Here is a 57,671-nt window from a genome sequence, read left to right on the forward strand (position 1 = left end):
AATTTATCTTTTCCTGATCAGTTATTTGAAGCATTACAGGCACATGAGCAGGACGAACAACTTAAGGCACTCTCTTTACAGGATTATCGCAGCCAACGCTATTTTGCTTTGATCCGCAATTTTATTCGTTTAACACCGTTGGTCATGTTTTTAGTCGGAGCCAGTCCATCGGTATGTAAATGTTTTATGACGGGTCGTCAGCATCAATTATTACCTTTGGTCAGTGGAACCTTATTTTTGCCATATGCGACTGCATTAAGAATGGGAAATTTGGGATATCAAAATTCTGCTCAAAAGCAATTAGGGATTCATTATAATGATCTGCATGGTTATTTGCAGGGCTTACAAAATGCGGTAAATTCTCCCTATAAGCCGTTTACTCGTTTAGGTTTATACGATGAAGATGGTGAAGCTATTCAGATTAATGACCATGTTTTACAGATTGAAAACGAGTACTATAGTTTGGTGCGTCCAAAACAGGTACCACAAGCAGGTGAAACACCTTCTCAGGCATTGGCAAATCGAGGTGTAGGATATGTCGAGCTTCGGGCTGTAGATGTTAATCCATATAGCCCTATTGGTATTGATGAAACCACAGCCGGTTTTTTAGAAATCTTGGCATTATATTGCTTATTAATTGATAGCCCTGTTTTAGATGCTGAAGAGCAAGAACAAATTGAACAAAATCAGGCAGAAGTAGTAAATCGCGGCCGTGCACCGAATGCACATATTGTAGAGCAGGCACACAATTATCCGATAATGGATTGGATGTTAAAGCATCTTGATCAGATGCAGCCTTTGGCATTGTTGTTAGACGAAACCTACCAAACCTCATTATATTCAACGGCTTTTACAACCATGTATCGCCGTGCCAATGATGATGAGGATACTTTATCACAGCACGTGATTGCAGATACCTTAAAGCATGGTGGCACTTGGGGCTTTGGTAGTCATATCGCTTTACAACATGCCTCAGTGTATGATGCACATGCATTACCAGAAGAAACTTTGGCATATTTTGATGAGATTGCAACAACCTCTATTCAAAATCAACAACAACTTGAACAAGATAACAGTAAAACTTTTGAAGAGTATCTTGCTGATTATCGATAATAAATAAGAGGTTCTACCATGAGATGGAGTTATCGCTTCGTGAGTGGTTGGTTATTTTTAGCTAGCGTTATAGGTATGGCATTTGCCTTGTATTTGGAACATGTACAAGGTTTGGCACCGTGCCCTTTATGTGTTTTTCAACGTCTTGGTCTGATTGCTTTAGGCTTGATTTCTTTGGTGGCATTTTTACACAACCCACCATTAAAAAGTGTAAAACGTCTCTATGCATTTTTCGGTACATTGGCAATTTTATGGTCTTTTGCTGTAGCAGCACGGCATGTGTGGTTACAAAGCTTACCGCCTGATCAAGTCCCAAGTTGTGGACCAGGCCTAGATTACTGGTTAGAAACGTTACCTTTAAAATCGGTATTTGAGCAGGTACTCAATGGTTCGGGAGAGTGTGCAAGAGTGGATTGGACCTTTTTAGGACAATCACTACCGCTGTGGTCTTTACTGTTTTTTGCACTATTGGCACTGGTGAGTATGTGGCAATTATTTAGAAAATATCAATAAGCTGACGATATAGACGTGTTATAGCGATAAGTACGATAATCCTATCCTGATCAATGGCTATTCTATATTTTAGAATCACCATTGAGGATATGGATCTAGGCTGGGCTGTTATGCGCTGTCATGAATCATATGACAGTGAAATATCTTACAGATGATCACTGATCATCGCATGCGGTGTTGCTTTGATGTAGCTTTACGATCCATGCAATATGATCAGAGAACTGATCTGATGTCTCTATCAGGAGCTCGGCGATCTGTGATGATGTGACGATAAGATGATTCATCATCAATTTTGGGCGAAAGCTGGATGACTGATTTATCACGCTTCGTGCTCTATAATATGAATATGACTGTTTAAAATTCGACTGGATTAAACATTACCGATGAATTTTATTTATTTACATGGTTTTCAAAGTAGCCCGCAATCCGCTAAAGGCCAATTATTAAAACACTATATTGAAAATAAAACGCCATATCATATTGACTTACCTGATTTAAATAAGCCACCGCGTCAGGTGCTACAACAATTGCAACAGCAGTTGCAACACCAGCCCAAAACGGTATTGATTGGCAGTAGTTTAGGCGGTTTTTATGCCACGCAACTTGCTGCGCGTTATCATATTGCAGCGGCTGTGATTAATCCGGTCATTCAACCATGGTTGCTGTTTCAGCAGTTATTTGCCGATTGTCCATTACCGTATCACGTTACCCCAAACTGGTGCTTGGATCAGACACAATTACAAGATTTACAAGATTTAGCTTTACCATTTGTACAAGATGCAAGCAAACTGCTGGTGTTATTGCAACAAGGCGACGAAGTTTTGGATTATCGTGAAGCACAACGCTATTATAGTCAGACCACACATCAGTCTTTCATCATGACAGACAATCATGGTAATCATGCAATGGATGATTTTATTGTCAAGATACCGATGATTGTTCAGTTTTTATCGGATAGCATAGCATAAGGAAACCGAACAACGTGTCTCAATATACGGCTCAATCACTTGAAGTTTTATCTGGTCTAGACCCTGTACGTCGTCGTCCTGGGATGTATACGGATACATCACGTCCAAACCATTTGGCTCAGGAAGTGATTGATAATGCAGTTGATGAGGCATTGGCTGGTTATGCCAATAAGGTGACTGTTACTGTATATAAAGATGGATCGTTATCAGTTGAGGATAATGGTCGGGGTATGCCAGTTGATATTCATCCTGAATATGGTCAAAGTGGTATTGAAATTATTCTCACCAAATTACATGCTGGCGGAAAATTTAGTACCGATAATTACCAGTTTTCTGGCGGTCTACATGGTGTCGGAATTTCGGTGGTCAATGCTTTATCTCGTCGTGTTGAGGTACAGGTACAGCGTCAAGGTAATCTCTACCAAATGGCTTTTGAGCATGGCGAACGTGTTGCTGGATTAGATATTCTGGAAGGTAAAACACCTAAACGCGCCACAGGAACGCGGGTACACTTTTGGCCGGATGAGAAATATTTTGATTCAGCCAAATTCTCTTTGAAAGCCCTTAAACATAATTTAAAAGCCAAAGCTGTATTGGCTGCAGGATTACAAATTACCTATATTGATCAAATCAATGATGAAAAAATTATTTGGCAATTTGAAAATGGTTTAGTCGATTATTTAATGGATGAATTGGAAGATCGTGAGATTATTCCTCATCCTGCTTTTGTGACCAGTGGTGATGCGGAACGTGCGAGCGCTGAATTTGCTATCTGTTGGAATGCTGAAGGTGGTGAGCAAGTTCAAGAAAGTTATGTTAATTTAATTCCAACGGCACAAGGTGGAACTCATGTTAATGGTTTGCGTTCTGGTGTAACCGATGCTTTACGTGAATTTTGCGAGTTGCGTAATCTTTTACCACGTCATCTCAAACTTGCAGCAGAAGATGTTTGGGATGGTGTGAATTATATTTTATCACTCAAATTTCAGGAACCACAATTTTCTGGCCAAACCAAAGAGCGTTTATCGAGTCGTGAAGCATCTGCAATTGTATTGAATATTGCCAAGGATGCTTTTGCACTTTGGTTAAACCAACACTCAGAGATTGCCATGCAACTGGCTGAATTAGTGATTGCCAAAGCTGGACGTCGTTTAAAAGCAGCCAAAAAAGTAGAACGTAAAAAAATTGTTTCAGGCCCAACATTACCTGGCAAGCTTTCTGATTGTGTGACACATACCTTAGAAGAGTCGGAATTATTTATTGTTGAAGGTGATTCTGCGGGGGGATCAGCCAAACAAGCACGGGATAAAAATTTTCAGGCCATTATGCCGATTCGCGGTAAAATTTTAAACACTTGGGAAGTTTCTTCAGATGAGGTATTGGCTTCCCAAGAGGTTCATAATATTGCCATTGCAATTGGTGTTGATCCGGGGAGTGATGATTTATCAGAGCTTCGTTACGGTAAAATTTGTATTCTGGCTGATGCTGACTCTGATGGCTTACATATTGCGACTTTACTCTGTGCTTTATTTGTTAAGCATTTCCGTGCATTGGTTGAAGAAGGTCATTTATTTGTGGCTATGCCGCCTTTATTTCGTATCGATGATGCGAAAGAAGTTTACTATGCCTTGGATGACGCTGAGTTAGAGACTATTCTTAAAAAAACCAAAACCAAGTCACCCCAAATTACCCGCTTTAAAGGTTTGGGAGAAATGAATGCTAGCCAACTGCGTGAAACCACACTTGATCCTAATACACGCCGTCTGGTACAGCTTGATTTAGATGATTTGCAATTAACATCTGGCTTACTGGATAAATTATTGGCCAAAAAAAGGGCCAGTGATCGTAAAGACTGGCTAGAGCAAAAAGGAAATCTGGCAGATATTGTAGTTTAGTACACTAGCGTGCTTGTACATCAAATTTTACCCTGCCTATCGAGCTTGGTGTATAGATTGAAACGTGGCGGTATTTATTATTGATGATTATTTTACATTGGCCATGGTGAGGACTGATGCTGACCATGGCATGATTGGATTTTAATGATGAATGGAATTAAGTACGAGGTTTAGTTTTCAACTTTAAGATAAGTACCGGATGCACTGACATTGTGACCAAAACCACAAGCAAAGTCTTCACCTTGCTGTGTGACAATCAGATGGTTTTGCTGAAATTTTAGCTGAAGCTGGCATTGGTCTTGTTTAAATGTTGTAGAGGATGCATTTAAAGGCATTGTGGTGCTAAATTCCCCCATATTAGGTCCATAAATTAAGCCACGTAAACCAAAATAATAACCTTCAAAATGAATGGTATATTTTTTCTTGTCTTTTTTGACAGTAATGCTGCTCCATTGTCCAAAGCCACTTGGTGTTACATAGCGACCTGAAACATTATTTGTCGCCGCTGGGGGCGGTAATTGACTTAAATTAAATTTACTTAATTTTGAATTTTCATTGAGTGAAAACCAGGCACGAGCCCATTGTGGCTGTCCTAATTTTGCGTAGCTTAAACCGACATTGTTATTAGCAACTTCCACATCATATTCTGTGAGATGAAGGCCAGTTTCATCTTGATTTAATAAGCAAAAAGAGGACCATGAAGCTTGATTTTTAAATTCTGTAAGGGCGTGTTGATATTGTTTTTGATCATAATATTTTTTACCTAAGCGTGCATATTGTTTAACTTTATTACAGCCTTCTTGTAACGCTTGCTCATAACTCTGTTCAGCATAAGCTGGGCTGAGTGCAGTGGCAGATAATAAAATAATAAGACAGTAATTTTTCATATTTTCTCTTGGCTATTTATGCTTTGATTAAGCGTAAATGTTGTCATAGAAAAAGTAAATTAATCTTTGTTAGGCGGCTGCGATTGATTTTATATTTATCGATAGTCTTTTAGGACTTGATTTAGGGTATTAATTTTCTTAATTTTTGGCATGATTTTTGCTTTACATAAGTGATAAGAACAGAGGATATAGTATAAATAATACGGAAAATGGCAATAAAATCATAATTTCAGCGAGGGGCTTAGCCCCTTTTTTTTATTTGATAGGCTTATTCATCGGATGGATAAATTCACATCAGCGAATCATGGATCGTAACATGGCCAATTGAATGATTTTAAATGATTATTTTTGATCAGCTGCTGTCATTGATGTTTTAAAATTTAACTGCATTAAGACTAAGTCTCGCCATGAACCAAATTTATAGCCAACTTCAGGCATATAACCTGTTTGCTGGAAGCCTAATTTTTGATGTAAATGAATAGAGGCTAAATTTTCATGATCAATTGCTGCAATCATAACATGGACATGATTTTGCTGTGCATGTTGAATTAAGGCTTCAAGTAGGCGTCGTCCCAGCCCTTGGCGGCTATATTTTGGTGCAATATAAACTGAATGCTCTACAGTAAAACGATAGCCAGTAAATGAACGAAACGGTGCATAATCTGCATAACCTGCAATTTCTTGAGTTTGTGTATTTTCAATCACCAGTAATGGATAATTTTGTTGCTGGAGTTTGATCAGTACATTTTTAAAATGTTCTAACTCAAAAGGTTGTTCATTCCAAGTCGCTAAACCCTCAAGGACTTCCGGATTATAAATGGCTTGTATTGCAGGTAAATCTAATAATTCAGCAGAACGAATAATAAAAGACATGATGAAAATAAAACTGTTGAAATAGCTTCATAGTAAAAACGTCTTTGCATATTTTTACAACCCTTTATTGATGTATTTTTTATCAGGAGGTGATTTGTTATAATATATTGATTTATATGTATAAAAAATTTTTACTTGATAAGCGGTATATCAAAAAACAAGGTCAAATTGACCTTGTTTTCATATCAGGATTTAAAACTTAAAAATGATATTTAATTAATGCGCTGACATCATTTTGATTTAAACCGGGAATACCATATTTATTATGCCAATTGGCATATTCAACTCCAAGATATAAACGGGTATCCGGTGAAATATGGCGTCCTACATTCCATTTCCATTGACTGGTCCAGTTGAGTTCACTACGTGAATCTTCAGTGGTATTTGACCAGTCGAGGAAACCATCGACAAGGAACTCTTCGCTACTAATTTTAAATGGAATACCATAGACAAAGGTCACTTGATAATCATCTTTAATTAAATCGTTATTAGCACGATAAAAGTTTAATTGAGCATATTGAAAATAAGGGATTTCTAGATCAACTCCAATACCATATAGGTAATTATTGAAGTTATTTCCACCCTCCCATGTTCCTGCAATCAGGACATCTTTTACAGGACCAAATGCTAATTTTTTACCTGTTACAGCACCTAAGCTTAAACGCGGTGATGCTTCAAAGTAAGTATCTTTACTAAAGTCATTATCAGTGCGGTCAACAAAGCCAAAAAAATCACCATACTTTAATTTGGCTGTATATTCAGCCGTAATGGTAGTTTGTTTATTGTCATGCTGCATATTATCTGGGAGTGCATAGTTTTCACCATATAAGCCGGTTAAACTAAAATCTTGCCAGATAGGTGCTGCTTGAGAGAAGGCTGTAACAGAAGAGAGTGTTAGCAAAGTAACAAATGAAGTAAGTTTCATAGCGCGTCGATGATTCAGCAGAGAAAAGCGTGTAAAGGATACAGCTTATTGAAGTAAAAATAAAATATAAATTTATTTTTATTAAAATCATATTGTTATCTATTTATTGTTGATCAATTAAAGTTTTGCATTTATATCAGTATTTAAAATAATAGATGCATATTGTTTTAGATTTGTAAGTTGATAAAACATGTGAAATGTTAAATAAAATAAAGAAATTTTAAGGAAAAACCTTTCATCGGGATGCTGTTGATTGGTTAAAGACGGATAATCGCATTATATTGTTGTGAGAAATAGGTTGCGAGTTGTTTTACTCACGTATTCTTTTGATAATTTTTTTAAATTTCACTTGCATATTTTTGGATTAGGCCCGATATTCAAGGTATAGGGATACAGATCTGTAAATCTCGACATGTTCAGTATTGATCAGATGAGAGGCAAATTCCAATATAAATTAAACAGATTAATGCGTCGCATATTATGGGCAATTCATTTGTGACACAAATTGATTTTGTATACTAAAGATTCAGATAAAAAGAGGATGAAATTATATGAACATTGAAATCCGTACAGATAAAAACATTCAAAATAGTGAGCGTTTAATTTCATACGTGCGTGACGAACTGAATCAAGAATTTCAACGTTATAGTGAAAAAATCACCAATTTTTCTGTTCATTTTAGTGATGAAAATGGTGCAAAAGGCGGTGATGATGATATTCAATGTATGCTTGAAGCACATCCAGCGGGTTTAAAGCCTGTTGTGGTTCGCCATCGTGGTCATAATATTGATACGGCGATTCATGGTGCGATTGATCGTTTAAAACGAAGCCTTGAACATGTTTTCGAGAAAAAAGAGCCTCAACGTGGTGTACAACCAGAATTCGTTGATGTAGATGAATAAAATGGTATAAGAATAAAAAAAGCTCATGAAAATGAGCTTTTTTTTTAACTTGGCTTTAAGATAAATATAATTTATTTCAACAAATTGACATTTATTCTGCATAATAGAACTTAAATTATTGATGTGAGCAATCTTAATGTTAACAGCGCAACAACAATTGCTGGTGCAAGCATTACAAGCATTAGATTTGGCAGAAGTACAACGCCTTTTAGCCGATGGTTTAGATCCAAACTTTATTGATGCTGAAAAAGGTCCAGCGATTTCAGTTTGGTCTGATGGCTTATTTCAATGGTGGGAAGCAGTTTGTGAGGCATATGAGTCTGGTGAGGAATTATCGACTACAGAAAAACAAGCCCAACTTGCGATCCATCTGCAAATTTTAGAGGCTTTAATTCAGGCTAAAGTGAATTTACATTTATGGGATGCTGAAGAGATCTATGGGCCGTTATGGGATGCAGCAAGTGCAGCATGTGTGCCGGCTGTTCAGCGTTTACTAGAAGAAAAAGTTGATCCAAATACAAAAGATGATGAAGGCTTAACCATACTTTCATCGATTAGTGACTTATTTTTTGACTGTGATTTTGATGAAATTAATTGGTCAGATGCTTTGATAGAAGAAAAAGAAACCTTACAACTTCTTCGTGATCATGGTGCAAAAATGACAAAAGAATTGAATAGTTAAATGAGATAACAATATGTCAACATTAAAAAAGTTAACACTGATTAGCATGGTCGCATTGACCACACAGACCTTTGCGGCAGAATTTTCATTTGATCGTCCTGGTCTGAGCTTTAGTACGGGTATTACCCCTGTGGGGCGTCTGGCATGGGAACAATCATTGCCGAATGTGAGCTATAAGCAAACCACAGTAAATGGTCAAACTCTAGATATCACGACATTTAATGCAGATATGATGCTCAGAACTGGTTTGGCAAATGGTTTGGAATTGCGATTAGGCTGGGATGGTCCTATGTGGACACGGTTAAAAACAGCAGGACATACGCGTGAAGAGCATGGGTTAGGTGATATCAGTATTGGATTAAAGAAAGCAATTGATCTGCATGATGATCAGCTTTCAATGGCATTACTGGCTGAAGCACAATTGGCAACAGGGAATGATCAGTTTAGCAATCATCATGATGTTTATACGCTTGGAAGTAGTGTTTCTTATCAATATAATAGTATTGTAAATACAGCAATTACTATGCTCTATCAGCATCAAGATAATCATCTGGCAATTACCGCTATCCCCAATATTGGCTATCAATTTTCTGATCAATGGTCTGGATTTTCAGAATTGATTTACCGTAAATATGAAGGACAAGATGTAGAGTATGCATTAACTTCGGGTGTGATTTATGCACCTACTCAACGGACTCAATTTGATGCCAGCATTGGACTTGATTTAAATGGAATGGATAAAAGCTATCGTGCTGGTTTAGGTGTATCTTATCTATTCTAATCTGGACATCATTGGTATAAATGACCAGTATTGAGATTTGATCATCATATCTTCTGCTGTCTGATCATGAAATGAGCGTAAAATTCGTATTCTATGTCTATACTGGATATGGAATACGAATGATTCACGCTCAGCGTTGCTTAAAGTACCGATCATCTGGCACCGTAAATTATTTTGTTTTGTGATTGATGTGCTTATACTGATAAGTCACATTCAAAAATTGCAAATCGTGGATGATTTTTGAATACTGACATCACGATGATCAATAAAAAATCAGGGAATAAAGTAATGAAAAAAATGACAATCGCATTGGCACTGTTGGGAACGATGGCTTTTGCTCATGCAGCAGATCCATTAAATGGTACTGTTTGGAAGACGATTGATGATAAAACCAAACAGGCAAAAGCATTGGTTAAGTTTACTGAGCAAAGTAATGGTACATTATCAGCAACGATCCAGCAGGTTTTAACCAAAGGGGAAGAGAATGCATGTACCAAATGTGAAGGCCCGTATAAAGATAAATCGTTAAAGGGTTTAACGATTATTAGAAATTTAAAACCAGTCAATAGCTTAAGTTATGATAAGGGTACAATTTTAGACCCTCAGTCTGGAAAAACTTACTCATTGCAAGCAAATTTAGCACCAAATGGCCAGAAACTCGAATTACGCGGGTATATCGGTATTTCCTTATTGGGACGTAATCAAACATGGGTACGTGCGAATTAATTTATTTTGAGCACTGTACAATCATGATTTAAGCATAGTTTAAAAGCGTTATGATGAAAAACATCTGGCTTAATACCAAGCCAGATGATAGATCAATAACAGCAGAAAGTGATAATTAAAATTTGCTCATGCTGTTATGCGATAAATTATCGATTTAAATGATTAATTTTTTGATAAAGCACGAATATCATCTTCATTAAAACCCACAATAATATCATGTTCAGTTTCAATCACAGGACGTTTAATTAAACTGGTATGTGTGGTTAATGCATCAATGAGCTGAGCTTGGCTACTTAGGGCAAGTTGTTGTTCTGCTGCACTGAGTTTTTTCCAAGTCGTGCCTTTTTTATTGAGAATCACTTCACTCCCTTTTGCAGCGAGCCATTTCTCGACATGATCTGCATCGATACCTTGTTTTTTATAATCATGAAATTCATAGGCCAAGCCTAAAGCTGTGATTAAATCTAACGTTTTTTTAACTGAATTACAGTTTTTAATACCATAGATCTTTAACATAAAAAATCCTAAATAAAATAGCAATGGATATAAAACAGGGTAACGAAAATAATGCCAAGATACGATTATCATCATACTATTTTTTTATTCATTTTATTTGATGTGACTATGATGGCTATGAATACAGCGGATTGGTCATATATGATCGATAAAAAGGAGAATATACAAAGAGAAAACCCGCATGAATCATCCTGATATGCGGGTCTCAGTACAACGTCCATTGTCACATCCATGAGAACATTATATCACTATAGTGTTCCTTTCCTTCCTACGGCGTCCTATCCCTTTGCTGTCATCCTGACACTGTCCCTTTGCCGTTGCGCTATAATGCTATTATTTAACACAAGAAGAAATATCTAAACGCCACATGTGTTGTAAGATATCTGATAATATTCAGTGAACACTTGTATACTATTTATATAAAATATGTAATAAATATCATAGCTGATAATCAATAATTACCGGTGCATGATCACTAAACCATTGTTCTTTATATACCCATGCATTGAGCGTACGTGTTTGCCAATCAGGGGAACAGGCATGATAATCAATTCTCCATCCGACATTTTTAGCACGGGCCTGTCCGCGATTAGACCACCATGAATACAGTTCGGCTTCTTTGCGTACTTCGCGAAAGGTATCAACATAACCTAAATCATCATAAATATAATCGAGCCATGCACGTTCATGAGCTAAGCAACCAGAAGATTTTTGATTGCCCGACCAATTTTTAATATCAATACGTTTATGGACAATATTGTAATCACCACAGACAATAATCGATTTATTTTGCTCACGCCATTGCTTTAGAATTTGCCCATATTGTTCTAAAAAATGGTCTTTACGTGCCTGTGCTTCATCTCCAGACGAGCCTGAAGGCAAGTAGAGTGAGCAAATAAAAACATTTTGATTTAAACCCAAATCAAATTCTGCTGCAATAAAGCGACCTTGTGAATCTGCAAGTTCAAAACCTAAGCCATCTGTTATGGAAACAAAAGGCAGGCGACTATAAATTGCGGTACCTGCATACCCTGCACGTTCTGCTGGGAATAGATGGGTGAACCAGCCTTCAGGCTTAAATTTATCGGTCCATTGTGTATGGGTGATCCGACTTTCCTGTATACATACAACATCTGCATCAGCTTGTTCCAACCACTCAAGCAAACCTTTAGTGACAGAAGCACGTAGTCCATTGACATTAATCGATACAACACGAAGAATTTTTTGATCACTTGGATAGCTACTCTTTGGTATCATGCGCAGGTCTTACCTCAATTTATCAGTTTTGGAGCACCTCATGATATCGTCAGCTCAATTTAATCCACAAGCTTTCATCGAACTTGCCTTATCGAGAGGTGTGCTTAAATTTGGTGAGTTTACTTTAAAATCAGGCCGTGTGAGTCCTTATTTTTTTAATGCTGGATTATTAAATGATGGTGAAGCATTATCATTACTTGCATCCGGTTATGCCGACAAGCTGATGCAGTGTCAAGGGGTTGAAGTTGTTTTTGGCCCAGCCTATAAAGGGATCCCTTTTGTTGCGGCAACAGCCGTTGCACTATCACAAAATCATGGTGTGAGTGTACCTTGGGGCTTTAATCGTAAAGAAGCCAAAGATCATGGTGAAGGCGGTGTATTGGTTGGTGCAGCAGTGCAAGGAAAACGTGTCTGGATCATTGATGATGTGATTACTGCAGGTACAGCAATTCGTGAAGTGGTTAAAATTCTACAACATGCAGGGGCAGAAATTGCAGGTGTTTTGGTTGCTTTGGATCGTCAAGAAAAAGGACAAAGTGGCTTATCTGCGATTCAAGAAGTACAGCAAGAATTAAATATTCCTGTACATGCTTTAATTACCATGACGGATTTAATGGACTTTCTACAGCAAGCGGGCCAGCACGATGCTTTACTCAAAATGCAAGCATATCGTACTCAGTATGGTATTTAATTTTGCACTTTTGTTATTTCGCTTAACTTGATACAAGTCAGTATGCTATCCATCTCGATTGAGGGTGAATCTTCAGTGTGGCGAATATCAAGTTAGCTGACTTCATTTGATGATGCTTGCCTTTGTGTAGATTGAAATCGAATTAAAATGGCGATATAACATAAAAAAACTCAGCCTATCTCGGCTGAGTTTTTATTTTTTATTATTAAAATTGCGTTTAAGCAATCTATAACTAACCTCATAATTGATTATTTTATTTATTTCATTATTTTTTTTATTAAAGTCATTATATATTTTTCGGATCATAGAACGATTGGTCGATATCTGAAATTAATGTCAGCCAAATAATCGTGCTGGTTAAAAATAGCACTGCAAGTTTTTAAGTGTCTGTTAAACAATATTAAAGTATTTTTTGATTAAAAATTTAGTGCATAATATTTTATTGAGATTTATACCCAATATGCCGACCCAAAATATGATCGTGCTCAAGCTGCCTATTCAGCAGCTCATGCATCCCTACGGGATACACATGCTGATGATATGGGGCTATTAAAGTATTAAAGACTACCAAGAGTGCCTTTTCAGTATATTCGTGCCCGTAAAATAGATAGTTAACTTGCTGGTTGGAAAAAATGAAATTCCTGAAGGGGATTGTATTTCTAATCCACTATGTAGCTGGTTGCAATGATAGTTTCCAATCCAGATGAGTAAATATCACATGGCCACTTCTGCATCGGGTGTATTATGTAAATATAAATATATTCATTCAGCCACCTCCTTGTTTTATGAGCTAAGAATTGGCGTTGTAGAGACATGAACACCGTATGATTGTGTGAATGTGCATGATTGATGGAGCAATATAACAATCGCCATTATTTATCAGCTATTTAAACAACAGTAGTCGCTGAGAGACAACACCAAAACGTCGTTCCATACGCTGTATCAGCATATTAGACCATGAATTAAATTTAGGTTTAGAGTATAAAAAAACCCCGACATCCTGTCGGGGTTTTTTGTATTGGATCACTAAGCTTACTCCTGTTGAGCTTCACATTCCTGGTGCATGAACGTTTTATCGTTGTTTTATGTTCCGGAACATCCTGTTCTCTGCATAAGTTCATCATAGAAAATTTGTGATCGAGTGTATATGGGTTAAATCCGTAAATCGTTGTGCGTTTAGGCGTACAAAATTGTCTAAATTTTACCCATGTATTGGTATTGGAACTGCTCAGTAGTATGGGTAGATCATGATATGTATGTTAATCAGTACATAAAATCAGCCAACCGTACAAATTATGCAATCATGGGGTTAAACAGGATTTCAGTGATTGATCATATAGCGACATATGAAATAAAAAAACTCAGCCATCCAAGCTGAGTTTTTACTTTTTTTATTATTAAAATTGCATTTAAGCAATCTATGACTTACCTCATTGTTAATTATTTTATTTATTTGATTGTTATTTTTATTAATTCGATTATATCTGTTTTGCATAATATAACGATTGGTAAACATCGGAAAGCAATGTCAGCAATTGCCTACACTTGGTTAAAAAAAGATCAATATAGCTATCTCATGATAAAATAAACGATTGTTTATGATATCTGTCTTGGTCTTATTGAGGGTGCTATGCATAGCACCCTACCATTATTGTGTTTTAAGTTGCTGTTGTGCATGATTCAATTCTGCTTGTGCTTTTGCCAGTTTTTTCTCTTTTTCGATGATTTTATCCGTATTGGCGAGGCTTTTTTGCTCTGCTAACTCAGCTTGAAGTTTGGCAACTTTGTGTGCTTTTTCTTGTACTTTTTGTTGGCGTTTCTGCTGAAGATGATCATCATTACAATACTGACGATTACGCTCTAAGGCACGTTGTAAGCCTTGAATTTGTGCTGTGTTGTTGGCTTTTTCTGCATATTTAAGCTGTGTTGCAATCTGTTGTCTTTTGGCTTCACAGCCGTGAGGGGTTTGTGCTTGCGCACTTATACTGAATATTGTACCTAAGCTGAAAATCATCATTAATGGACTCAATTTCATGGCTATTTCCTTTAAAAAAGATTTAAATTATTGTGCAGTATAAGATGTTTTATTCGCTTAGCGACCCAGTCGGTGCTGGAGAAATAGTCGATTCTTAAATCATGGCACGATATCGGTTGTCATCACAATGATCATTTTATGGCTGCGATGTTTATTAAAGTCAAGTCTTAGTGATTGTAGATGAGATGATCGTACTTTCAATAATTCTGACTTAAGCTGTACTTAAAATGCTCAAAATTTAATGCTATAGGTCACCTTTTGATGTTGTTTTGATCGTTTGATTAAATAAAATTCTTTATGAGCAACCGAAAAGAAATGTTCAATCTCCGTTATACTTATTTTAATACTAGTTAAAAAGAGCAATCCATATGCGTATTCTGGTGGTGATGGACCCAATTGAACAGGTTAATTTAAAAAAAGATTCGACTATGGCAATGCTTTGGGCTGCATCACGTCGAGGACATGAATTGGGCTATGCATTACAGCAAGATTTATATATTGATCAAGGTAAAGCTTTTGCATTGACTGCTGCATTACAGGTTTTTGAAGATCCTGCACATTATTATGCGTTAGCTGAACGAAAAAAAGAGTCATTGGCAACCTATGATGTGATCTTGATGCGTAAAGATCCTCCTTTTGATATGAACTTTATTTATAGTACGTATATTTTGGAACAGGCAGAACGGGAAGGTGTCTGGATTATTAATAAACCACAGAGTTTAAGAGACTGTAATGAAAAATTATTTGCTACACAGTTTCCTGAATTACAAGTTCCCACTTTGGTTAGCTCACAACATGTGTTGATCCGTGAATTTATTGATCAACATCAAGATGTCATCGTTAAGCCGCTGGATGGTATGGGCGGAATGGGCATTTTTCGCCTCACCGCGACAGGTGCCAATATTGGATCAACTTTAGAAATGTTGACGCAGATGGGGCAGCAACCGATTATGGCGCAACGCTATATTCCTGAAATTGTGGATGGTGATAAGCGTATTCTGATGATTAATGGTGAAGCAGTACCATACTGTTTAGCACGTATTCCACAGCAGGGTGAGACACGTGGTAATTTGGCAGCAGGTGGTCGAGGTGAAGCACGTCCTTTAACTGAAAAAGATCAAGCTATCGCTGCTAAAATTGGTCCTTTTTTACGTGAAAAAGGTTTGGTATTCGTCGGTTTGGATGTGATTGGTGATTATGTCACTGAGATTAATGTAACCAGTCCAACCTGTATTCGTGAAATTGATGCGCAATTTGGCACATCGATTGCCGATCGTCTATTTGATGTTTTAGAACAAGGACGAGGCAAATAGCCCCATGATGGCCTAATATCATTAGCCATGAGCACGAGTTGAACTCACTTGCGTTCATGGCGTTATTTTTGTATGGTGTTTGATCTGCAATGATGATGTTAAAGTGAAATCTAAATAGATCGTCATCACAAACGGTGTGCTTTTTTATCGGTGCATAAAAAAACGAGTTGAAATTGTTATAACAGTAGAAAAAACCAATCAAATGCTTTGTGAAAAGAAGTAAATAAACTTTAAAGGCTATGCGTTTGTGATTACAATTGAATGCTAATGAAGAGTTTTACTCGCCTGATTGAAGTTGAAGAAATAGACCGTGACCGAAGTTCATAAAAAACAGCCGAAACATGTCATGATGATGGCCGCAGGTACTGGTGGACATGTTTTCCCGGCATTGGCGGTTGCACAACAATTGCAACAGCAAGGTATTCAAGTATCTTGGCTTGCAACGCCCTCTGGTATGGAAAATAGATTGCTGAAAAATCATTCTATTCCAATTTATCAAATTGATATTCAAGGTGTGCGCGGTAATGGATTGGTTCGAAAATTAGTTGCGCCATTTAAAATTTTAAAAGCAACCTTAAGTGCCATGCGTTATATGAAAAAATTGAATATTGACGCTGTGGCCGGCTTTGGTGGCTATGTTGCTGGCCCTGGTGGTCTTGCGGCACGTGTGTTGGGTATACCGGTATTGATTCATGAGCAAAATGCAGTGGCAGGATTTACCAATACTCAACTCTCCAACATTGCGAAAACAGTATGTCAGGCATTTCCTGATACTTTTCCTGAAAGTCCTAAATTGGTCACCACTGGTAATCCTGTACGTCAAGAAATTGCTGACATTTTAAATCCATCTTGGCGCTATCAACAGCGTGAACAGGCTGGTGAAGCATTGCGTATTTTGATTGTTGGTGGCTCATTAGGGGCAAAAGCACTGAATGACTGCATACCTCAAGCATTAAAACAACTGGATATACCTTTAAATGTTTATCATCAGTGTGGACAAAATCAGCAACAAGCCACACAAGCACATTATCAAGATAAGCCAGCTTCGTTAAAGGTAGAAGTACAGCCTTTTATTGAGGATATGGCAGCGGCTTATTCGAGTGCTGACTTAATTATTTGTCGTGCTGGTGCATTGACGGTCACTGAAATTGCGACCGCAGGTATTGCGGCTGTATTTATTCCTTTACCGACAGCCGTTGATGATCATCAAACGGCTAATGCTCAGTTTTTAGCTCAAGTCAATGCGGCTAAAATTTGTCCTCAAGCCAATATGACACCTGAATCCCTAAAAGAAATTTTAGCCCCGTTGATGAATCGTCAATTATTGTCTGAAATGGCAGTGAAAGCACGTCAACATGCTCAACCCGATGCAACCCAACGTGTAGTTGGTTTAATTCAAGAATTGTAATTCGAGTAACCTATGTCATCTAGTCCAGCTGATCAAGCAAAAAAATTAATTAAAGTACCTGAAATGCGTCGTATTAAGCATATTCATTTTGTGGGCATTGGCGGTGCAGGGATGTGTGGCATTGCAGAGGTTTTAAAGAACCAAGGTTATCAAGTATCGGGTTCTGACATTAAAACATCTAAAACGACTGCACAATTGCAAGAAAATGATATTCAGGTGTATATCGGGCATCAAGCTGAAAATATTAAAGATGCTGATGTACTGGTGGTTTCAACTGCAATTGATCCAGAAAATCCAGAAGTTAAAGAAGCGATTAATAATCGTATTCCTGTAGTACGTCGTGCAGAAATGTTGGGTGAGTTAATGCGTTATCGTCATGGTATCGCGGTTGCAGGTACGCATGGTAAAACCACAACAACCAGTCTCGTGACCTGTATGTTGGCTGAAGAAAACTTAGACCCAACCTATGTGATTGGGGGGTTACTCAATCGTACTGGTGTTAATGCTGCATTAGGTGCAAGTCGCTATATCGTTGCTGAAGCCGATGAATCTGATGCTTCTTTCTTACATTTGCAGCCAATGGCCACTATTGTAACGAATATTGATGCCGATCATATGGATACCTATGGCGGCAGCTTTGATGTTTTAAAAGATACTTTTGTACAGTTTTTACAAAAATTACCATTTTATGGTTTGGCCGTCGTATGTGGTGATGATGCAAATATTCGTGAAATTATGCCACGAATTGGTCGTCCACTTTTAACCTATGGTTTTAATGAAGATAATGACATTCGTGCTGTAGATGTTGATCAAGATGGCATGCAAACACACTTTACAGTACTGCGCAAAGGTTCTGAGCCGCTTCGTGTTACCATCAATCAGCCTGGTTTGCATAATGTACTTAATGCCTTGGCTGCAATTGGTATTGCAACAGATGAAGGTGTTTCAGATGGTGCGATTTGTCGCGCTTTAGAAGGATTTAGTGGTGTAGGGCGTCGTTTTCAGGTTCAAGGTGAGTTTGAGCTTGGTGATGGGAATATCAAGTTGGTTGATGATTATGGCCATCATCCTAAAGAAGTTGAAGCAACCATTAAGGCTGCACGTCAAAGTCATCCCGATCGCCGTTTGGTTATGATGTTCCAGCCACACCGTTTTAGTCGTACACGTGACTGTTTTGATGATTTTGTCGATGTATTGTCTACGGTTGATCAACTTCTACTGCTGGATGTGTATCCTGCCGGAGAAAAACCAATTGTCGGGGCAGATAGTCGCGCATTAGCACGCAGTATTCGTTTACGTGGTCAGGTTGAACCGATTTTAATTGATTTAAGTGATGCCAGTTTACAGAATGTCATGAACAATGTATTGCAATCTGGTGATTTGTTACTGACTCAGGGAGCAGGAAATGTGGGTGCTATTTCGCTTGAATTGGCACAGCATGGTTTATATTTAAAATAATCACGCGATGTGATTATGATGACATCAATTGTTGATAAAATTTAAGGATGTAAATGTGACAAATGCTTCTAAATTCGGCAAAGTTGCCGTGTTGTTTGGTGGTAAATCTGCTGAGCGTGAGGTGTCATTAGACAGTGGTCAAGCCGTATTAGAAGCATTATTACGTTCGGGTATAAATGCTGAAGGATTTGATCCACAAGCGCGTAGTATTACAGAGCTGGTAGACTATGATCGCGCGTTTATTGTATTACATGGACGTGGTGGAGAGGATGGCCAAATTCAGGGTGCCTTAGAGTGGTTAAATGTGCCTTATACCGGTACAGGTGTGCAAGGCTCTGCCATTGGTATGGATAAGGTTAAGACCAAGCAAATTTGGCAAGGTTCTGAATTACCAACGGCACCGTATCGTATTGTTAGTCAAGATTCGGATTTACAGGCTATCGTGGATTCAATTGGCTTACCTTTTATTCTTAAGCCTGTACATGAAGGCTCAAGTATTGGCATGAGTAAGGTTGAGAAACTAGAAGATTTTGCAACAGCTTTAGCCAAAGCGGCACAGCATGACGCTGTGGTGATGGCTGAAAAATGGGTGACTGGTCGTGAATTCACGATTGTGATTTTAAATGGTCAGGCCTTACCTGTTATTCGTTTACAACCACCACAAGATGTGGCTTTTTATGATTATGAAGCCAAATATAATCGTAATGATGTGGAATATGGTATTCCCTGCGGTTTAACGGCAGATGAGGAAAAAGTACTACAAGCTTTGAGCTTAAAAGCTTTTCAGGCCGTCGGGGCAAGTGGTTGGGGACGTATTGATGCCATGCAAGATGAAGCCGGAAATTTTTGGTTATTAGAAGTGAATACCGTACCAGGAATGACGAGCCATTCTTTAGTTCCTAAAGCAGCCAATGCGATTGGCTATAATTTTGATGACTTATGTGTTGCTATTCTTGAGCAAACATTAGCACAATCGGCATCGTAATTATGGCTCAACTTCCCACTTCAATACGTCGTAAAAAAGCGGCAGTAACTTCAATCCATGAAAAGCCACCAACTCGTGCAGAAAAGTGGGCCAATATGGGTGGATGGCTATTGCTGCTGGTTGCTATTGTGATATTGGCAATGGGGCTATTTGGTTTATATCGTGTGATGACGGATGCCAAAATTGCCAATCTTGAAGTGGTGGGTGGTCAATCGGCACAGGAGCGTGAAAAAGTAGAAAAATATGTTGCGCCGATGATTAAGCATAATTATTTCACCTCAGATTTAAAGCAGATTCGTGATAAAACACTGGAATTGCCTTGGGTGGATAGTGTGGTGGTATCGCGATCATGGCCAAATTCCATTCGTATTCGTATTGTGCCTAAACATGCCATTGCGCGCTGGGGTACAGGGCGTTTATTGAGTGATAACGGTGATATCTTTAGCGAAGTGATTGCGAAAAATAATCAGCAGTTACCACTGCTTCATGGGCCAATACGTCAAGCCAAGACCATGATGCGACGTTATAATGAAATTAATCAGCTCTTTTTACCAGTCAATTTACGTTTAAAAGAATTGTATTTAACAGACCGTATGACATGGTTTATGCAATTTGATTCAGGTCTGCGCGTCATTGTTGATCAAGAACAAATGATGAGTAAATTACAGCGCTTGAGTTATTTGGCACAAAATGATTTAAAACCTGTATGGAATCAAATTGCTGCGATTGATCTTCGTTATCGTAATGGCATGGCAATACAGTGGAAAAATGCCACAGCACCTAAAATAATAAATGGTCGTTTTGTTGTAACATTAAGTGACCCAGCCGTTGCCAATCTAGCAACGGTACAGCCATAATAACAGGCTTGAAAATAAAGGCTTTAAGCCATAAATTAAACATTTGTAATGGTAGTAAATAATGAATGAAGCTGTTCCCTCAGTTGTAGCCATAGACATCGGGACACACAAAGTTTCAGTTTTGATTGGTAAGGTATATGCGCCGAATAACATCCAAGTAATTGGTATGGCAACTGCTCGTAACCGAGGCATGAGTAAAGGGAAAATTGTTAGTCTCGATAAAGTCATTATAGCGATTAAAAATGCCGTTCAAGAAGCAGAAGATATGGCGGAATGTCGCGTACACTCGGCATGGATTTCGATTCCGAGTACGGAACTTAAAAGTTTTTATGCAACTGGCCGAACACCCATTGAGAATCATGACCATACAATTACTACAAGTGAAGTGGTACGTGCATTAGAATTAGCAAAAGCCAGTCACTTGACTTCAGATTATTATTTGGTGAGCGCGGTTCCACTTGGCTTTGATTTGGATGATTCAGGTGAGTGGGTACAAAATCCAATTCGAATGTCTGCACGAAGTATGACTGCACATTATCAGTTGATGATGCTGCCGATTAGCACCATGCAAAATCTTGATCGAGCATTAAAAGGTGCCAATATTGGGGTGGAAAAAATGATTATTTCCAACCTAGCAACAGCTGAAGCAACCTTATTAAAAGATGAAAAAGAATATGGTGTTTGTTTAGTTGATATTGGTGCGGGTACGACCAATTTAGCTGTTTATCTCGATGGTCGTTTAGCTTTTGCCTATACCATTCCTCGAGGCGGTGAACATGTCACACGAGATATTGCTGCCGTGTTACAAACAACCACAGAAGAAGCAGAGCGAATTAAGTTACTTTATGGGTGTGTTGATTTAAGTGTGGTAAAACCAGATCATATGATTCAAATTCAATGTATTGATGGTCCTCAGACGATTAGCCGAATTGAGCTAGCTGAAATTATTATTGCACGTTATGAAGAAATTCTAAATTTAATGAGCGATCAGCTAACGCAAAGTGGTGCTATACATGGTCTATATCATGGCGTAGTTTTATCGGGTGATGCCAGTCAAATTGAAGGTATGGTGAGTTTGGTTCGCCGTCATTTGGGCGTTTCTGCACATTTGGGAAATCCTCCAACAGAAGTTTATGCAGAGGATCAACATCAAGCGGCATTGCGTCGTTCGCAATATATTACAGCGGCAGGTTTGCTGATGTATAGCCAAACGTATGCTCAAGATACTATTGTTGAGCCTGAAGAAATTGAATCTTTATCGGTTTGGGGGAGAATCGGACGTGCATGGTCGGGATTAAATGAAAAATTAAAGTCTATTTTTTAGTTGAATTGTAAATGAGCATATTACAGGTACTGACTAAATATTGATAAGTACTTGACAATTTTGCGCTGGGACAGCATCCTGAAAACAATTTTTTTTTAAGATTAAGGCAGTGTACGGGCTCTAGTGGCTGCCAATAGAGAATTAGGAAATCTAAAGGTCATGGCATCATTTGATTTTTTGGAAGATGATCAAGCAGATAGCAACGGTCAAGCCCGTTTCACTGTTTTTGGTGTAGGCGGTGCCGGTGGTAATGCGGTGCAACATATGTTGCAGTCTGATATTCAAGGCGTAAAGTTTGTTTGTGCCAATACCGATAAACAAGCTTTGGATCGTATGGATTCCAAGTTTAAAATTCAGTTAGGCGAACAAAGTACACGTGGCTTGGGTGCTGGTGCTAATCCACAAGTTGGACAAGCTGCAGCAGAAGAAAGCCGCGAATTAATTCGTCAGCAACTTGAAGGCACGGATATGGTTTTTGTGACTGCCGGTATGGGTGGTGGCACAGGAACGGGTGCGGCACCAGTGGTGGCTGAAATTGCCAAAGATATGGGGATTTTAACTGTTGGGGTGGTTACTACGCCATTTAATTTTGAAGGTAAACGTCGCCAACAATCTGCTGAAAAAGGGATTGAATCTTTAGAGCAACATGTTGATTCCTTGATTATTATTCCGAACCAACGCCTATTAAAGGTATTTCGTGATATTTCAATGAAAGATGCGTATAAAAAAGCAGATGATGTTTTATTAAATGCTGTACGAAGTATCTTTGATCTGGTGGTTCGTCCTGGTCATATTAACCTCGACTTTGCTGACTTAAAAACAGCGATGAGTACACGTGGTTATGCGATGATGGGTGTTGGTGTTGGGCGTGGTGATAACCGTGCTCGTCAAGCAGCAGAGCAGGCGATTCGTAGTCCGTTGCTCGATAATGTCACGATTATGAATGCAAAAGGTATCTTGATCAATGTGACAGGTGGCGATGATGTAACCTTTGGTGAGATTGAAGAAATTACCGATGTAGTGAATCAGATCGTTGATCTTGACGAAGGTCAAGTATTCTACGGTACAGTCTTTGATCCAGATGCACGTGATGAATTAAGTGTGACGGTGATTGCGACAGGCTTAACACGTAACGCTGCAGATGCTGTAGAACCTGTTAAGCGTCCTAGCGCAAAACCTCAAGTATCCAATTCTGGTGCTGTTGATGAGGATGATGTACCGGCGATTCAGCGTCAACAGACCGAATCTGCTCAACAGGGCAATACAGCATCAGGTTCGGGATTGTCTCGCCCAACCCCGATGAGTATTCAGGAATATCTTAAAAATCAACAACGTAAGTAAGTTTTAATTATTATTGTTTGAATTTTGTTAATTAAAAAGGTAGCTAAATTGCTACCTTTTTGATTTTTATCAATGGCTAAATATGCTAACGTATCAACATTTCTATGCGGGTGATGAAGAAAACATGCTGAAACAACGTACCTTGCAACGTGTCGTGAAGGCCAGTGGTATTGGTTTACACAGTGGTCAGAAAGTACTGATGAACTTTGTACCACACCATGTAAATGGGGGTATTGTATTTCGCCGTATCGATTTAAGTCCACCTGTAGATATCCCTGCAGATGCTATGCTGATTCAAGAAGCTTTTATGTGTTCTAATTTGGTTCAAGAGAATGCCAAGGTGGGAACTATTGAACATGTCATGAGTGCTATTGCAGGCTTGGGGATTGATAATTTAATTGTAGAGGTTTCTGCTTCTGAAGTGCCGATTATGGATGGTAGTGCCGGACCTTTTATTTATTTATTGATGCAAGGTGGTTTGCAAGAACAGGATGCACCCAAAAAATTTATTAAAATTCTAAAACCTGTACAGGCATTGATTGAAGATAAAAAAGCAGTCTTTGTACCACATCATGGTTTTCAATTAAATTTTACCATTGATTTTGATCATCCTGCCTTTCGTAAAGAATACCAGTCTGCAACGATCGATTTTTCTACAGAAGTATTTGTCTATGAAGTGAGTGGTGCAAGAACATTTGGTTTTATGAAAGATTTGGATTACTTAAAAGCCAATAATTTGGCTTTAGGTGCCAGTTTAGATAATGCAATTGGTGTAGATGATACTGGTGTGGTTAATGAAGAAGGCTTACGTTTTTCTGATGAGTTTGTACGACATAAAATTTTAGATGCTGTCGGTGATTTGTATCTATTAGGACATCAAATTATTGCTAAATTTGATGGCTATAAATCAGGTCATGCATTAAATAATCAATTGTTACGTAATGTGTATAGTGATCCAGAAAATTATGAAATTGTAACATTTGATGATGTTAATAGTTGTCCAATTAAGTATGTAAGTGTGACTTAAATCTCGCTTTTTGGCTACTTCTGTTGCTGAAAAAATCAAACACTGCAGTAATCTCCTGTTTTGTTGCATTATTAGTACTGAATCAGCATTCGCTTATTTATTTTTAGTACTTGCCAAACGTAATAAAGCTTGGCTAAGCTTAGGATCTTTGACAAACTCTGCGGCATGTTTAAGCATATCTTGGGTATCTGCATCAAGTGGTTGGGTGATTTTTGCTCTTGTTACAGTGGCTTTGGGGAGTGTTCTTAAGCGGACTTGAATTTTTTGTAAGTCTTTGAGTTCATCTAGCTGAGCAAGTTGAAGTAAGTATTGCTTTTGAAGATAGGCAAGTTGACTAACCATGGCTTGATTTAAACCCGTAATGGTGAGTACGCCTTGGGTATAACAAGCCACTTGCCATTGCTCTGGTTGGGGCAATAAAGGTTGAATTATCTTGGTCAATTTCTGCCATGCAGTGATTTGATTGGAGAGAAACGTTAAGTTTCCTGTTTTTAAGTGTTTTCTTGTTTGTTGGAAAACGTTGACGGGTTTGGACATACATACTTCCTTCATAGTCATGTCTTAATCTTATGCGTTATTCTGAGTAGATATCAAGGAAGAGATCGCAAGGAACTTTTTCTAAGAACAGTTTATGAGGTTTTTATGCTGACGCGCCGTCTTGTTTTAAGTTTTTCAATTGCAGCCTCTGCTGCATCAATTACATATGCAGATTTAATTGAAACTACTCCTGCATATGCTGCATCACAGGATCGTCTCGAAGAGTTGACCAAAACACTGGCACAAGGCAATAGTGATGCTGCTGATGCTATGCAGTTAGATGATGCCGCTAGCATAAAAAAAATGAATGTTAAGCTGAGAAATAATCCAAGTTCAAATTCAATTGAAATTAATAATCAAACCTTAGCACAAAAATATACTGCAACTTCCTCAAAAGACTATAATTCAACTGCTTATAATTCAGCTAACCCTTATAGCTGGTTAGTTACACACCCTTTACCGAATGCGAGAGTCAGCTCAAACTATGGTGGAAGAACCATGGGTGGACGTGCTGAAAATCATTCAGGTTTAGATCTTGCTGCACCAACAGGTACCCCGATTTATGCAACAGGACCAGGTATTGTAACCAAATCAGGTTGGGGAACGGGATATGGTCAATACATTGAAATTAATCATGGTAATGGTTATTTGACACGTTATGCACATGCTTCACGTCTGGTGGCCAATGTGGGTGATCGTGTTGAAGCTGGTGATCATATTGCCAATGTTGGCTGTACTGGCCGTTGTACTGGACCACATTTACATTATGAAGTGGTTAAAGATGGACAACGCAAAAATCCATCTTCTTATTTAGCGATGCTAGATTAAGAAAAATACATATTTCAACTTTTATGTATCGCTATTTTATATTATAAGAATAAAGTACTATTTCGTTTGAAAAATCAACAAAATTGACGCTTTACCCCCCTGATTGGGGGGTAAGGCGTTGACGACCATTTATTTTCTAAATATTAGTCCAAGGTCGTATTTATGTTTGGCAATATGTATTAACCCACAAAATGTGGTACATATAAAAACTATTACTCGGTTTTAAGGATAGGTGGAATATGGCGTTCTATGGCGATAGCGATGCGCAAGAAACCCAAGAATGGCAAGATGCTTTTGATTCTGTTTTACAACATATGGGGACAGAGCGTGCTGCATTTTTATTAGAAAAATTATATCAACGCGCAATTGCGAAGCATGTTCCCATTCAGCGTCTAAATACACCTTATTTAAATACGATATCGGTAGAAGAACAACCAGCAATGCCTGGTGATCAGGATATGGAACGTCGTATTCGTGCATTGATTCGTTGGAATGCACTGGCAATGGTATTGCGCGCAAATAAAACAGGTGATGATTTAGGTGGTCATTTAGCAAGTTTTGCATCATCTGCAACATTATATGATGTTGGTTTTAACCATTTTTTCCGCGCAAGTAATGATCATTTTGGTGGTGATTTAATTTATTATCAAGGTCACTGTGCACCTGGTATTTATGCACGTTCTTTCTTAGAAGGACGTTTAACGGAAGAACATTTAGATAATTTCCGCCGTGAAGTTGATGGTATTGGTTTACCGTCTTATCCGCATCCTTATTTAATGCCAGACTATTGGCAGTTCCCAACTGTATCGATGGGATTAGGCCCAATCATGTCTATTTATCAGGCACATATTCAAAAATACTTGATGAATCGTGGCTTGATTAAAGAAGAAGATCGTAAAGTCTGGGCATATCTAGGCGATGGTGAAATGGATGAGCCAGAAAGTCTGGGAGCAATTTCACTGGCTGGTCGTGAAAAATTAGATAATCTGATTTGGGTGGTCAACTGTAACTTACAGCGTTTAGATGGTCCAGTCCGTGGTAATGGTAAAATTATTCAAGAGCTTGAATCTCTATTCCGTGGCGCTGGTTGGCGTGTAATTAAAGTGGTTTGGGGTCGTCATTGGGATCCTTTACTGGCAAAAGATCAAACAGGTGCCCTAAAAGCGGTGATGGAAGAAGCCGTAGATGGTGACTATCAGCGTTATCAAGTTAAGGGTGGTGGATATACACGTGCCCATTTCTTTGGCCGTTATCCAGAAGCAGAAGAGTTAGTGAAAAACCTCAGTGATGAGGATATCGATAACTTGAATCGTGGCGGTCATGATCCGTATAAAGTATTTGCAGCTTATGCTGAAGCCAGTAAAGCCAAAGGCCAGCCAACCGTTATTTTGGCGAAAACAGTCAAAGGTTATGGTTTATCTGAAGAAATTGAAGCTGTGAATAAAACGCATCAGATTAAAAAGATGCAGCTTGAATCACTTAAATATGTCAGAAATCGTTTTAACTTGCCATTTACAGATGAGCAGCTTGAAGAAGTACCATTTTATCGTCCAAGTGAAAACTCACCTGAACTAAAATACATGAAAGCACGTCGTGAAGCATTGGGTGGATACTTACCAGCACGTCGTAAAGAAAGTGAATCTTTAGCTATTCCAGATCTTTCAATTTTTGATGCAGTATTAAAAGGTTCGAATGGTAAAGAACAATCAACCACTATGGTGATGGTCCGTTTGATTTCAGCCTTGCTGAAAGATAAAGCCATTAAAGATCGTGTTGTACCGATTGTTCCAGATGAAGCACGTACCTTTGGTTTAGAAGGTATGTTCCGTCAATTGGGTATTTATGCCGCACATGGTCAAAAATATACACCTGAAGATCAAGAGCAATTGATGCATTACCGTGAAGCTAAAGACGGTCATATGCTACAAGAAGGGATTAATGAAGCTGGTGCGATGAGTGCATGGGCAGCGTTGGCGACCAGTTATTCAACCAATAACTTGCCAATGATTCCAATGTATATGTATTACTCCATGTTTGGTTTCCAGCGTATTGGTGATATTGCATGGGCAGCAGGTGATGCTCAAGCACAAGGTTTCTTGTTGGGTGCGACTGCTGGACGTACCACCTTAAATGGTGAAGGTTTACAGCATCAAGATGGTCATTCACATATTTTGGCCAATACCATTCCAAATTGTGTGTCTTATGATCCATGTTTTGGTTATGAATTGGCGGTGATTGTGCATGATGGTTTACAGCGTATGTATGTCAATCAAGAGCGCGTATTTTACTATTTAACCGTCATGAACGAAAATTATGAACATCCTGCTATTCCTGATGGTGCTGAAGAAGGAATTAAGCGTGGTATGTATTTACTACAAAAAGATGATAAAGCCACTGTACAGCTATTGGGTTCAGGCGTCATTCTTCGCGAAGTGATTAAAGCTGCCCAGATTTTACGTGATGAATATCAAATTCATGCCAATGTTTATAGTGTCACCAGCTTTAATGAATTGGCACGAGATGGTATGGCATGTGAAGAATATAACCGCTTGCATCCAATGACTGAATTGCCAAAAGAAGCATGGGTATCGAAACAGCTGCGTGATACACATGGTATTGTCGTTTCTGCGACAGATCATGTGCGTGCGTATAGTGAACAAATTCGTGCTTACTTACCGGATAACCGTCCATTTGTTGCTTTAGGTACTGATGGCTATGGTCGCTCAGATACACGCGCAAAATTACGCAGTTATTTTGGGGTTGATGCAGCACATATTGTGGTGGCGACATTGAAAAAATTGGCTGATGAAGGCGAAGTTGATGCACGTTTAGTGAAAGATGCGATTTCAACTTTTGAATTGGATACAGATCGCCCAGTTGCATGGTTACCACAACAACACCCTGAGTTACATGCAGTTGCTGACTATAAAGAGGAGAACTAATCATGCAAATTACGACTCCTGATATTGGTGTAGAGAAAGCAACGGTTGCTGAAATTCTGGTTAAAATCGGTGATCATATTGCGGTTGATGATAGTATTGTTTTACTGGAATCTGATAAAGCGTCAGTTGAAGTGCCTAGTACGGCTGAAGGTACAGTAAAAAATATTTTGATTCAGCAAGGCGATGAAGTGAGTGAAGGTGCGGTCTTGATTGAATTAGATAGCACTGAACAGCCTGCGACAGCAGTAGCTGCTGATCCAGTTACCACAACACCACCAGCCCCAACTACAGCTAGCCATGCTGACGCGACAGCATCTGTCGATAAGCAAACGACAACGGCTACGCTTGTTGAAGTGCAAGTACCTGATATTGGTGTAGAAAAAGCAACTGTGGGCGATATTTTGGTTCAGGTTGGTGAGCAAGTAGATGTTGACCAAAGTTTGATTGTGGTGGAATCAGATAAAGCAACAGTTGAGGTACCGAGTACTGTAGCTGGTGTAGTTGAACATATTGCAGTGCAATCAGGTGATGTCGTCAAAGAAGGCGTTGTAATCCTGAGTGTAAAAAGTCAAAGTGCTGCAGCGACAAGTGCTACTCAGGAAAAAGTAGCAGTTGCATCAGCTGTAACACCCGTTGCTGCTACCACTACAGCTCCTGTTGCAGCCGCTGGCCGTATTGAAATTGCTGTCCCTGATTTAGGGGTTGAGCAGGCAACGCTGAGTGAAATTCTGGTTCAGGTTGGTGATCGTGTTGAAAAAGATCAAAGTCTGGTTGTGGTTGAGTCTGATAAAGCCACTGTAGAAGTACCGAGTACTGCTGCAGGTGTGATTACAGCTATTCATGTTACAGTTGGTCAGCGTGTCAAAGAAGGTACTGCTTTGGTTGTACTTGAAACTGCAGCAGCACAATCATCTGAGGTGGTTACTCCTGTAGATGCTGTGAGTGCGTCTTTACCTCAAGCAGCAACACCAGAGATAAGATCAGAACAGCGTGAAACTGCTGTAGTGACTAGCAATGCAGATAAATTAACCCCAGCACAAAATCTGGAAAATGCGAAAGTATATGCAGGGCCTGCTGTACGTAAACTTGCACGTGAATTAGGTGTTGTATTGTCGGAAGTGAAAGCTTCTGGCCCACATGCTCGCTTGATGAAAGAAGATTTATTTGCCTATGTTAAGTCACGTTTAGGTCGTGCCAATACTGCAATTGCTGCACCAACAGCAGCTGTGGTGAGTGGTTTACCAAAATTACCAGACTTTAGTGCATTTGGTGGAGTAGAAGAGAAGGTCTTAACACGTTTACAACAAGTGTCGATTCCACAACTTTCACTCAATAATTATATTCCGCAAGTCACACAGTTTGATTTGGCTGATATCACTGAACTTGAAGCATGGCGTAATGATCTAAAAGCCAACTTTAAAAAAGATGGTATTAGCTTGACGATTATGGCTTTTATTATTAAAGCAGTCGCGCATTTATTGAAAGAAGAGCGTGAATTTGCAGGTCATTTATCTGATGATGGTAAAGCTGTTTTATTACGTCATGAAATTCATATGGGTATTGCGGTTGCAACACCAGATGGTTTAACGGTACCTGTACTGCGTCATCCAGATCAAAAGTCAATTAAGCAAATTGCAATTGAGTTGGGAACGTTGGGACAAAAGGCACGTGATAAAAAGCTTTCACCTAAAGATTTGCAAGGTGCAAACTTTACGATTTCAAGCCTTGGTGCAATTGGTGGTACAGCATTTACCCCATTGGTGAATTGGCCTCAAGTGGCAATTTTAGGTATTTCTCCAGCAAGCATGCAACCGGTTTGGAATGGTCAGGAATTTGAGCCTAAGCTCATGTTACCATTGTCTTTATCTTATGATCACCGTGTGATTAATGGTGCAGATGCTGCGCGTTTTACTCATAAGTTGACTCAGCTATTACAAGATATACGTCATTTATTAATTTAATTGTCACGGCCATCTTGAATCACATTGAATTGTGTTTTTAGCGCTTGAAAACCCTGCTTTGGCAGGGTTTTCTAGTTGTGAAGTAGCATCATATTCTATACAATACAATAACTTCATTGGGGAGTAGCCGCTGTTCATCATGAACAGGTAATGATCAACATATTTGCTTTAAAACAAGCATGGTCATTATAGCAAAGAACCATAGATACTTTTTTAAGTTTTCTTTTGTTGGCAAGACCTTTGATTGACCACTCTGCATTTGGCTAGCAGGAGCGGTGAATCATAGGTATTTTATTGCTAGCCAGAGAAATATCCTCATGCTAGATGCTTTCTTTATTTCTTTAGTGATCGTTGCACTTTCTGAAATTGGCGATAAAACACAATTATTGGCGTTGTTACTGGCGGCTAAATTCCGTAAACCTATTCCTATTTTATTGGCCATTTTTGCCGCTACGGTGATTAACCATGGTGTTTCTGCAATTTTAGGACAGTGGATTACCACGGTCCTTAGTCCTGTCGTATTATTGTGGATTGTCTCGCTGGGTTTTATTGCCATGGCCATCTGGATGCTTATTCCAGACCAGTTGGATGATCAAGATGATCATATTAATAAATGGCAAAAATATGGTGTATTTGGAACCACATTCATTCTATTTTTTCTAGCAGAAATAGGTGATAAGACACAAATTGCAACAGTCGCATTGGCCGCTCGATTTGACAGTATTACTTGGGTTACTTTGGGAACAACGCTGGGGATTATTTTGGTCAATCTTCCAGCCGTATTTATTGGCAATAAACTAGCCGAAAAACTTCCGATTGCGCTTATTCATAAAATTGGTGCGGCGATCTTTTTAATTATGGGTGTGGCTGCCTTGGTGCAACATTATTTTTTCTAATTTAATCTTAATCAGAATGAATCATAAAATTTTTTACTAATTAGTGCGCCATGATATGGTGATAGCAATGCTATGACCATATTGAATATCTGGTTTTATCACAGTGTAATGATCAGTTAAAATGACGGGATAGATGATATAGATATCGTTATCTAAAAACATTGATATTAAAACCATGATTATTGCTGAATATTGTAAAGTATTAGTCGCTGAATCTATTGATTACATTTTATTTTTTAGAATTTTACTGTGCTTATAAATTCAGTATTCAGTTATACAATCGTCTAAAAAATTAAAAAAATATTGAGTTTAAAGATGATATTTTTTAGAATTTTTCGAAAATTAATCGTCAGATAACGAGAAGTTAATAAAAATGTTGTCTCAATTACCTACCTCAGATGCTTGTTTAAATTGTGGTGCTTGTTGCGCTTTTTTTAGAGTTTCATTTTACTGGGCAGAGGGTTTAAATATACCTGAACATTATACGGAGCCTGTTAATTCACTATATTCATGTATGGTGGGTACCAATCAAAAAAATCCAAGATGTTCTGCACTGTCGGGTATTGTTGGTCAGGCTGTTTCTTGTGATATTTATACACAGCGTAGTTCTTCATGTCAGGAAGTACGGGCAGGTGATCAACAATGTAATAAAGCACGTCGTGCATATCAAATGATTCCACTGATCTCAATAGATGTTATACCACCTAGTAATGATGAAGATTATGAGCGTGTAGGTTAACAAAGTCGCTCATATTGTATATTCTAAAGGATAACGATTGACTCAATTATTGATTGCTTTTTAAGAATCGCTGTTCTTTTTTTTTAGATTTCGTATTCTTTTCTTGATGGAATCATCGCATGTAGTTATTGATTTGAAATAATTTTTTTAGAGTATTTTGTATCATAAGCGCTATTGCTATAGATAAAATTTATCTGCTTATCTGCTTATCTGCTTATCTGCTTATCTGCTTATCTGCTTATCTGCTTATCTGCTTATCTGCTTGAATTTGATCAACTCAATCGCCAATTGCTAAGGGATGTGAATCAAGTGTTTGAGTTTAGAATCCAAAAAATGGTTTAATTTCTGATATTCCATAAAATTGATATTGAGATGGTTTTTAGCTTCACACAATACAAGGTTGATAATTCAACTAAGCATTTTTTTTAATTATTTTGATATATAATGCGGCGCGTGATACGGAGTATTATGGTTAATAATTTTAGTCTTTATACTCCCGATAATAATAAAAAGTTGACTTAATCCATACCTCTAAACTTATAGATTTTAATAAAACCCTATGAATAAATATATATTACTTTTTATTTTAAGCCCGAATTTGGCTTATGCAACAGCTGATATTGCATCAGGTCATTTAACGACTCAAAAAATTTCTGTGGCATTATCTTCAGGTTTAATGTTGAATGGTGGTAAAGCCAAAGAGTTTGTTTATATAGATGATATTAAACGTTCACAACTCAACTGGGACATTAAAAATGCGCCAATCATTAAAGCGGACTTATCTTGGCAACCTTTCTCTTGGTTAAGCTTAAATGCCAATGCTTGGACCACCGTGACCCAAAGTTCTTCTTTAGTGATGTCGGATTTTGATTATACGGATCAAACTGATGCTAAATTGATGACAGATTGGTCATATCATCCAGATACTAAGATGAAATATGCCAATCAAGTTGATCTGAATGCACAGCTGTTTGCCTTGTCTGATACTCAGTATAAAGCGGGTTTTGTCGTTGGCTACCAACAAAATAAATTTAATTGGAATTCTAAAGGTGGAATATATCGTTATAGCTTGACTGATCATGATGGCAATTATATTCCTGGTACAGCACAAATGTTCAGTGGTGAATTTGATAAAAAAAATGATAAAGGTATTGATTATAAACAGATCTATCGAATGCCTTATATCGGTCTTAATGCACAATATGACAATCAAAAAATTTCACTAGGAGCAACTGTTAAATATAGTGCATGGGTCACGGCAAAAGATGTAGATCATCATTATGCCCGAGAGACTGTTTTTTATAGTCAAGTCAAAAATATGGATTATTATGGTGTCAATTTAAATGCGGGCTATTATATCCGTCCAGATACCCAGTTATTTACTGCATTTGAGTGGAATAAATATCGCGAAAAAATGGGTAAAACCCATCAAACAGACAATATTCAGGGACAAGGATCTTTATCCAGTCAATTTCAGAATTTGAGTTTAGGAATTAAATATTATTTTTAAGTGATGATTGCTGCCGAAATAGTGTGTAGAGAAGGATTTTGCGCTATTTTGGCAGTTATTATGCAATCGGTATTCTCAGTAAATATGCTGAATATCCAATTGATTTAGACTTTAAGTTTTCTTGATTAAGTTAAATTCTGACGCTTGTTATCCTGCGTAGCCACCAAATGTTATGATTATTTTTTATGAAAATTGATTGCTGAATCAGTAATATCATCGTGCGGTTACATTTTACCTTATCGTATCTGATTTAAAATAAATCGGAATATTTACAGATTAAAATGAAATTTTAGTCTAAATTTGTTTATAATAGTGCACGGAAATTACCAGTGAGACTGTTATGTTGACCATCGTTCAAGAAGCCCTAACCTTCGATGATGTCTTATTACTCCCTGCCTACTCAACTGTCCTCCCAAAAGATGTCTCTTTAAAGACACGTTTTACTCGTGGCATACATTTAAACATTCCTCTTGTTTCAGCAGCAATGGATACCGTGACTGAATCACGTATGGCGATTGCGATGGCGCAAAATGGTGGTATTGGTATTTTGCATAAAAATATGGATATTGCTGCACAGGCTGCTGAAGTACGTCGTGTGAAAAAATTTGAAGCAGGTATGGTCAAAGATCCAATTACGGTGACACCAGAAACGACTGTGCGTGAATTAATTGCTTTGACACAAGCCAATAATATCAGTGGTGTTCCTGTTGTTAAAGACGGTCAAGTGGTTGGTATTGTGACAGGACGTGATACACGTTTTGAGACCAATCTAGAGCAACCTGTCAGTAATATTATGACAGGTCAGGATCGTTTGGTGACTGTGCGTGAAAATGAATCTAAAGAACATATTCAAGCATTATTACAAAAACATCGTATTGAAAAAGTATTGGTGGTGAATGACCATAACGAGCTAAAAGGCTTGATTACGGTAACTGATTTTCGTAAAGCCGAATCTTATCCAAACAGTTGTAAAGATGATTTAGGCCGTTTACGTGTGGGTGCAGCTGTTGGTACTGGTTTAGAAACACCAAGTCGTGTAGAAGCATTGGTGGAAGCAGGTGTGGATGCGATTGTGGTGGATACGGCTCACGGCCATTCTGCTGGTGTGATTGAACGTGTGCGTTGGGTCAAAGCAAATTATCCTCAAATTCAAGTGATTGGCGGTAATATTGCAACAGGTGATGCTGCACTTGCTCTATTAGATGCGGGTGCTGATGCGGTTAAAGTCGGTATTGGCCCTGGTTCAATTTGTACCACACGAATTGTTGCAGGGATTGGTATGCCACAAATCTCGGCAATTGATAGCGTTGCCAATGCGCTTAAAGAACAAATTCCGTTGATTGCTGATGGTGGAATTCGTTTTTCTGGTGATATGGCCAAAGCGATTGGTGCTGGTGCAAGTACCATTATGGTCGGTTCATTATTAGCAGGGACTGAAGAAGCGCCTGGTGAAGTTGAATTTTTCCAAGGACGTTATTATAAAGCATATCGTGGTATGGGATCATTGGGTGCGATGGCTGGTGCTACTGGTTCAGCAGATCGTTATTTCCAAGATTCGAAAGCAGGTGCAGAAAAACTGGTTCCTGAAGGAATTGAAGGCCGTGTACCTTATAAAGGCCCAATGGGTAATATTGTCCATCAAATGATGGGTGGTTTACGCTCTTCAATGGGTTATACCGGATCTGCTGTGATTGAAGATTTACGTCAAAATGCTCAATTTGTGAAAATTACCTCAGCAGGTATGTCTGAATCTCATGTTCATGATGTGACGATTACCAAAGAAGCACCAAATTATCGTGTAGGTTAATTGTTCATTTATCTCATAAAGCCGTCACTTGATGACGGCTTTATTATTTCTACGATGAGCAAGTTATTATAATGTTATAATATAGTTATTAAGGGAAAGATACCGATAGAATTTAAAAGAGAGCACAACATGAGTTATTTTGGTACCGATGGAATTCGTGGTAAATTTGGCGAACTCCCTATCACACCTGAATTCGCGCTTAAATTGGGATTTGCAGCGGGTAAGGTATTAAAAAACTACAGTACAAAAACTAAACCGATTGTTGTTTTGGGTAAAGATACACGACTTTCTGGTTATATTTTAGAGGCCGCATTACAAGCTGGATTAAATGCAGCAGGTGTGTATGTACATTTATTAGGGCCATTGCCTACACCTGCAATTGCGCATTTAACACGTGCATTACATGCCAGTTTGGGGATTGTGATTTCAGCTTCGCATAACCCATATCAAGATAATGGAATCAAGTTTTTTTCTGGTGAAGGTAAAAAATTACCAGATGATGTCCAAGATGCGATTAATCGAGAATTGGAACAAGAGATTAAAATTGAAGATACGGCAAATTTGGGTAAAAGTGTTCGTGTAAAAGACGCCAACGGTCGTTATATTGAATTTTGTAAATCAACTTTCCCTTATCATTTTGATTTATCAAATTTAAAAATTGTCGTCGACTGTGCTAATGGTGCAGCATATAACGTTGGTCCTGCGGTATTTCGTGAGTTAGGTGCCAAAGTCATCGCATTATACAATGAACCTGATGGTTTAAATATTAATAAAAATTGTGGTTCTACTCATCCAGAAAATTTACAAAAAGCGGTCATTAAGCATCAGGCAGATTTAGGGATTGCTTTTGATGGTGATGCTGATCGTGTGATTATGGTAGATAAGTATGGTCAACAAGTTACAGGTGATCATATTTTATATATTTTAGCGACCCAAGCCGCTCATAAACCAGATGGCATTGTGGGAACTTTAATGAGTAATATGGCATTAGAGTTAGCACTGGAAAAAGCCAATGTTGCATTTTTACGTGCAAATGTAGGTGATCGTTATGTATTACAAGGTTTACAACAGAAAGGTTGGTTATTGGGTGGAGAGCCTTCTGGCCATATTTTGACTTTAGATAAAAGTACGACAGGAGATGCCATTATTGCATCTTTACAAGTGCTTACAGTCATGATTGAACAAAATAAAGCGTTACATGAATTACTTGAAGGCTTTCAATTATTACCAAATGTATTAGTCAATGTTCATCTGTCTAAAATGTTTGATCCCTATTCGGTTCCATTGCTGGTTGATGCATTTCAACAGGCAGAACAACAATTAAAAGGCCGTGGTCGTTTGCTGATTCGTAAATCAGGCACTGAGCCTGTAATTCGTGTTATGGTTGAAGGTGAGGATTTGCAAGAAGTCACCACTTTGGCAAATCAACTTGCCGATACTGTTAAAATGAATGCAGTTTAAGAGGTTGAAAAATGAATGATTTAATTAAAGACTTAAGTGAGTTGCGCTTAAGTTATGAAAAAGATGAATTATATGAAGATTGTGTAGATCAATCACCTCATGAGCAATTTTTAACTTGGTTTAATCATGCATTAGAATCAAAATTACACGAACCTTATGCAATGTCGTTGGCCACAGCAAATGCCCAAGGTCATCCACATGTGAGAACCGTATTACTGCGTGGAGCGACTGAGCAAGGTTATGACTTCTATACCAATTATGATAGTCAAAAAGGTTTAGATTTGGCTGTAAATCCTTATGCAGAATTATTATTTTATTGGCCTGAACAAGAGCGTCAAATTCGTGTGAGTGGGCAGGTCATTAAAATATCTGAACAAGAATCGACTGATTATTATCATAAGCGTCCACGTGATAGCCAAATTGCAGCGCACATTAGTACACCACAAAGTGGTGTAATTGCGAGTCGCCAAGCATTACAGGATCGTTTTGAACAATTAAAACAGCAGGTTGAAGATCAAGTTACTTTGACTAAACCAGAATTTTGGGGAGGCTATCGTTTAGCGCCTGAATATTATGAGTTTTGGCAAGGTCGTCCGAATCGTCTACATGATCGTTTAATCTATAAAAAAATGGATGGGTTTTGGAAATTACAGCGACTGATGCCTTAATATGTCAAAAGTTTCTATTCAAGCTAGACCATTGATTTCACACCCTGATTTATTTCAGGGTGTGCCTGCTTTTATGGCAAAAATATTAGCAGCGCGTGGTTTACAATCTGCGCAAGAATTAGAGTTAAAATTAAAATATTTGTTGGCTCCAAGCATGAAAGGGCTTCAGCAGGCTGTGACACTGTTAGATCGCGCGATTGATCAAGGGCAACAGATCTTGATTATCGGGGATTATGATGCAGATGGTGCGACCAGTACTGCTTTAATGGTTCTTGTATTGCGTCAGATGGGGGCGAATGTTAATTATATCGTACCAAATCGTTTTAAGTATGGTTATGGTCTAACGCCAGCGATTGTGGATTTAGCTGTTCAACGTTTTCGTCCTGATCTATTGGTGACGGTGGATAACGGTATTTCAAGCCATGCCGGTGTTGAACAAGCACATGCTTATGGTATACAGGTCATTATTACCGATCATCATTTAACCACAAAGGCGATTCCAGACGCAGAGGCAGTGGTTAATCCAAATCAATTAGATTGTGAGTTTCCAAGCAAAGCCTTGGCAGGTGTTGGGGTGGCATTTTATGTCTTGGCGAGTTTATCGACTTATCGTAAGTCACAACAGAAAAGCTATGCCACAGTTACCACATATTTAGATTTAGTGGCTTTAGGGACTTATGCAGATGTTGCCAGTTTAGATTATAACAATCGAATTTTAGTCGACGCTGGAGTAAAACGTATTCAACAAAATTTATGTCGCCCCGGGATTTGTGCTTTATTAGATATTGCTGGACGTGAGACGACACAATTTACTGCTCAAGATTTAGGATTTTTACTTGGCCCTCGTCTCAATGCTGCTGGGCGTATGGATACCATGGATATTGGTATTGAGTGTTTATTGGCTGATGATTTTCATACCGCATATCCATTGGCGCAAAAACTCAATCAGTTAAACCTTGAACGTCGTCAAGTCGAAAGTCAAATGAAACAAGAGGCATTGATCACATTAGATCAATTGCAGATTGATCAGCAGCAATTACCGGCAGCATTAATTGTTTTTGAACAGCATTGGCATCAGGGTGTGATTGGCATTGTAGCAGGTCGTTTAAAAGAGCAGTTTTATCGTCCAGCAATTGTTTTTGCACCAGATGAAGACGGTCTTCATTTAAAGGGTTCAGCGCGCTCTATTGAAGGCATTCATATTCGAGATGCTATCGAACAGATTGCTGAACGTTATCCTGATATGATTCGCTATTTTGGTGGACATGCGGCAGCTGCAGGATTAACGATTAAAAAAGATCAGTTTGAAGCATTTAAAAATGTTTTTCAGCAATTGATACAGACATATCCAGCCGATGTATTTAATCCGATTCTTTTCACTGATGGTGAGCTTCCTAGCGACGCTTTTCAGTTGGCGACAGTCGATTTAATTCAACAGTTTGGTCCATGGGGACAGCATTTTCCTTGTCCTGTTTTTCATGGGGTATTTAATGTGCTGGATATGAAGTGGTTAAAAGATCAGCATCTTAAATTAAAACTTGCTTTAGCGAATGGTCAAGTCATAGATGCCATTGCATTTAATGCAATTGAAGAATATCCCTTGAATACGGCGATTAATACGGTGTATTTGGTGTATGAATTAGAAAAAAATGTCTTTAAAGGACAGGCCAGCATACAGTTAAAGATTCAACATTTAAATCTCTTAAATCGCCCACATTGAGATAGATGGATTTATCATAATGATTGGATGAAAAAATTAAGGAGTTTATGACTAAACTCCTTAAATATCGATATGATATTGATGGTTTTAGAAGCGGTATTTTGCAGCTAGACCATATGAGGTATAATCATTATGATTAAGTTTACCAAAACCGACACGACCTTCTAAACTGATTTGTTGTGTAAAGAATTTATTGGCTTTGATGCCATATTCTCTATTGTCTAGAGAATTATTTTTGTAGAAATCTGCACCTAAGCTAAAGGTTTTATCCAGATAGTAATCGGCAGCAACGTTATATTCACGGGTTTTACCAAAGGTTGCGCCTGCTTCAAAATTAACATCTTGTCCATTACTGATTTGAGTGACATATTTAGCACGTAGGCTTGGAGAAGTACGATGAATGTTATCGTTTCTAAAGCCCTTTGCACCAACTGCAACCAACATACCTGGAATTGGTAGATAACCAACTTCAGCTGCATAAGTGGTTGTATTTAAATTCGGCATATTGTTATATTTAATATCTTTACGGCCAATTTCAGCACTTGCATAAAAATCAGAATTAGGCACAAAATATTCAGCGCCAATTGAATAATCATGCAGTTTTGCGGAATCAACTTTACTATAGCTATATTGAGCTTTAACGTTGCTGGCACGATCTAAGTACGCAGCTTCTGCAAGTGGTGAATTACGGACTTGTACGGGTTTAAAATATGCTGTGCCATTTACCCCATATAAACCACTGGTACTGCCATGATCAGGATCCGTTAGGCCAGCAGAGAGACCGACTTCTGCTTGGTAAGCATGTGCTGTTCCTACGACTGAAAGAGCCGAAAATAATGCCGAAGCAATTGCAAGTTTTTTCATAGTTTGGCACCTTCTTATAAAATCGTTTTACATTTTTTGTTACATCTTCAGTGTAAACCAAAGTGATATGATGAGAAAATACTGAAAAGTATATTAAGTTAAATTAAAGCGATAAAAAATAATCTATCTTATTGAATATCATTGTATATATATAAATGTAGGTTTTTGTTAACTCTCGATCGTACTGAATTTAAAGCATGATTTTTTGTAGATTCACTGGCTAAGCAGAGGCTTACCATGAAGCAGTCAGTGGCTAACGATCATGATGATAGCTGATCACGCTCTGTTTGATGAATCGCTCTATGTTATACTTTAACGTTATAAAGTTTTAACTTGATTGAGAGCTTGTTACGTGGAAATTAATCCTTATCTAATCCAACTCAAAGATTTAAACGACCGTGGTCAAACATTACGGGGGTATCTTTGACTACGATCTAAAAAAAGAGCGTTTAGAAGAAGTTCTTCGCGAATTAGAAGATCCTACTATTTGGAATGATCAAAATCGTGCTCAAGCCATGGCCAAGGAAAAAGGCGAATTGGAGAATGTGCTTAACGTTTTAGATCGTTTAAGTACCCAACTTGAAGATGTACAGGCTTTACTTGATTTGGCAGTTGAAGCAGATGACGAAAGCTTATTGCTCGATGTACAACAAGAATTAGACGATGCAGAACAACAATTGGCGGCATTAGAATTCCGTCGTATGTTTAACAATCCTATGGATCCAAATCCTTGTTATGTAGAAATTCAAGCGGGTTCTGGGGGGACGGAAGCTCAGGACTGGGCATCCATGTTATTGCGTATGTATATGCGTTGGATTGAGCGTCATGGTTTTAAAGCAGAATTAATGGAAGAATCTGATGGCGATGTTGCAGGAATTAAATCTGCGACCATCCGTGTTGAAGGTGAATATGCCTATGGTTGGTTACGTACCGAATCTGGTGTACATCGTTTAGTCCGTAAATCACCATTCGATTCAGGTAATCGTCGTCATACCTCATTTTCTGCAGTATTTGTTTCGCCTGAAGTAGATGACAATATCGAGATTGAGATTAATCCGGCAGATGTGCGTACGGATACTTACCGTGCCTCTGGTGCTGGTGGTCAGCATATTAACAAAACGGATTCTGCAGTACGGTTAACCCATGCGCCGACTGGTATTGTGGTTGCATGTCAAAACCAACGCTCGCAACATGCTAACCGTGATCATGCATGGAAACAATTACGTGCCAAGCTCTATGAATTAGAAATGAGTAAACGTAACGAGGCAGCTCAGGCACTGGAAGATACTAAATCTGATATTGGTTGGGGAAGTCAAATTCGTTCATATGTTTTAGATGATTCACGGATTAAAGATTTACGTACTGGTGTGGAAAATTCAAATACCGGTGCGGTATTGGATGGTGATTTAGATAAATTTATTGAAGCCAGTTTAAAACAAGGTCTCTAAATTTGATTGAATACAGTTTGAATGATGGCTATTTCAGTTAAATAGTGCTGGGGTAGCCGATCGGATTTTCAAGCGGTAATAACATCATAGACCCTCAGTTTTAAAATGATTTAATCAATCACATTAGCCTGATTAAGTGAAATTGTAGATATATCGTAAAAAATAGATATTAATATCGAAAAAATACGATATATTAATGACAAGGATGCTGAATCAGGTGATTAATGCTTGGATGTAGCTGAAAATGGATATCGATTTAATTTTTAAAGCGTTGGCAAATCCTACACGTCGTCAAATATTACAATGGTTAAAAACACCTGAGTTATTTTTGTCGATAGAAGAATGCGGTGACTTTAAGCGTGGTGTTTGTGCAGGCCAAATTGAAAAATTGGGTAAAGTTTCACAATCAACCATGTCAAATCATTTATCTGTTTTGCAACAGGCTGGGCTTATTCAAGCACAAAAGTATGGTCAATGGTCATATTTTTCTCGTAATGAAGACCTTATTCAGCGCTATATAAATGATTTAAAAGACGTATTGTAGTCTTAAGTTTAGAGGTCGTGATGGCTGAGTTTACTTCTCCTTTGGTTTTAGGTGATCTGCATTTAAAAAATCGTGTGGTGATGGCACCACTTACGCGTAGTCGGGCAACAGATGATCGTGTACCTACTGCAATGATGGCAGAATATTATGCACAGCGTGCAAGTGCTGGATTAATTATTTCAGAAGCTACGGTCATTTCTGAGGAAGCAAATGGCTATTTAAATACACCTGGATTATTTAATCAGGCACAAGTTGAAGGATGGAAAGCGGTTACTTCCGCAGTACATGCACAACAAGGACTGATTGTTGCACAACTATGGCATGTCGGGCGTGTATCGCATCCTGACTTGCTCAATGGTGAAACTCCAGTTTCTGCCAGTGCAGTAAAACAAGCTGGTTATGTCAGCCTATTACGTCCAAAACGTGAATATGTGATCCCTCGACCTTTAGAGATAAGTGAAATTCATGCCATTACAGCACAATATAAACAGGCCGCTATTTATGCCAAAGAAGCCGGTTTTGATGGTGTTGAATTACATGCCGCCAATGGTTATTTAATTGATCAATTTTTACAAAGTAAAACCAATCATCGCCAAGATCAATATGGTGGATCCGTTGAAAATCGGGCACGATTCTTATTGGAAGTGGTTGATGCATTAATTGAAGTCTGGGGTGCTGGTCGTGTGGGCGTACATCTTGCACCACGTGGTGATGAACATGATATGGGTGATGATGATCCACGTGAAACGTTTGGCTATGTGTTAGAGCAATTGGGTCAACGAAAAATTGCCTTTTTCTTTACCCGTGAATACTTGGCTGACGATAGTATTTCTGAGTATCTAAAACAACGTAGTCATGGTGTGCCTTATATTGCCAATATGCGTTTAACACGTGATGATGCGCTACGGTTATTGGCTTCAGGACAAGCAGATGCCGTTTCATTTGGTAAAGCTTATATTGCCAATCCAGATTTATTTGAACGTTTAGTGCAAGATGCGCCATTAAATGAGCTTAAGCTTGAAACGATGATTGGTACTGCAGTTGCACAAGGTTATATTGATTATCCGACACTTACGATGGCAGAAACCGCGTTAAAATCAGAATAGAAAAGTAGTCAATCGGATTTTAATTGATCCTAAAATCACCTTAAAATGAATGTGATTGTTGCTAAATTTTAATGAGAGATGCCAGATCCATTAACATGTGGATCTGGCTCTGTTATATTTTGTTATTGATTTAATCTTTGAGGCAGCTCGTTTGGCTACACCATTTTGGTATAACACAGTATTATTTTTAATTAAACCTGTATATAAATGGCGTATTAAAAAACGTGCTGAAAATATGCAACAGCTTCAGGCTGAACTCATAGAACGGTTTGGTCCTTTTCAGCCAGCTAAAAACCGGCAGGCGATATGGTTTCATGCTGTTTCTGTGGGGGAAACCAACGCTGCTCAGCCATTAATTGAGCATTATCTGCAACAAGGGCATGCTGTTTTAGTGACCAATACCACTAAAACAGGCCAAGCACGCGTGAAATCATTGTTCTTGCAAACACCTTATCAGTATTTATTTCAGGCCGTATATTTACCTGCTGATCAGATTAGTTTGGTCCGACAATTTTTTCAGCATTATCAACCTAAACTTTTGGCGCTGGTTGAAACGGAGCTTTGGCCTAATTTAATTGATCAGGCACAACAGTTTAATGTCCCGTGTATATTAATTAATGCACGATTATCAGAAAAATCTGCACGAGGATATGCAAAAGTACCGCAGTTAACGCAGACTATGCTCCAGCAGCTCAGTGCTTTGTTGGCACAAGATCAGGCTACTTTGACACGTTTTTTACAGTTGGGTATGCCAAAAAATAAGGCACACGTGATCGGGAGTATTAAATTTGATATTACAGTCCCCCCAGCTTTTCTCCAGCAAGCGCAACAATTACGTCAGCAATGGCAGTTAGCACAACGCCATATTATGATTCTTGCCAGTACACATGCGCCTGAAGAACAGCAATTACTGACTGCTTTAAAGCCTTATTTTGCACGTCATCCGCAATTATTATGTATTGTTGTTCCACGACATCCAGAACGTTTTGATGCTGTTTTTCAACTGTGCCAGCAATTGTCACTGCGCACTCAGCGTCGTAGTTTAAATCAGCATATTCAATCTGATACGCAGGTTTATTTGGCTGATAGTATGGGTGAAATGTGGTTATGGTACGCATTAAGTCAGGCTTGCTTTGTCGGTGGATCATTGAATGAACCTGGCGGTGGACATAATATTTTGGAACCGATTGCCTTAGATGTACCAACCGTCGTGGGTAAAAACTACTTAAACTTTCAAACGATTGTGGATGAGTTTGTTGCTGCTGATGCATTAAAAGTTGCCATGTCCGCCGAGCAAGCAATCGAATATTTAATACAATTTCTGTTTGATCCTGTATTAGCGCAGCAGATTACCACACATGCACAGCAGATTATGCAACGTAATCAGGGTGCTTTACAAAAGTATATTGATGCTATGGATCAATATTTACAGCAAAAACATTGATATATTATGAACATTGTTTTATTAGATCAGTACCAATTAAAAACGGATGTTTGGAAAATTACCGCCCAGCGTCAATTAATCCATTTACGGACCCATATTGATATCCAAGTGGGTGATACCTTAAAGGTAGGCTTTATCGCAGGTGAACGATATCTAACTGAAATTATAGAAATTCAGGAAAATTATGTAACTGTAAAGCCACTGCATAAAGAATGCTGTCCCGACAAACTTCCAGTAAATTTGATAGTGAGTTTACCCAGACCCAAAGTACTACGACGTCTAATTATGGATAGTGTGACATTAGGCGTTGAGAAAATTACTTTATTACATAGTTATCGTGTAGATAAAAGTTATTGGCAAAGTCCGTTATTACAGCAACTCGATCAGTACGTCACCCTCGGTTTAGAGCAGGCTGGTGATACACGTCCACCGCAAATTGAAATATATAAACGTTTTAAGCCCTTTGTCGAAGATATTTTACCTGACAGGATTACAGCAGATCGCCCTGCATTTGTTGCACATCCTTATGCGCGAGATACAGTGCCCAATGCCTTTAATCAGGCTTGTAGTATTATCGTTGGGCCAGAAGGTGGATTTATTCCTTATGAGATTGACTTGCTCACTCAAAATGGTTGCCAAGCAATGCAATTGGGCCAACGTATTTTACGTACAGAAACCGTGATTCCTTATCTTTTAGGGCGTTTATTTACAATTTAAGCGTATTGTGCGGCGTTAAGCTGGGATCAGTTTCACGATGAACTTTAATTTCTTGAATTGGGTACGGAATTGAAATTGCTTCAAGATTAAATGCTTCAACCACACGTTGTTGAATTTGGCTGATAGAAGTCGCTGTTGAGATTTCAGTGGTATTGACCCACCAACGAACAGTTAAATTAATTGAAAAATTGGCCAATGTTGTAATATTGACATTAAAGCCCGGTTGGCTTAACACCGTGGAATCATGATCTAAAATATCGAGAATAATTTTTTGTGCTTTTTGTACATCAACCTCATAGCCAACGCCGACAATAAACTCACAACGACGACGTGTATACGCTGTATTAACGGTCACTGGACTGGTATAGACCGTGGCGTTGGGAATCACGAGGCGTCTACCATCGGGTGAGCGTAAGAATGTTGCACGGATTTGAATATCCTCAACAGTACCTTCCATACCACTGACAATAATATCATCACCAATTTTAAAGGGTTCACTGATTAAAATGAGAATTCCTGAAAGTAGATTTTGAAAAATATCTTTAAATGCAAAACCGACTGCAACCGAACCGACGCCTAATGCACCCATTAATTGGCCTGGCGTAAATCCAGGGATAGAAATGACCATCGCAATTAAAAAACCAAAGAAAATAATGGCTGAACTACCCACACGATTCAAAACTAAAATGAGATTCTGTTTGCTATATGAACGCTCAGTTAAAGTTTTACGGACAAAGAACTTAAACAGTTTAGACAACAGATAAAAAATCCCAAAAACCACTAAAGCGATACAAAAATAAGGTAACCGTTCCCAAAAGCTATTAATAATATGATCGATTGCGGCATAAGCATCATTATATTTATTGGTATGTGCAATCACGGTTTGTGCCGTTTTTTCACTGGCATCATGCAATAGTTGTGAGGTTTCTTCAGCAACAAGACTGGTCAAACTTGCTTTTTCTTCAGCCATGAATATCTCTATCAATAAATGTTTGGTGGTTGGGTTTTAGATCATCATCATTTTATGGGTTTATCTATAGAGATAAAAATACTTTTTGATGTACATCGGTATGATTCTGATTATGTTTTATTATTTTTTATACAATTGGAATGCAAGATAGATTAACTTTAGACAATGTTTTATGATTTTAAGTTGATCTCAATAATATATTAAGCTTAATTTTGAGATGATCGCTATACAAATATAATAAATGAAAGGAATTGGCACAGCATTTCGTGACGAAATGCAAAATAAAATCAAAGGAGTTGTCTATGAATACCTATTATCCCGTTATAGAAACTTTTAAAAGAACAGCACGTACCAATGAAGCCGAATATTTCCAACGTTATCAATATTCAATCCAATATCCAGACCAATTTTGGGCAGAACAAGCACAGAAACTAGACTGGATTCAACCTTTTACTCAAGTAAAAAATACCAATTTTGATCCTGAAAATTTTAAAATTGAATGGTTTGCAGATGGTCAATTAAATGTCAGTGCCAATTGTTTAGATCGGCATTTAAAAGAGCATCCCTATAAACCTGCCATTATTTGGGAAGGAGATCATCCTTCACGACATAAAATTATCTCTTTTGTTGAGTTATATGATGAAACATGCCGTTTTGCCAATGTATTAAAAAAACATGGTATTAAAAAAGGCGACCGTGTAGTGCTATATATGCCTATGGTATCAGAAGTGGCAATTGCAATGCTGGCTTGTGCACGTATTGGTGCAGTGCACTGTGTGGTTTTTGGTGGATTTTCAGCAGAAGCATTGGCCAGTCGTATTGAAGATTCTCAGGCAAAAATGGTGATTACAGCCGATTCTGGTATGCGTGGTGGTAAAGCAATTTTACTGAAAGAAAATGTCGATGCTGCCTTGACGGTTGCTGCAACCGCTTGTGTTGAAAAAGTGATTGTAGTGCATCGCTCAGGTAATCCGATAATCATGCAGGCAGAGCGTGATCTGTGGTATCACATGGAAATTATGACGGTGAATCATGATTGTCCACCAGAATCGATGTTTGCAGAAGATCCATTGTTTATTTTATATACATCCGGCTCTACTGGAAAACCCAAAGGTGTGTTACATACTACGGGTGGATATTTAACTTATGTCAATAGCACATTTAGAGAAGTATTTGATATTAAACAAGATGATGTATTTTGGTGTACTGCCGATGTTGGTTGGATCACCGGACATTCTTATGTGTTATACGGGCCATTATCGAATGGAATCTCAACGGTAATGTTTGAAGGTATTCCCCAATATCCCTCTTGGGCGCGTACAGGCCATATTGTCGATAAACATCAAATTACAGTGCTTTATACGGCCCCAACAGCGATTCGTGCCATGATGAGAGAAGGGGATCGTTTTGTGCGCGAAAGTAATCGGCGTAGTTTACGCTTACTGGGTTCTGTTGGTGAGCCAATTAATCCAGAAGCATGGTATTGGTACTATAGCGTTGTTGGTGAACAACGTTGTCCAATTGTGGATACCTGGTGGCAAACTGAAACAGGAGGGATTTTAATTTCAGCTTTACCAGGAGCAACAGCATTAAAACCAGGTTCAGCAACGCGTCCTTTATTTGGTATTCAACCTGCTTTAATGGATGCTGAAGGGCATGAGTTGCTCGGTACAGCAGAAGGTAATTTAGTGATTAAAGATTCATGGCCTGGACAAATGCGTAATATTTGGGGAGATTCTCAGCGCTTTATTGAAGCTTATTTTTCCACTTATCCTGGTTATTACTGTACTGGAGATGGTGCTAAACGTGATGAGGACGGATATTATTGGATTACCGGACGTGTCGATGATGTACTGAATATTTCTGGGCATCGTTTAGGTACGGCAGAAATTGAGAGTGCACTTGTCGCACATCAATCGGTTGCAGAAGCAGCAGTCGTTGGCATGCCACATGAGATTAAAGGCCAAGGCATCTGCGCATTTGTAACCTTGCAAGCGGGTATTGAAGAATCAGAAGCATTACGGACGGATTTAGTGGCTTGGGTACGTAAAACGCTAGGTCCTATTGCCACTCCAGATGCCATACATTGGGCACCTGCTTTACCGAAAACGCGTTCTGGGAAAATTATGCGCCGTTTGTTAAGAAAAATTGCGGCCAATGAACTGGATAGTTTAGGCGATGTATCCACACTCGCTGATCCACAAGTGGTCAGTCAGCTGATTACAACGGTTTATCCAGCACATTAAAATTAAGCCTTAGCCGCTTCAATCAGATCGTATCCTTAAATGGATACAGATCTGATTTTTTTAAAGTTATGACCATTATTTGTATAAAGTACTTGCTATTATATTGATGACAAGACATAGCGCAGATTAGTTGTGTACATTGTTCGACATCAATACAGTTGGGTATTTTTTGATGGCGCTTGTTTGAAATCCATCAGTATCTCAGCGCCAGTTTAATATGGATTTAATTTCTTAAACTTGCGGAATGTTGATGAATGTTTTCTAAAGTATCGACCAGCGTACGGGTGGTTTGATCAATTTCATAATTGACTTCATCACCGATCTGAACATTTTTCCATGTGGTGAGTCGAAGGGTCTCTGGAATAAGGTCGATAGCAATTTGATGTTGCTCACGATTAACGTGATTAATGGTTAAACTACAACCATTGAGGCCAATAAAGCCTTTTAAGAAAAAATATTTAATCTTGCCATCGGGAATATCGAGTTCAATATGACGTATTTTGCCATGAGATTCAATGTTACTGACCGTTGCAGTTCCTTCTATATGACCATAGAGTTGATGTCCACCATTTTCCATTCCCATTTTGGCTGAACGCTCAATATTAACCTCATCACCAATTTTTAAATGTTTGAGTGTGGTTAGGCTTAAAGTGAGATCAGATACATCAACAGCAATCTGATGCTGTTGTTGATCAATTGCGGTTGTGGTTAAACATGTACCATTGATGGCAATACTTGCACCAATAAAAACATCGTCAAAAAAATGATGCTGATTGGAAATCACCAGAGTAATAAAGCCATCATGTTTTTCAATGTCTAAAATTTTTTCTAAACCTTGGACTATACCGGTATACATTGATATTTTTCCTTTGCATTGTCGGACCGACTCAAACTTTAAAGCGGTTTTATGGCATGACACCTATCGCGCTATCATGACATATTTTTACGCATTGATCGTCATCTGAATGAGGTCATAATACTAGCGCATAAAAAACCCCCAAGCCGAGTCTTGGGGGAAGTTGTTTTTTCTTTATTATTATTATCGCTTTAAGCAGGATCAACCACTTGCTGTTGATGGTATTCTGCTTCTAATTGGCGTACTAACGGTAAAATTTTGTCACCAAAATATTCAACGTCTTCTATACAATGTAAAAAACCCGATAAAATCAGATCTACACCGACGCGTTTTAATTCAATAATACGCTGTGCAATTTGTTGCGGTGTGCCAATAAGATTGGTTCTAAATCCATCATTATATTGAATTAAATCATCAAGTGTAGATGTTGCCCAATTGCCTTCACCTTCTGGTGCAGCCCGTCCTGCTTCACGTGTTTCCTGCGCAAAACCTTGAACGGCATCAAGATTGGCATGATTAATAATATCTTGTAATACAGCTTTTGCCTCCTCTTCAGTATCTCTGGCGATAATAAAAGCATTGACCCCAATTTTCACCTGATGTTGATTTACTTTAGCTTTTGCCCGTATATCATCAATTTGTTTTTTAATTTCACTTGCTGTATTGCCATTGGTAAAGTACCAATCGGAAACACGAGCAGCCATATCACGTGCAGCACGAGAGCTACCTCCTTGAAAAATTTCAATATGAGGTTTTTGTACAGGTTTAGGTTTTAAGGTGTAATCATGAAACTGATAATATTGACCTTGAAAACTAAACTGATCTTGTGTCCATATGCCTTTGAGACAGCGAATAAACTCTTCAGAACGGACATAGCGTTGATCATGTTCTGGCCATTCTTCACCAATGGCATCAAATTCGCTGCGAAACCAGCCACTGACCACATTGATGGCAATACGACCATGACTAAGATGATCAATCGTGGCCAACTGTTTGGCAGCCAGTGCAGGTTTCCATGGGCCGGGTAAAATAGCGGCAATAATTTTTAGACGTTCTGTTTTAGCCAAAAGACCGTGACTAAAACTAACGGATTCATGTTGATGATCTGCGCCATAACCTGCAGTAAAACGAATCTGTGTCAGTGCATATGCAAAACCATTTTTTTCTGCAGTTTGTGCTAGACGCACATTATATTCATAACTCCAATCTGTACGTTGTTCGATATGACTAATGACCAAGCCGCCACTAACATTTGGAACCCAGTAAGCAAATTGAATCGGATGATTATGAGACATTTCAATACCTACTTAAGGTTGAGAAATTATGGGCTTAAGCCACTTGTGGCTTGGATTTTTTAGAATGTAAACGTGCTTCAGCTGCATCAAGATTAGGAACAGCAGCAGAAGGCAATACTTCATCCTGTTCAATTTGTTTGTTAATCCCTAGATTTTGGCTGGCTTGTTGGGATTTTTCTTTAATGGCAGCAGCACGTTGGCCTTTAGCTGGTGCCCATTCTAAAATAGGTAATGCACGTGCAACAGCCAAAGTAATACGATCTCGTAGTAAGTCACTATGAATGGTATATTCTGCAGTGAAATCACGATCTGTTGCATATACCCCAATTGGTAGGGTTTGTGCTTGGAAAAAACTAAACAGTGGACGTAACTGGTGTTCTAAAACCAATGCGTGACGATCACTACCTCCTGATGCTGCTAGCAGTACAGGAACATCAACCAATGCTGTTTGCTCTACAAAGTCAAAAAAATGTTTAAACAGTCCTGTAAATGATGCACGATATACTGGCGTACCGACAATCAGTGCATCTGCTGCTTCAACAGCGGCGAGATCATCTTGAACTTGTTGTGGTAATTGATGGCGATAAATCGCACCACCCAGTAAATGACCAATCTCACTAAACTTAATAAAATGAACATGGATTGGAGTGGCCTCACCGAGTTCATCTAAAATGGCTTGTACTAAAGCTTCAGTTTTAGAAGGATGGTTTAAACCACCAGAAACAGCAACAATATTGAGTGGCTGTGGTGAATGAAGTACTGTCATAGCTGAACCTAAAATTGATTTATCTTTGAATATGTTTATTTAATAAATAAGTGATGATGACTGTAAAATAATGAAATAAAGATTGGTTATCATATTTTGAGATATAATCTAGAACTGAGCTGAGTAGCGCATATCTAATAAGATAATTTATTGATATTTATGCTTATATTTATATTTTAGAAGTTAATTAAGATTCAGAATAAAATTTATAAAAAAATATGATGAGATTTGCTTAAATTTAGAAAATGATAAAAAAATACAAATTTTTTAGGTAAATTTTCAATTTAATTAAAAAATAATCTCAAATTTCATATCCTAAAGTATAAATGTGTGGTTAGAATAGGCTACTTATGCTCCAGATCTCTCACGTTACTTATGAATATCTTAATCGTTGATGATCATCCTTTATTTCGTCATGCTTTAATTCAAGCTGTTCGTTATAGCTTGCCTCAGGCTCAAATTCATGAAACTGCTGCGGTCAATGAATTCTATGAACGTTTAGAAAAAGGGCCTGAGCCAGATTTAGTACTTTTAGATCTAAATTTACCAGGTGCTTCTGGGTTCTCTGCGTTAGTTCATGTTCGTGCACAATATCCTTCTATTCCGATCATTGTGGTTTCGGCACATGAAGAAGTCAGTATTATTCAACGCGCGATTGCACATGGCGCAATGGGTTATATTCCTAAATCTGCTCATCCAAGTCATATTGGAGAGGCAATTCGTCAAGTATTAGAAGGTGATTTGTGGTTGCCACCGAATTTACCTGCCAATATGAATTTTGATCCACGTGCTGCAGATGAAACCGCATTGGCAGAGCGTATCCAATCATTAACACCTCAACAGTTCCGTGTTTTAATGATGGTGGCAGAAGGTTTGTTAAATAAACAGATTGCTTATGAGCTTGATGTATCCGAAGCAACGATTAAAGCCCATGTGACTGCAATTTTCCGTAAATTAGGGGTACAAAATCGTACACAGGCTGTGTTGGCGATTGGTGCATTGAATATTGAAGAAAAGAAAATTTAATCAAAGCACATTGGGTCTAGTGGCAGATTTGTGCTATGCAATATATGTCATCCGCTCGCTGTAATGGTATTTTAAAGTAACATGATGATGCAATCAGAGCTCAGACCTCCATTGCATCATGTGATCAACATGTGGCGAATCGAATCAACGATAAATTTTTTAGGCAATACAGTCTTGTTGAGGCGTTAAATCTGTGCAATATAAGGGATTTAAGGCACAGCATAACTCATCCATTTGATCATCGGTAACATAACCTAACTGTTTTAAATAGTGGGCGACTTGAGCATCTCTTAAAGCTAAAAATGCGGCATCATATACGCCTAAATCAACAAATAATGCTGCTGTTTCTAGACAGTTAAAGCGATCAAGATAAATTTCATGATCATAAAATAGAAAAATATGATCATACTCTGCTTGTGGATTGACACCGAGTCGATGTGCCAAGGGTAGCGGTGAGGTTTTAATAAACAATAAGTCTGATAACTCATCAAATTGTGTGGTATCTAAATACGTTTCATTATTTTTCACTTGACCAAGCCATGCTTTAAAGACCAGTACAGCTCCACCACGTAACAACATACTCCAGATTTGATGACGAGTATTTTGATCTAGATCTGCTATCTCAATTTCTAAAGCTTGAATCAGACGATCTTCCTGTTCTGCCAGTTTTTCAAATAATCCTAAGCCTTGTGGCTTATATGCATGTGGTGTAAAAACATCAAATTTAAGTTCATCAAAAACTTGTAATGCCAATGGAACTGCACATTGATATAGCGTATTTAAAGCACGTAGATGAGTGGTGGAAAGCTGGTTATGAATAAATAACTTTTGCCAGTCTATGTCCGGTAACAATGCATTGGCGCCATATTGGCAATGAAACTGTTGATGATGATTATATGGTGTGAATGGTTCTGAAATATTCATTTGTAACTCCTTGATCGTGAGGATGACCAGTATTGATCAGAAACAGTGAGTTATAGCTCAGTAAATTGATCTTTTCTTATGCATTTATGAGCTGCTTTATGCTAAATCTATATACGACTAAAGTTTAATCAAATAAAAATCCATAATAATAATTATTTAAAATCAGTAGTTTATTTTTTTGTAAATAAGTGTACACCTGTTCACTGGCTATTTTGTTATTTCTTGCCACTGCAAATGTCTAGATTTGTTTTTGAACATGGTTTTATGCTTAATTTTGAGAATGGCTGTTATTTTTTTGGTCAATTTTTAGATAAAAACAATGGATGAGTCAGATACAAAAAACCTCTAAATCGATTGATTTAGAGGCGGATAGAAATTTTAAGATTGGCTGATTTTTAGACCAGATAACCAAGAGCGTAACGAGGCCGGTTTTAATGGTTTTCTGAGTAAAATGACATTAAGATCTTTTAAACGCTGTGGTAATTCTGGATCTGAATCTGCTGTAATTAATGCAACAGGAACATTGATTTGTCGATGTTCTAAAATAAAATCCAGTCCACGTTTATCCTCATTTAAATGTTGATCAACCAACCAAACCTGAATATTTTCCTGTTGAATAATCGCTTGTGCTTGTTCAGGTTCGGTGGCTTTAAAGACTTGATAGCCCCATTTGGTCAATAATGTCGACATGCCTTCAAGAATGGTTTCATCATTATCTAAGCATAAAATTTTATAGGCTTTAGACTTTAATGGTATGGCTTGAACGGGTGCTGCAACAATTTTGGGTGCTGTTACAGTCGGAACCTCAATCATAAAGCATGAGCCTTTGCCATATTCAGAATAAACATGGACAGGATAGTCCAAAAGACTGGTCATTCTTTGTACAATAGCCAAACCTAAGCCAAGTCCTTGTTCACCCCATGGAGAGGCATGCCCACAACGTTCAAACTCTTGAAACAGCTTGATACGTTGCTCTTCTAAAATTCCTGGACCAGTATCCCATACCCCAATACGAATATGATTTGGACGTTCTGCTGTACGTAAAATTCCAACGACAACACGTCCTTTTGCCGTATAGCGTAGTGCATTGCTGACAAAGTTTTGAATAATACGACGAATCCATTGTGGATCGGTATCAATCCAGAATTGCGCATCATGGACACTAAATTGAATACCGCGTTGAGCGGCAATCGATTTAAATTGTAGTTCTAAATCACTCAGTAAGTCATGTAAAGGATAGGATTGACGTTTAGGCTGTATGGTTCCACCTTCCAAACGGGCAATATCAAGCAAGGCTGAAAGCATACTTTCTGCACCATGTAAGGCACGATCTAGCTGTTGTAAGGTAATGCGATCTTCATCAGATTGCACACTTTGTTCTAATGCAGTACTGAATAATCGTGCTGCATGCATAGGCTGGAGTAGATCATGACTGGCGGCTGCAATAAAGCGACTTTTTGACATGTTGGCTTTATCTGCCTGCTCGCGGGCCAATTGTTGTTCAGATAAGGCATTTGCCAATTGTTGTGTTCGATCACGGACACGTGCTTCCAAAATGGCTTCATTTTCTCTAAATGCAGTAATATCGGCAAAGGTGGTGACAAAGCCACCGCCTTCAATTGGATTACCACGCATTTGAATTACTCGTCCATCTTTACGAATACGTTCAAATTCGTGTGCACTACCCACCGTCATCCAGTGAATACGTTTACGGACATGTTCTTCAATTGAACCCGGCCCACATTCACCTCGTTCAGCGTTATAACGAATAAGATCCGCAATTGGACAGCCCACATAAACGATATCTTTGGGGTAGTCGAATAATTTTAGATATTGGTTATTCCATGCGACTAAACACATATTCTCATCAACCACACTCACACCTTGTGTCATGTGATCAATCATGGTCATAATTAAGTTTTGGTTAAAGCGTTGCCATTGTGAGGCTTGGTCAAGAATATTAGCGACTTGACCGAGTGCTAATCCATTATTCACCATGGCTGTGGTTAATAATGTTCGTGCTGATGCTGCACCAATGGTCCCGGCTAAATGTTGTTCAGTAAAACGCCACCACATACCATTGGCGCTGCTATTTTCATTAAGAATGACATTATTTTGCGCACAAAATTGTTGAAATGCTTTAATGGCAGCTTCTTCACCAGTAATCCTTTTAGCCAATGTCATTAAATCTCCCACTTTAAGGCGGGAAACATCATGATGTAAGTAGTTGACTTCATAGGTTGTGGTTTGTGATGGTAAAGGCTTTGTTTCGTAATAAAAAAAGCTTTCGGCTTGAATTTGTTCAGCAATACTCGGCCTAAAAATTTTAGATACCCAAATAAATAAAATCGTATTAAGACCTAAAGACCAAATCACACCATGGGTGAGGGGAGCCAATGAACCAAATCCAAACAGTGCTTCAGGTCTGAGCCAGTTTAAACCCAGAGGCCCATGATTTAAGAATGAATAGGCAAAGTCATACCACTCACTGGAAAGGCTTTTTAAAATGGTAGGCAATAATAGAGTATATGCCCACATGATAAAACCAACAATTAAACCAATATAGACACCTTGTTTACTTCCTCCACGCCAGTATAGGCCACCAATTAATGCAGGCGAAAATTGTGCAACAGCACTAAAAGCCAATAAGCCAAATACAGAAAGCTGATCAATATCATTAAAAAAATGGAAGAATAAAAAACCCAGTGACATGACCCCCAGAATACAGACACGACGGGTAAACTTTAACACCAGTGGTAAACGCTTATCATGCCGTGAAAATACATTAAATTTCCATAATGCAGGCATAATTAGATCATTACTTAGCATAATCGACAGTGCAACAGATGATACTAAAAGCATTCCTGTAGAAGCAGAGAAGCCGCCTAAGAAGGCTAAGAGCGTTAACCAATCTTGATGATAACTTAAAGGAAGTGATAGCACAGCGACGTCTGGAATAGCCAGATAATGAGGCGCAGCATGTAGTGCCCAACTGGCAATCGGTACAATGGCGATGGTGGTTAAAATTAAATACACCGCAAACCATCTTCTGGCACCGCGAATATGTTTTTCATCACGTAGTTCGACGACTGCGACATGAAACTGTCGCGGTAAACAAATGATGGCGAGTGCAGCCAATAATGTTTGTACCCAAAATGTCTCAGGAACACCATACAGTTGTACATTCTGAAATGTGTTGGAGATATCTTGGCTAATCAGTGCAATATTTTCAGGACGATCAAAAATAAAAAAGCATGCAACACAAAGTAGTGCAAAAAGTTTAACAAAAGACTCAAAGGCTACAGCCAACATTAAACCGCCATGTTGTTCTGTATTGGCAATTTGTCGTGTACCAAAAATCATGGCGAGAATGGCTAAAATGGCGGTTAAAAATAATACGCTATTGGCTGTGCCTTGTATGCCTGCTGTTGGTTCAAGAATAACGGTTGCACTTAATGCAATAGCACGAAGTTGTAAAGCCAAATAAGGAATAATGGCAATGACAGCGAGAATGGTGACTAAAGATGCCAGCATGCCACTTTTACCGTAACGTGCAGCAATAAAATCAGCAATTGAGGAAATGGCATGATGTTGACGTACTTGACCTAGTCGTCGCCAGATATCGTAGCCAAAAGCAACAAATAATAAAGGCCCTAAATAAATCGGTAAAAAAATAATCCCTTCACGAACTGCTGCACCTGTTGCACCATAAAATGTCCAAGATGAACAATAAACCCCCAATGTTAGACTAAAGAGAAACATCCGTCCGCGAGTACTTAAACGACTCGCGTGTTTTTCTCCAAAGAAAGCACAGACAAAGAGGAGCGCAATATAAAGTGCCAGTACGCCGATAATTAGCCAACTATTCATAAACCCATAACATCATCATTTCAGGCTATATCATACTCTATTCGGTCCT

General features: G+C 38.4%; 48 protein-coding genes and 1 riboswitch (1 of these 49 cut by a window edge). Of the genes, 34 read left to right on the plus strand and 14 right to left on the minus strand.

The features are described 5' to 3' along the window. The 4 genes from gshA to parE all read left to right on the plus strand — a co-directional run. On the plus strand, positions 1-1,113 hold the 3' portion of the coding sequence (gene gshA / locus QSG86_RS05050; protein WP_317030490.1) for a glutamate--cysteine ligase. Its footprint begins 465 nt before the window's first position; the window shows 1,113 of its 1,578 coding nt (coding positions 466-1,578); its start codon lies beyond the left edge, outside the window; it ends in the stop codon at positions 1,111-1,113. Between the two features lie 18 nt (positions 1,114-1,131). Continuing rightward, positions 1,132-1,626 (plus strand): disulfide bond formation protein B, encoded by a 495-nt coding sequence (locus QSG86_RS05055; RefSeq protein WP_317030491.1) that lies wholly within the window; start codon positions 1,132-1,134, stop codon positions 1,624-1,626. A 383-nt stretch (positions 1,627-2,009) separates the two neighbouring features. Then, on the plus strand, positions 2,010-2,594 hold the full coding sequence (locus tag QSG86_RS05060; RefSeq protein ID WP_317030492.1) for a YqiA/YcfP family alpha/beta fold hydrolase: 585 nt from the start codon (positions 2,010-2,012) through the stop codon (positions 2,592-2,594). 14 nt (positions 2,595-2,608) lie between these two features. After that, a complete protein-coding gene (gene parE, locus QSG86_RS05065; protein WP_317030493.1) occupies positions 2,609-4,489 on the plus strand; it encodes a DNA topoisomerase IV subunit B in 1,881 nt (626 codons plus the stop codon). A 170-nt stretch (positions 4,490-4,659) separates the two neighbouring features. Here parE and QSG86_RS05070 read toward each other — a convergent pair whose 3' ends face one another. The 3 genes from QSG86_RS05070 to QSG86_RS05080 form a co-directional block, all read right to left on the minus strand. Further along, entirely contained in the window at positions 4,660-5,376 is a 717-nt protein-coding gene (locus QSG86_RS05070; RefSeq protein WP_317030494.1) for a hypothetical protein, read from the minus strand. Between the two features lie 342 nt (positions 5,377-5,718). Beyond that, entirely contained in the window at positions 5,719-6,249 is a 531-nt protein-coding gene (locus QSG86_RS05075) for an N-acetyltransferase family protein (protein ID WP_317030495.1), read from the minus strand. Between the two features lie 199 nt (positions 6,250-6,448). Continuing rightward, complete coding sequence (locus tag QSG86_RS05080; RefSeq protein WP_317030496.1) at positions 6,449-7,174, minus strand: outer membrane protein OmpK; 726 nt, start codon at positions 7,172-7,174, stop codon at positions 6,449-6,451. 551 nt (positions 7,175-7,725) lie between these two features. On the opposite strand from QSG86_RS05080, the gene QSG86_RS05085 reads away from it, so the two are divergent. The 4 genes from QSG86_RS05085 to QSG86_RS05100 all read left to right on the plus strand — a co-directional run bounded on the left by QSG86_RS05085 (position 7,726) and on the right by QSG86_RS05100 (position 10,265). Further along, positions 7,726-8,076 carry an HPF/RaiA family ribosome-associated protein gene (locus tag QSG86_RS05085; RefSeq protein WP_317030497.1) on the plus strand — a complete coding sequence of 117 codons (351 nt, stop codon included), beginning with the start codon at positions 7,726-7,728 and terminating at the stop codon, positions 8,074-8,076. A gap of 136 nt (positions 8,077-8,212) precedes the next feature. Then, positions 8,213-8,758: an ankyrin repeat domain-containing protein gene (locus QSG86_RS05090; RefSeq protein ID WP_317030498.1), complete on the plus strand. Its 546-nt coding sequence runs from the start codon at positions 8,213-8,215 to the stop codon at positions 8,756-8,758. 13 nt (positions 8,759-8,771) lie between these two features. Beyond that, positions 8,772-9,539 carry a transporter gene (locus QSG86_RS05095; protein WP_317030499.1) on the plus strand — a complete coding sequence of 256 codons (768 nt, stop codon included), beginning with the start codon at positions 8,772-8,774 and terminating at the stop codon, positions 9,537-9,539. A gap of 288 nt (positions 9,540-9,827) precedes the next feature. Continuing rightward, entirely contained in the window at positions 9,828-10,265 is a 438-nt protein-coding gene (locus QSG86_RS05100; protein ID WP_317030500.1) for a DUF2147 domain-containing protein, read from the plus strand. Between the two features lie 162 nt (positions 10,266-10,427). Here the strand turns inward: QSG86_RS05100 and QSG86_RS05105 are convergent, their stop codons facing one another. Both QSG86_RS05105 and QSG86_RS05110 read right to left on the minus strand, forming a co-directional pair. Further along, positions 10,428-10,781 carry a Spx/MgsR family RNA polymerase-binding regulatory protein gene (locus QSG86_RS05105; RefSeq protein WP_317030501.1) on the minus strand — a complete coding sequence of 118 codons (354 nt, stop codon included), beginning with the start codon at positions 10,779-10,781 and terminating at the stop codon, positions 10,428-10,430. Positions 10,782-11,219: 438 nt separating this feature from the next. Next, positions 11,220-12,038 (minus strand): exodeoxyribonuclease III, encoded by an 819-nt coding sequence (locus tag QSG86_RS05110; RefSeq protein WP_317030502.1) that lies wholly within the window; start codon positions 12,036-12,038, stop codon positions 11,220-11,222. Positions 12,039-12,078: 40 nt separating this feature from the next. Here QSG86_RS05110 and pyrE point away from each other — a divergent pair, with 40 nt between their 5' ends. Beyond that, on the plus strand, positions 12,079-12,729 hold the full coding sequence (gene pyrE, locus QSG86_RS05115; RefSeq protein WP_317030503.1) for an orotate phosphoribosyltransferase: 651 nt from the start codon (positions 12,079-12,081) through the stop codon (positions 12,727-12,729). Positions 12,730-14,377: 1,648 nt separating this feature from the next. Here the strand turns inward: pyrE and QSG86_RS05120 are convergent. Further along, positions 14,378-14,764, minus strand: coding sequence for a DUF1090 domain-containing protein (locus QSG86_RS05120; protein ID WP_317030504.1), 387 nt, complete (start codon positions 14,762-14,764; stop codon positions 14,378-14,380). Between the two features lie 368 nt (positions 14,765-15,132). Between QSG86_RS05120 and gshB the strand changes: the two genes are divergently transcribed. The 8 genes from gshB (at position 15,133) to lpxC (ending at position 24,477) form a co-directional block, all read left to right on the plus strand. Beyond that, complete coding sequence (gene gshB, locus QSG86_RS05125; protein ID WP_317030505.1) at positions 15,133-16,077, plus strand: glutathione synthase; 945 nt, start codon at positions 15,133-15,135, stop codon at positions 16,075-16,077. 346 nt (positions 16,078-16,423) lie between these two features. Continuing rightward, positions 16,424-17,485 carry an undecaprenyldiphospho-muramoylpentapeptide beta-N-acetylglucosaminyltransferase gene (gene murG, locus QSG86_RS05130; RefSeq protein ID WP_410487511.1) on the plus strand — a complete coding sequence of 354 codons (1,062 nt, stop codon included), beginning with the start codon at positions 16,424-16,426 and terminating at the stop codon, positions 17,483-17,485. Between the two features lie 12 nt (positions 17,486-17,497). Beyond that, complete coding sequence (gene murC, locus QSG86_RS05135; RefSeq protein WP_317030507.1) at positions 17,498-18,943, plus strand: UDP-N-acetylmuramate--L-alanine ligase; 1,446 nt, start codon at positions 17,498-17,500, stop codon at positions 18,941-18,943. 55 nt (positions 18,944-18,998) lie between these two features. Next, positions 18,999-19,928 (plus strand): D-alanine--D-alanine ligase, encoded by a 930-nt coding sequence (locus QSG86_RS05140; protein ID WP_317030508.1) that lies wholly within the window; start codon positions 18,999-19,001, stop codon positions 19,926-19,928. 2 nt (positions 19,929-19,930) lie between these two features. Further along, positions 19,931-20,785: a cell division protein FtsQ/DivIB gene (locus tag QSG86_RS05145; RefSeq protein ID WP_317030509.1), complete on the plus strand. Its 855-nt coding sequence runs from the start codon at positions 19,931-19,933 to the stop codon at positions 20,783-20,785. A 61-nt stretch (positions 20,786-20,846) separates the two neighbouring features. Then, a complete protein-coding gene (ftsA, locus tag QSG86_RS05150; RefSeq protein ID WP_317030510.1) occupies positions 20,847-22,109 on the plus strand; it encodes a cell division protein FtsA in 1,263 nt (420 codons plus the stop codon). 159 nt (positions 22,110-22,268) lie between these two features. Beyond that, entirely contained in the window at positions 22,269-23,450 is a 1,182-nt protein-coding gene (ftsZ, locus tag QSG86_RS05155) for a cell division protein FtsZ (protein ID WP_317030511.1), read from the plus strand. A gap of 124 nt (positions 23,451-23,574) precedes the next feature. Further along, entirely contained in the window at positions 23,575-24,477 is a 903-nt protein-coding gene (gene lpxC / locus QSG86_RS05160; RefSeq protein ID WP_317032676.1) for a UDP-3-O-acyl-N-acetylglucosamine deacetylase, read from the plus strand. 93 nt (positions 24,478-24,570) lie between these two features. Here the strand turns inward: lpxC and QSG86_RS05165 are convergent, their stop codons facing one another. Beyond that, a complete protein-coding gene (locus tag QSG86_RS05165) occupies positions 24,571-25,014 on the minus strand; it encodes a DUF721 domain-containing protein (RefSeq protein ID WP_317030512.1) in 444 nt (147 codons plus the stop codon). Between the two features lie 105 nt (positions 25,015-25,119). On the opposite strand from QSG86_RS05165, the gene QSG86_RS05170 reads away from it, so the two are divergent. The 10 genes from QSG86_RS05170 (at position 25,120) to recJ (ending at position 39,546) form a co-directional block, all read left to right on the plus strand. Next, the gene (locus tag QSG86_RS05170) at positions 25,120-25,842 is read left to right on the plus strand and encodes a M23 family metallopeptidase (RefSeq protein WP_317030513.1); all 723 of its coding nucleotides are present in this window, start codon (positions 25,120-25,122) and stop codon (positions 25,840-25,842) included. Positions 25,843-26,081: 239 nt separating this feature from the next. Then, positions 26,082-28,784 (plus strand): pyruvate dehydrogenase (acetyl-transferring), homodimeric type, encoded by a 2,703-nt coding sequence (gene aceE / locus QSG86_RS05175; protein WP_317030514.1) that lies wholly within the window; start codon positions 26,082-26,084, stop codon positions 28,782-28,784. A 2-nt stretch (positions 28,785-28,786) separates the two neighbouring features. Then, positions 28,787-30,745, plus strand: coding sequence for a 2-oxo acid dehydrogenase subunit E2 (locus QSG86_RS05180; RefSeq protein WP_317030515.1), 1,959 nt, complete (start codon positions 28,787-28,789; stop codon positions 30,743-30,745). A gap of 106 nt (positions 30,746-30,851) precedes the next feature. Next, positions 30,852-30,990: riboswitch (yybP-ykoY riboswitch) on the plus strand. Positions 30,991-31,062: 72 nt separating this feature from the next. Then, complete coding sequence (locus QSG86_RS05185) at positions 31,063-31,641, plus strand: TMEM165/GDT1 family protein (RefSeq protein ID WP_317030516.1); 579 nt, start codon at positions 31,063-31,065, stop codon at positions 31,639-31,641. 373 nt (positions 31,642-32,014) lie between these two features. After that, positions 32,015-32,380 carry a YkgJ family cysteine cluster protein gene (locus QSG86_RS05190; protein WP_317030517.1) on the plus strand — a complete coding sequence of 122 codons (366 nt, stop codon included), beginning with the start codon at positions 32,015-32,017 and terminating at the stop codon, positions 32,378-32,380. A 559-nt stretch (positions 32,381-32,939) separates the two neighbouring features. After that, complete coding sequence (locus QSG86_RS05195) at positions 32,940-33,890, plus strand: omptin family outer membrane protease (protein WP_317030518.1); 951 nt, start codon at positions 32,940-32,942, stop codon at positions 33,888-33,890. Positions 33,891-34,230: 340 nt separating this feature from the next. Next, complete coding sequence (guaB, locus tag QSG86_RS05200) at positions 34,231-35,697, plus strand: IMP dehydrogenase (RefSeq protein ID WP_317030519.1); 1,467 nt, start codon at positions 34,231-34,233, stop codon at positions 35,695-35,697. Between the two features lie 129 nt (positions 35,698-35,826). Continuing rightward, a complete protein-coding gene (gene glmM / locus QSG86_RS05205) occupies positions 35,827-37,158 on the plus strand; it encodes a phosphoglucosamine mutase (protein WP_317030520.1) in 1,332 nt (443 codons plus the stop codon). Between the two features lie 11 nt (positions 37,159-37,169). Beyond that, on the plus strand, positions 37,170-37,826 hold the full coding sequence (pdxH, locus tag QSG86_RS05210; RefSeq protein WP_317030521.1) for a pyridoxamine 5'-phosphate oxidase: 657 nt from the start codon (positions 37,170-37,172) through the stop codon (positions 37,824-37,826). Between the two features lies 1 nt (position 37,827). Next, the gene (gene recJ / locus QSG86_RS05215; protein WP_317030522.1) at positions 37,828-39,546 is read left to right on the plus strand and encodes a single-stranded-DNA-specific exonuclease RecJ; all 1,719 of its coding nucleotides are present in this window, start codon (positions 37,828-37,830) and stop codon (positions 39,544-39,546) included. A gap of 87 nt (positions 39,547-39,633) precedes the next feature. On the opposite strand, the gene QSG86_RS05220 is transcribed toward recJ, so the two are convergent. Further along, positions 39,634-40,410 (minus strand): putative porin, encoded by a 777-nt coding sequence (locus QSG86_RS05220; protein ID WP_317030523.1) that lies wholly within the window; start codon positions 40,408-40,410, stop codon positions 39,634-39,636. Between the two features lie 352 nt (positions 40,411-40,762). Here QSG86_RS05220 and prfB point away from each other — a divergent pair. The 5 genes from prfB (at position 40,763) to QSG86_RS05245 (ending at position 45,669) form a co-directional block, all read left to right on the plus strand. Beyond that, positions 40,763-41,858 (plus strand): peptide chain release factor 2 gene (gene prfB, locus QSG86_RS05225; protein ID WP_317030524.1). Its coding sequence is split into 2 segments (ribosomal slippage): positions 40,763-40,834 and positions 40,836-41,858, totalling 1,095 coding nucleotides; the frame shifts between segments, so codons are not numbered across the junction. Between the two features lie 244 nt (positions 41,859-42,102). Beyond that, positions 42,103-42,402, plus strand: coding sequence for a helix-turn-helix transcriptional regulator (locus QSG86_RS05230; RefSeq protein WP_317030525.1), 300 nt, complete (start codon positions 42,103-42,105; stop codon positions 42,400-42,402). A 20-nt stretch (positions 42,403-42,422) separates the two neighbouring features. Then, entirely contained in the window at positions 42,423-43,508 is a 1,086-nt protein-coding gene (locus tag QSG86_RS05235; RefSeq protein WP_317030526.1) for an alkene reductase, read from the plus strand. A 151-nt stretch (positions 43,509-43,659) separates the two neighbouring features. Beyond that, positions 43,660-44,952, plus strand: a complete 1,293-nt coding sequence (locus tag QSG86_RS05240) for a 3-deoxy-D-manno-octulosonic acid transferase (RefSeq protein ID WP_317030527.1) — start codon at positions 43,660-43,662, stop codon at positions 44,950-44,952. Between the two features lie 6 nt (positions 44,953-44,958). Then, positions 44,959-45,669, plus strand: coding sequence for a 16S rRNA (uracil(1498)-N(3))-methyltransferase (locus QSG86_RS05245; RefSeq protein ID WP_317030528.1), 711 nt, complete (start codon positions 44,959-44,961; stop codon positions 45,667-45,669). Here QSG86_RS05245 and QSG86_RS05250 read toward each other — a convergent pair. Next, positions 45,659-46,639, minus strand: coding sequence for a mechanosensitive ion channel family protein (locus QSG86_RS05250; protein WP_317030529.1), 981 nt, complete (start codon positions 46,637-46,639; stop codon positions 45,659-45,661). The genes QSG86_RS05245 and QSG86_RS05250 overlap by 11 nt on opposite strands. 302 nt (positions 46,640-46,941) lie before the next feature. On the opposite strand from QSG86_RS05250, the gene acs reads away from it, so the two are divergent. Next, positions 46,942-48,885: an acetate--CoA ligase gene (acs, locus tag QSG86_RS05255; protein ID WP_317030530.1), complete on the plus strand. Its 1,944-nt coding sequence runs from the start codon at positions 46,942-46,944 to the stop codon at positions 48,883-48,885. Between the two features lie 223 nt (positions 48,886-49,108). Here acs and QSG86_RS05260 read toward each other — a convergent pair whose 3' ends face one another. The 3 genes from QSG86_RS05260 to msuE form a co-directional block, all read right to left on the minus strand. Continuing rightward, positions 49,109-49,741 carry a riboflavin synthase subunit alpha gene (locus tag QSG86_RS05260; RefSeq protein ID WP_317030531.1) on the minus strand — a complete coding sequence of 211 codons (633 nt, stop codon included), beginning with the start codon at positions 49,739-49,741 and terminating at the stop codon, positions 49,109-49,111. A gap of 191 nt (positions 49,742-49,932) precedes the next feature. Continuing rightward, complete coding sequence (gene sfnG, locus QSG86_RS05265; protein WP_317030532.1) at positions 49,933-51,036, minus strand: dimethylsulfone monooxygenase SfnG; 1,104 nt, start codon at positions 51,034-51,036, stop codon at positions 49,933-49,935. A gap of 34 nt (positions 51,037-51,070) precedes the next feature. Then, positions 51,071-51,802, minus strand: a complete 732-nt coding sequence (gene msuE, locus QSG86_RS05270) for an FMN reductase (protein ID WP_317030533.1) — start codon at positions 51,800-51,802, stop codon at positions 51,071-51,073. A gap of 375 nt (positions 51,803-52,177) precedes the next feature. Here msuE and QSG86_RS05275 point away from each other — a divergent pair, with 375 nt between their 5' ends. After that, positions 52,178-52,828: a response regulator transcription factor gene (locus QSG86_RS05275; RefSeq protein WP_317030534.1), complete on the plus strand. Its 651-nt coding sequence runs from the start codon at positions 52,178-52,180 to the stop codon at positions 52,826-52,828. A gap of 159 nt (positions 52,829-52,987) precedes the next feature. Here QSG86_RS05275 and QSG86_RS05280 read toward each other — a convergent pair whose 3' ends face one another. Both QSG86_RS05280 and QSG86_RS05285 read right to left on the minus strand, forming a co-directional pair. Beyond that, on the minus strand, positions 52,988-53,752 hold the full coding sequence (locus tag QSG86_RS05280) for a hypothetical protein (protein ID WP_317030535.1): 765 nt from the start codon (positions 53,750-53,752) through the stop codon (positions 52,988-52,990). 378 nt (positions 53,753-54,130) lie between these two features. After that, complete coding sequence (locus QSG86_RS05285) at positions 54,131-57,622, minus strand: PAS domain-containing hybrid sensor histidine kinase/response regulator (protein ID WP_317030536.1); 3,492 nt, start codon at positions 57,620-57,622, stop codon at positions 54,131-54,133. Positions 57,623-57,671 lie beyond the last annotated feature (49 nt).

It is taken from the genome of Acinetobacter sp. SAAs474 (assembly GCF_032823475.1).
GTDB lineage: Bacteria > Pseudomonadota > Gammaproteobacteria > Pseudomonadales > Moraxellaceae > Acinetobacter.

Coding starts and splice junctions, on each gene's coding strand:
- QSG86_RS05100 (WP_317030500.1), top strand. CDS start 9,828: ATGAAAAAAATGACAATCGCATTGGCACTGTTGGGAACGATGGCTTTT.
- QSG86_RS05105 (WP_317030501.1), bottom strand. CDS start 10,781: ATGTTAAAGATCTATGGTATTAAAAACTGTAATTCAGTTAAAAAAACG.
- murC (WP_317030507.1), top strand. CDS start 17,498: ATGTCATCTAGTCCAGCTGATCAAGCAAAAAAATTAATTAAAGTACCT.
- pdxH (WP_317030521.1), top strand. CDS start 37,170: ATGAATGATTTAATTAAAGACTTAAGTGAGTTGCGCTTAAGTTATGAA.
- QSG86_RS05260 (WP_317030531.1), bottom strand. CDS start 49,741: ATGTATACCGGTATAGTCCAAGGTTTAGAAAAAATTTTAGACATTGAA.
- QSG86_RS05280 (WP_317030535.1), bottom strand. CDS start 53,752: ATGAATATTTCAGAACCATTCACACCATATAATCATCATCAACAGTTT.
- QSG86_RS05190 (WP_317030517.1), top strand. CDS start 32,015: ATGTTGTCTCAATTACCTACCTCAGATGCTTGTTTAAATTGTGGTGCT.
- QSG86_RS05220 (WP_317030523.1), bottom strand. CDS start 40,410: ATGAAAAAACTTGCAATTGCTTCGGCATTATTTTCGGCTCTTTCAGTC.
- QSG86_RS05165 (WP_317030512.1), bottom strand. CDS start 25,014: ATGTCCAAACCCGTCAACGTTTTCCAACAAACAAGAAAACACTTAAAA.
- glmM (WP_317030520.1), top strand. CDS start 35,827: ATGAGTTATTTTGGTACCGATGGAATTCGTGGTAAATTTGGCGAACTC.
- QSG86_RS05060 (WP_317030492.1), top strand. CDS start 2,010: ATGAATTTTATTTATTTACATGGTTTTCAAAGTAGCCCGCAATCCGCT.
- QSG86_RS05235 (WP_317030526.1), top strand. CDS start 42,423: ATGGCTGAGTTTACTTCTCCTTTGGTTTTAGGTGATCTGCATTTAAAA.
- QSG86_RS05090 (WP_317030498.1), top strand. CDS start 8,213: ATGTTAACAGCGCAACAACAATTGCTGGTGCAAGCATTACAAGCATTA.
- QSG86_RS05195 (WP_317030518.1), top strand. CDS start 32,940: ATGAATAAATATATATTACTTTTTATTTTAAGCCCGAATTTGGCTTAT.
- gshB (WP_317030505.1), top strand. CDS start 15,133: ATGCGTATTCTGGTGGTGATGGACCCAATTGAACAGGTTAATTTAAAA.
- aceE (WP_317030514.1), top strand. CDS start 26,082: ATGGCGTTCTATGGCGATAGCGATGCGCAAGAAACCCAAGAATGGCAA.
- QSG86_RS05245 (WP_317030528.1), top strand. CDS start 44,959: ATGAACATTGTTTTATTAGATCAGTACCAATTAAAAACGGATGTTTGG.
- QSG86_RS05230 (WP_317030525.1), top strand. CDS start 42,103: ATGGATATCGATTTAATTTTTAAAGCGTTGGCAAATCCTACACGTCGT.
- QSG86_RS05095 (WP_317030499.1), top strand. CDS start 8,772: ATGTCAACATTAAAAAAGTTAACACTGATTAGCATGGTCGCATTGACC.
- recJ (WP_317030522.1), top strand. CDS start 37,828: ATGTCAAAAGTTTCTATTCAAGCTAGACCATTGATTTCACACCCTGAT.
- QSG86_RS05250 (WP_317030529.1), bottom strand. CDS start 46,639: ATGGCTGAAGAAAAAGCAAGTTTGACCAGTCTTGTTGCTGAAGAAACC.
- QSG86_RS05070 (WP_317030494.1), bottom strand. CDS start 5,376: ATGAAAAATTACTGTCTTATTATTTTATTATCTGCCACTGCACTCAGC.
- QSG86_RS05275 (WP_317030534.1), top strand. CDS start 52,178: ATGAATATCTTAATCGTTGATGATCATCCTTTATTTCGTCATGCTTTA.
- QSG86_RS05145 (WP_317030509.1), top strand. CDS start 19,931: ATGGCTCAACTTCCCACTTCAATACGTCGTAAAAAAGCGGCAGTAACT.
- QSG86_RS05110 (WP_317030502.1), bottom strand. CDS start 12,038: ATGATACCAAAGAGTAGCTATCCAAGTGATCAAAAAATTCTTCGTGTT.
- msuE (WP_317030533.1), bottom strand. CDS start 51,802: ATGACAGTACTTCATTCACCACAGCCACTCAATATTGTTGCTGTTTCT.
- QSG86_RS05085 (WP_317030497.1), top strand. CDS start 7,726: ATGAACATTGAAATCCGTACAGATAAAAACATTCAAAATAGTGAGCGT.
- ftsA (WP_317030510.1), top strand. CDS start 20,847: ATGAATGAAGCTGTTCCCTCAGTTGTAGCCATAGACATCGGGACACAC.
- QSG86_RS05285 (WP_317030536.1), bottom strand. CDS start 57,622: ATGAATAGTTGGCTAATTATCGGCGTACTGGCACTTTATATTGCGCTC.
- QSG86_RS05170 (WP_317030513.1), top strand. CDS start 25,120: ATGCTGACGCGCCGTCTTGTTTTAAGTTTTTCAATTGCAGCCTCTGCT.
- QSG86_RS05080 (WP_317030496.1), bottom strand. CDS start 7,174: ATGAAACTTACTTCATTTGTTACTTTGCTAACACTCTCTTCTGTTACA.
- ftsZ (WP_317030511.1), top strand. CDS start 22,269: ATGGCATCATTTGATTTTTTGGAAGATGATCAAGCAGATAGCAACGGT.
- acs (WP_317030530.1), top strand. CDS start 46,942: ATGAATACCTATTATCCCGTTATAGAAACTTTTAAAAGAACAGCACGT.
- QSG86_RS05055 (WP_317030491.1), top strand. CDS start 1,132: ATGAGATGGAGTTATCGCTTCGTGAGTGGTTGGTTATTTTTAGCTAGC.
- sfnG (WP_317030532.1), bottom strand. CDS start 51,036: ATGTCTCATAATCATCCGATTCAATTTGCTTACTGGGTTCCAAATGTT.
- QSG86_RS05120 (WP_317030504.1), bottom strand. CDS start 14,764: ATGAAATTGAGTCCATTAATGATGATTTTCAGCTTAGGTACAATATTC.
- lpxC (WP_317032676.1), top strand. CDS start 23,575: ATGCTGAAACAACGTACCTTGCAACGTGTCGTGAAGGCCAGTGGTATT.
- QSG86_RS05075 (WP_317030495.1), bottom strand. CDS start 6,249: ATGTCTTTTATTATTCGTTCTGCTGAATTATTAGATTTACCTGCAATA.
- QSG86_RS05185 (WP_317030516.1), top strand. CDS start 31,063: ATGCTAGATGCTTTCTTTATTTCTTTAGTGATCGTTGCACTTTCTGAA.
- guaB (WP_317030519.1), top strand. CDS start 34,231: ATGTTGACCATCGTTCAAGAAGCCCTAACCTTCGATGATGTCTTATTA.
- murG (WP_410487511.1), top strand. CDS start 16,424: ATGATGATGGCCGCAGGTACTGGTGGACATGTTTTCCCGGCATTGGCG.
- QSG86_RS05180 (WP_317030515.1), top strand. CDS start 28,787: ATGCAAATTACGACTCCTGATATTGGTGTAGAGAAAGCAACGGTTGCT.
- pyrE (WP_317030503.1), top strand. CDS start 12,079: ATGATATCGTCAGCTCAATTTAATCCACAAGCTTTCATCGAACTTGCC.